Source organism: Geodermatophilus sp. SYSU D00867, assembly GCF_054050315.1.
Window position 1 is genome coordinate 1 of record NZ_JBJGZC010000008.1, and the last position, 54,348, is coordinate 54,348.

The 54,348-nt window shown below is 76.8% G+C and carries 63 protein-coding genes and 1 pseudogene (1 of these 64 only partly in view); 44 read left to right on the forward strand and 20 right to left on the reverse strand.

Annotated elements, in window-relative coordinates; translation table 11 throughout:
• Positions 1-127 (forward strand): annotated as a pseudogene (locus ACI8AK_RS08955) (IS481 family transposase); the annotation flags it as partial.
• 39 nt (positions 128-166) lie between these two features.
• Here ACI8AK_RS08955 and ACI8AK_RS08960 read toward each other — a convergent pair.
• Positions 167-559 carry a DUF3037 domain-containing protein gene (locus tag ACI8AK_RS08960; protein WP_456955916.1) on the reverse strand — a complete coding sequence of 131 codons (393 nt, stop codon included), beginning with the start codon at positions 557-559 and terminating at the stop codon, positions 167-169.
• Positions 556-1,413 (reverse strand): HipA family kinase, encoded by an 858-nt coding sequence (locus ACI8AK_RS08965; protein ID WP_387986331.1) that lies wholly within the window; start codon positions 1,411-1,413, stop codon positions 556-558. The genes ACI8AK_RS08960 and ACI8AK_RS08965 overlap by 4 nt, the downstream gene beginning before the upstream one ends.
• 463 nt (positions 1,414-1,876) lie before the next feature.
• On the opposite strand from ACI8AK_RS08965, the gene ACI8AK_RS08970 reads away from it, so the two are divergent.
• The 3 genes from ACI8AK_RS08970 to ACI8AK_RS08980 are packed head-to-tail and all read left to right on the forward strand — an operon-like array spanning position 1,877 to position 5,856.
• Complete coding sequence (locus tag ACI8AK_RS08970) at positions 1,877-4,069, forward strand: MMPL family transporter (protein WP_456955918.1); 2,193 nt, start codon at positions 1,877-1,879, stop codon at positions 4,067-4,069.
• A 54-nt stretch (positions 4,070-4,123) separates the two neighbouring features.
• Positions 4,124-4,672 (forward strand): DUF1990 family protein, encoded by a 549-nt coding sequence (locus tag ACI8AK_RS08975; protein ID WP_456902296.1) that lies wholly within the window; start codon positions 4,124-4,126, stop codon positions 4,670-4,672.
• A 29-nt stretch (positions 4,673-4,701) separates the two neighbouring features.
• On the forward strand, positions 4,702-5,856 hold the full coding sequence (locus ACI8AK_RS08980) for a serine hydrolase domain-containing protein (protein WP_456955920.1): 1,155 nt from the start codon (positions 4,702-4,704) through the stop codon (positions 5,854-5,856).
• On the opposite strand, the gene ACI8AK_RS08985 is transcribed toward ACI8AK_RS08980, so the two are convergent.
• The 4 genes from ACI8AK_RS08985 to ACI8AK_RS09000 form a co-directional block, all read right to left on the reverse strand.
• The gene (locus ACI8AK_RS08985; protein WP_456902294.1) at positions 5,853-6,200 is read right to left on the reverse strand and encodes an iron chaperone; all 348 of its coding nucleotides are present in this window, start codon (positions 6,198-6,200) and stop codon (positions 5,853-5,855) included. The genes ACI8AK_RS08980 and ACI8AK_RS08985 overlap by 4 nt on opposite strands.
• A 73-nt stretch (positions 6,201-6,273) precedes the next feature.
• The gene (locus tag ACI8AK_RS08990; RefSeq protein ID WP_456902293.1) at positions 6,274-7,017 is read right to left on the reverse strand and encodes an ABC transporter permease; all 744 of its coding nucleotides are present in this window, start codon (positions 7,015-7,017) and stop codon (positions 6,274-6,276) included.
• Positions 7,014-7,916 (reverse strand): ATP-binding cassette domain-containing protein, encoded by a 903-nt coding sequence (locus ACI8AK_RS08995; RefSeq protein ID WP_456902292.1) that lies wholly within the window; start codon positions 7,914-7,916, stop codon positions 7,014-7,016. Before ACI8AK_RS08995 ends, ACI8AK_RS08990 begins: the two co-directional genes overlap by 4 nt.
• A 40-nt stretch (positions 7,917-7,956) precedes the next feature.
• Positions 7,957-8,775 carry a formate/nitrite transporter family protein gene (locus ACI8AK_RS09000; protein WP_387986351.1) on the reverse strand — a complete coding sequence of 273 codons (819 nt, stop codon included), beginning with the start codon at positions 8,773-8,775 and terminating at the stop codon, positions 7,957-7,959.
• A 23-nt stretch (positions 8,776-8,798) separates the two neighbouring features.
• Here ACI8AK_RS09000 and ACI8AK_RS09005 point away from each other — a divergent pair, with 23 nt between their 5' ends.
• On the forward strand, positions 8,799-9,518 hold the full coding sequence (locus tag ACI8AK_RS09005; protein ID WP_387986353.1) for a monooxygenase: 720 nt from the start codon (positions 8,799-8,801) through the stop codon (positions 9,516-9,518).
• Here ACI8AK_RS09005 and ACI8AK_RS09010 read toward each other — a convergent pair.
• On the reverse strand, positions 9,503-10,033 hold the full coding sequence (locus ACI8AK_RS09010; protein WP_387986356.1) for a GNAT family N-acetyltransferase: 531 nt from the start codon (positions 10,031-10,033) through the stop codon (positions 9,503-9,505). The two genes, ACI8AK_RS09005 and ACI8AK_RS09010, sit on opposite strands and share 16 nt — an antisense overlap.
• 81 nt (positions 10,034-10,114) lie before the next feature.
• Between ACI8AK_RS09010 and ACI8AK_RS09015 the strand changes: the two genes are divergently transcribed.
• Positions 10,115-10,267, forward strand: a complete 153-nt coding sequence (locus ACI8AK_RS09015; RefSeq protein ID WP_456902291.1) for a hypothetical protein — start codon at positions 10,115-10,117, stop codon at positions 10,265-10,267.
• A 12-nt stretch (positions 10,268-10,279) separates the two neighbouring features.
• Here the strand turns inward: ACI8AK_RS09015 and ACI8AK_RS09020 are convergent, their stop codons facing one another.
• Together ACI8AK_RS09020 and ACI8AK_RS09025 are read right to left on the reverse strand one after the other, a co-directional pair.
• Complete coding sequence (locus ACI8AK_RS09020; RefSeq protein ID WP_456955922.1) at positions 10,280-11,062, reverse strand: FAD-binding oxidoreductase; 783 nt, start codon at positions 11,060-11,062, stop codon at positions 10,280-10,282.
• Positions 11,055-11,663 (reverse strand): sulfite oxidase-like oxidoreductase, encoded by a 609-nt coding sequence (locus ACI8AK_RS09025; RefSeq protein ID WP_387986365.1) that lies wholly within the window; start codon positions 11,661-11,663, stop codon positions 11,055-11,057. The genes ACI8AK_RS09020 and ACI8AK_RS09025 overlap by 8 nt, the downstream gene beginning before the upstream one ends.
• A gap of 156 nt (positions 11,664-11,819) precedes the next feature.
• Here ACI8AK_RS09025 and ACI8AK_RS09030 point away from each other — a divergent pair, with 156 nt between their 5' ends.
• The 5 genes from ACI8AK_RS09030 (at position 11,820) to ACI8AK_RS09050 (ending at position 16,417) form a co-directional block, all read left to right on the forward strand.
• Positions 11,820-12,524 carry a succinate dehydrogenase cytochrome b subunit gene (locus ACI8AK_RS09030; protein ID WP_387986368.1) on the forward strand — a complete coding sequence of 235 codons (705 nt, stop codon included), beginning with the start codon at positions 11,820-11,822 and terminating at the stop codon, positions 12,522-12,524.
• Positions 12,525-12,535: 11 nt separating this feature from the next.
• Positions 12,536-14,482, forward strand: coding sequence for a fumarate reductase/succinate dehydrogenase flavoprotein subunit (locus ACI8AK_RS09035; RefSeq protein WP_387986370.1), 1,947 nt, complete (start codon positions 12,536-12,538; stop codon positions 14,480-14,482).
• 53 nt (positions 14,483-14,535) lie between these two features.
• Positions 14,536-15,255 (forward strand): succinate dehydrogenase/fumarate reductase iron-sulfur subunit, encoded by a 720-nt coding sequence (locus tag ACI8AK_RS09040; RefSeq protein WP_456955923.1) that lies wholly within the window; start codon positions 14,536-14,538, stop codon positions 15,253-15,255.
• A gap of 114 nt (positions 15,256-15,369) precedes the next feature.
• Positions 15,370-15,876 carry a winged helix-turn-helix transcriptional regulator gene (locus ACI8AK_RS09045; RefSeq protein ID WP_387986375.1) on the forward strand — a complete coding sequence of 169 codons (507 nt, stop codon included), beginning with the start codon at positions 15,370-15,372 and terminating at the stop codon, positions 15,874-15,876.
• Positions 15,866-16,417, forward strand: a complete 552-nt coding sequence (locus tag ACI8AK_RS09050) for a PaaI family thioesterase (RefSeq protein ID WP_456955925.1) — start codon at positions 15,866-15,868, stop codon at positions 16,415-16,417. Before ACI8AK_RS09045 ends, ACI8AK_RS09050 begins: the two co-directional genes overlap by 11 nt.
• A 1-nt stretch (position 16,418) precedes the next feature.
• Here the strand turns inward: ACI8AK_RS09050 and ACI8AK_RS09055 are convergent, their stop codons facing one another.
• The 3 genes from ACI8AK_RS09055 to ACI8AK_RS09065 are packed head-to-tail and all read right to left on the reverse strand — an operon-like array spanning position 16,419 to position 18,184.
• Complete coding sequence (locus ACI8AK_RS09055; protein ID WP_387986381.1) at positions 16,419-16,748, reverse strand: DUF6204 family protein; 330 nt, start codon at positions 16,746-16,748, stop codon at positions 16,419-16,421.
• 33 nt (positions 16,749-16,781) lie between these two features.
• The gene (locus ACI8AK_RS09060) at positions 16,782-17,567 is read right to left on the reverse strand and encodes a glycoside hydrolase family 16 protein (RefSeq protein ID WP_456955927.1); all 786 of its coding nucleotides are present in this window, start codon (positions 17,565-17,567) and stop codon (positions 16,782-16,784) included.
• Positions 17,564-18,184 (reverse strand): LURP-one-related/scramblase family protein, encoded by a 621-nt coding sequence (locus ACI8AK_RS09065; RefSeq protein ID WP_387986385.1) that lies wholly within the window; start codon positions 18,182-18,184, stop codon positions 17,564-17,566. The genes ACI8AK_RS09060 and ACI8AK_RS09065 overlap by 4 nt, the downstream gene beginning before the upstream one ends.
• Before the next feature lie 208 nt (positions 18,185-18,392).
• On the opposite strand from ACI8AK_RS09065, the gene ACI8AK_RS09070 reads away from it, so the two are divergent.
• The 9 genes from ACI8AK_RS09070 to ACI8AK_RS09110 are packed head-to-tail and all read left to right on the forward strand — an operon-like array spanning position 18,393 to position 27,728.
• Positions 18,393-19,583: an inositol-3-phosphate synthase gene (locus tag ACI8AK_RS09070; RefSeq protein ID WP_387986387.1), complete on the forward strand. Its 1,191-nt coding sequence runs from the start codon at positions 18,393-18,395 to the stop codon at positions 19,581-19,583.
• Positions 19,580-20,494, forward strand: coding sequence for a hypothetical protein (locus ACI8AK_RS09075; RefSeq protein ID WP_456955928.1), 915 nt, complete (start codon positions 19,580-19,582; stop codon positions 20,492-20,494). Before ACI8AK_RS09070 ends, ACI8AK_RS09075 begins: the two co-directional genes overlap by 4 nt.
• Positions 20,491-21,513 carry a methyltransferase domain-containing protein gene (locus ACI8AK_RS09080; protein ID WP_456955930.1) on the forward strand — a complete coding sequence of 341 codons (1,023 nt, stop codon included), beginning with the start codon at positions 20,491-20,493 and terminating at the stop codon, positions 21,511-21,513. Before ACI8AK_RS09075 ends, ACI8AK_RS09080 begins: the two co-directional genes overlap by 4 nt.
• Positions 21,510-22,514, forward strand: a complete 1,005-nt coding sequence (locus ACI8AK_RS09085) for a Gfo/Idh/MocA family protein (protein WP_456902283.1) — start codon at positions 21,510-21,512, stop codon at positions 22,512-22,514. The genes ACI8AK_RS09080 and ACI8AK_RS09085 overlap by 4 nt, the downstream gene beginning before the upstream one ends.
• A complete protein-coding gene (locus ACI8AK_RS09090; protein WP_387986395.1) occupies positions 22,511-23,485 on the forward strand; it encodes an MBL fold metallo-hydrolase in 975 nt (324 codons plus the stop codon). Before ACI8AK_RS09085 ends, ACI8AK_RS09090 begins: the two co-directional genes overlap by 4 nt.
• Positions 23,482-24,960 (forward strand): YcaO-like family protein, encoded by a 1,479-nt coding sequence (locus ACI8AK_RS09095; RefSeq protein WP_456955932.1) that lies wholly within the window; start codon positions 23,482-23,484, stop codon positions 24,958-24,960. The genes ACI8AK_RS09090 and ACI8AK_RS09095 overlap by 4 nt, the downstream gene beginning before the upstream one ends.
• Positions 24,957-25,790 carry a sugar phosphate isomerase/epimerase family protein gene (locus tag ACI8AK_RS09100; RefSeq protein ID WP_456955934.1) on the forward strand — a complete coding sequence of 278 codons (834 nt, stop codon included), beginning with the start codon at positions 24,957-24,959 and terminating at the stop codon, positions 25,788-25,790. The genes ACI8AK_RS09095 and ACI8AK_RS09100 overlap by 4 nt, the downstream gene beginning before the upstream one ends.
• Positions 25,787-26,995 (forward strand): glycosyltransferase family 4 protein, encoded by a 1,209-nt coding sequence (locus ACI8AK_RS09105; protein WP_456955936.1) that lies wholly within the window; start codon positions 25,787-25,789, stop codon positions 26,993-26,995. The genes ACI8AK_RS09100 and ACI8AK_RS09105 overlap by 4 nt, the downstream gene beginning before the upstream one ends.
• Positions 26,996-27,005: 10 nt before the next feature.
• Positions 27,006-27,728, forward strand: a complete 723-nt coding sequence (locus ACI8AK_RS09110) for a PIG-L deacetylase family protein (RefSeq protein ID WP_456955938.1) — start codon at positions 27,006-27,008, stop codon at positions 27,726-27,728.
• 80 nt (positions 27,729-27,808) lie between these two features.
• Here ACI8AK_RS09110 and ACI8AK_RS09115 read toward each other — a convergent pair whose 3' ends face one another.
• Positions 27,809-28,087: a DUF1905 domain-containing protein gene (locus tag ACI8AK_RS09115; protein ID WP_387986409.1), complete on the reverse strand. Its 279-nt coding sequence runs from the start codon at positions 28,085-28,087 to the stop codon at positions 27,809-27,811.
• 266 nt (positions 28,088-28,353) lie between these two features.
• Here ACI8AK_RS09115 and ACI8AK_RS09120 point away from each other — a divergent pair, with 266 nt between their 5' ends.
• The 8 genes from ACI8AK_RS09120 to ACI8AK_RS09155 all read left to right on the forward strand — a co-directional run bounded on the left by ACI8AK_RS09120 (position 28,354) and on the right by ACI8AK_RS09155 (position 34,059).
• Complete coding sequence (locus ACI8AK_RS09120) at positions 28,354-28,608, forward strand: glutaredoxin family protein (RefSeq protein ID WP_456955939.1); 255 nt, start codon at positions 28,354-28,356, stop codon at positions 28,606-28,608.
• Positions 28,609-28,686: 78 nt separating this feature from the next.
• Entirely contained in the window at positions 28,687-29,091 is a 405-nt protein-coding gene (locus ACI8AK_RS09125) for an SRPBCC family protein (protein WP_456955941.1), read from the forward strand.
• Positions 29,088-29,912, forward strand: coding sequence for a VOC family protein (locus ACI8AK_RS09130; protein WP_456955943.1), 825 nt, complete (start codon positions 29,088-29,090; stop codon positions 29,910-29,912). The genes ACI8AK_RS09125 and ACI8AK_RS09130 overlap by 4 nt, the downstream gene beginning before the upstream one ends.
• 104 nt (positions 29,913-30,016) lie before the next feature.
• On the forward strand, positions 30,017-30,838 hold the full coding sequence (locus ACI8AK_RS09135; protein ID WP_387986420.1) for an SDR family oxidoreductase: 822 nt from the start codon (positions 30,017-30,019) through the stop codon (positions 30,836-30,838).
• Complete coding sequence (nhaA, locus tag ACI8AK_RS09140; protein WP_456955945.1) at positions 30,835-32,778, forward strand: Na+/H+ antiporter NhaA; 1,944 nt, start codon at positions 30,835-30,837, stop codon at positions 32,776-32,778. Before ACI8AK_RS09135 ends, nhaA begins: the two co-directional genes overlap by 4 nt.
• Positions 32,775-33,416, forward strand: a complete 642-nt coding sequence (locus ACI8AK_RS09145; RefSeq protein ID WP_456955947.1) for an SDR family NAD(P)-dependent oxidoreductase — start codon at positions 32,775-32,777, stop codon at positions 33,414-33,416. The genes nhaA and ACI8AK_RS09145 overlap by 4 nt, the downstream gene beginning before the upstream one ends.
• Before the next feature lie 59 nt (positions 33,417-33,475).
• Positions 33,476-33,670: a DUF1905 domain-containing protein gene (locus ACI8AK_RS09150; RefSeq protein WP_387986429.1), complete on the forward strand. Its 195-nt coding sequence runs from the start codon at positions 33,476-33,478 to the stop codon at positions 33,668-33,670.
• The gene (locus ACI8AK_RS09155; protein WP_456902275.1) at positions 33,667-34,059 is read left to right on the forward strand and encodes a DUF1761 domain-containing protein; all 393 of its coding nucleotides are present in this window, start codon (positions 33,667-33,669) and stop codon (positions 34,057-34,059) included. The genes ACI8AK_RS09150 and ACI8AK_RS09155 overlap by 4 nt, the downstream gene beginning before the upstream one ends.
• Before the next feature lie 61 nt (positions 34,060-34,120).
• Here ACI8AK_RS09155 and ACI8AK_RS09160 read toward each other — a convergent pair whose 3' ends face one another.
• The gene (locus tag ACI8AK_RS09160; protein WP_456955948.1) at positions 34,121-35,086 is read right to left on the reverse strand and encodes a helix-turn-helix domain-containing protein; all 966 of its coding nucleotides are present in this window, start codon (positions 35,084-35,086) and stop codon (positions 34,121-34,123) included.
• Positions 35,087-35,311: 225 nt separating this feature from the next.
• Here ACI8AK_RS09160 and ACI8AK_RS09165 point away from each other — a divergent pair, with 225 nt between their 5' ends.
• The 7 genes from ACI8AK_RS09165 to ACI8AK_RS09195 all read left to right on the forward strand — a co-directional run bounded on the left by ACI8AK_RS09165 (position 35,312) and on the right by ACI8AK_RS09195 (position 41,303).
• Positions 35,312-36,157 carry an alpha/beta hydrolase gene (locus tag ACI8AK_RS09165; RefSeq protein WP_456955949.1) on the forward strand — a complete coding sequence of 282 codons (846 nt, stop codon included), beginning with the start codon at positions 35,312-35,314 and terminating at the stop codon, positions 36,155-36,157.
• A gap of 125 nt (positions 36,158-36,282) precedes the next feature.
• Positions 36,283-37,596 carry a PRC-barrel domain-containing protein gene (locus tag ACI8AK_RS09170; RefSeq protein WP_456902272.1) on the forward strand — a complete coding sequence of 438 codons (1,314 nt, stop codon included), beginning with the start codon at positions 36,283-36,285 and terminating at the stop codon, positions 37,594-37,596.
• A 131-nt stretch (positions 37,597-37,727) separates the two neighbouring features.
• Complete coding sequence (dhaK, locus tag ACI8AK_RS09175) at positions 37,728-38,726, forward strand: dihydroxyacetone kinase subunit DhaK (protein WP_456955951.1); 999 nt, start codon at positions 37,728-37,730, stop codon at positions 38,724-38,726.
• A 2-nt stretch (positions 38,727-38,728) separates the two neighbouring features.
• Entirely contained in the window at positions 38,729-39,361 is a 633-nt protein-coding gene (gene dhaL / locus ACI8AK_RS09180; protein WP_387986443.1) for a dihydroxyacetone kinase subunit DhaL, read from the forward strand.
• Entirely contained in the window at positions 39,358-39,765 is a 408-nt protein-coding gene (dhaM, locus tag ACI8AK_RS09185; protein ID WP_387986445.1) for a dihydroxyacetone kinase phosphoryl donor subunit DhaM, read from the forward strand. Before dhaL ends, dhaM begins: the two co-directional genes overlap by 4 nt.
• A gap of 61 nt (positions 39,766-39,826) precedes the next feature.
• Positions 39,827-40,162, forward strand: a complete 336-nt coding sequence (locus ACI8AK_RS09190) for a hypothetical protein (protein WP_387986448.1) — start codon at positions 39,827-39,829, stop codon at positions 40,160-40,162.
• Positions 40,163-40,193: 31 nt separating this feature from the next.
• Positions 40,194-41,303 (forward strand): winged helix DNA-binding domain-containing protein, encoded by a 1,110-nt coding sequence (locus tag ACI8AK_RS09195; protein ID WP_456955953.1) that lies wholly within the window; start codon positions 40,194-40,196, stop codon positions 41,301-41,303.
• On the opposite strand, the gene ACI8AK_RS09200 is transcribed toward ACI8AK_RS09195, so the two are convergent.
• On the reverse strand, positions 41,304-42,164 hold the full coding sequence (locus ACI8AK_RS09200; RefSeq protein WP_387986452.1) for an SRPBCC family protein: 861 nt from the start codon (positions 42,162-42,164) through the stop codon (positions 41,304-41,306).
• A gap of 54 nt (positions 42,165-42,218) precedes the next feature.
• On the opposite strand from ACI8AK_RS09200, the gene ACI8AK_RS09205 reads away from it, so the two are divergent.
• From ACI8AK_RS09205 to ACI8AK_RS09225, 5 genes are all read left to right on the forward strand, one after another.
• Positions 42,219-42,431, forward strand: a complete 213-nt coding sequence (locus ACI8AK_RS09205) for a LuxR C-terminal-related transcriptional regulator (protein ID WP_456955954.1) — start codon at positions 42,219-42,221, stop codon at positions 42,429-42,431.
• A 68-nt stretch (positions 42,432-42,499) separates the two neighbouring features.
• Entirely contained in the window at positions 42,500-43,003 is a 504-nt protein-coding gene (locus ACI8AK_RS09210) for an inorganic diphosphatase (RefSeq protein WP_387986457.1), read from the forward strand.
• 42 nt (positions 43,004-43,045) lie between these two features.
• The gene (locus ACI8AK_RS09215; RefSeq protein ID WP_456902268.1) at positions 43,046-43,492 is read left to right on the forward strand and encodes a YdeI/OmpD-associated family protein; all 447 of its coding nucleotides are present in this window, start codon (positions 43,046-43,048) and stop codon (positions 43,490-43,492) included.
• A gap of 203 nt (positions 43,493-43,695) precedes the next feature.
• On the forward strand, positions 43,696-44,004 hold the full coding sequence (locus ACI8AK_RS09220; protein ID WP_387986462.1) for a hypothetical protein: 309 nt from the start codon (positions 43,696-43,698) through the stop codon (positions 44,002-44,004).
• Positions 44,001-44,327 (forward strand): hypothetical protein, encoded by a 327-nt coding sequence (locus ACI8AK_RS09225; RefSeq protein WP_456955956.1) that lies wholly within the window; start codon positions 44,001-44,003, stop codon positions 44,325-44,327. Before ACI8AK_RS09220 ends, ACI8AK_RS09225 begins: the two co-directional genes overlap by 4 nt.
• Before the next feature lie 22 nt (positions 44,328-44,349).
• On the opposite strand, the gene ACI8AK_RS09230 is transcribed toward ACI8AK_RS09225, so the two are convergent.
• From ACI8AK_RS09230 to ACI8AK_RS09240, 3 genes are all read right to left on the reverse strand, one after another.
• Complete coding sequence (locus ACI8AK_RS09230) at positions 44,350-45,405, reverse strand: DUF2855 family protein (protein ID WP_387986466.1); 1,056 nt, start codon at positions 45,403-45,405, stop codon at positions 44,350-44,352.
• A 61-nt stretch (positions 45,406-45,466) separates the two neighbouring features.
• The gene (locus ACI8AK_RS09235) at positions 45,467-46,300 is read right to left on the reverse strand and encodes a class I SAM-dependent methyltransferase (RefSeq protein ID WP_456955957.1); all 834 of its coding nucleotides are present in this window, start codon (positions 46,298-46,300) and stop codon (positions 45,467-45,469) included.
• A 100-nt stretch (positions 46,301-46,400) separates the two neighbouring features.
• Positions 46,401-49,253, reverse strand: coding sequence for an AfsR/SARP family transcriptional regulator (locus tag ACI8AK_RS09240; RefSeq protein ID WP_456955959.1), 2,853 nt, complete (start codon positions 49,251-49,253; stop codon positions 46,401-46,403).
• A gap of 111 nt (positions 49,254-49,364) precedes the next feature.
• Between ACI8AK_RS09240 and ACI8AK_RS09245 the strand changes: the two genes are divergently transcribed.
• The 4 genes from ACI8AK_RS09245 to ACI8AK_RS09260 all read left to right on the forward strand — a co-directional run bounded on the left by ACI8AK_RS09245 (position 49,365) and on the right by ACI8AK_RS09260 (position 52,485).
• Positions 49,365-50,363, forward strand: a complete 999-nt coding sequence (locus ACI8AK_RS09245; RefSeq protein WP_456955961.1) for an LLM class flavin-dependent oxidoreductase — start codon at positions 49,365-49,367, stop codon at positions 50,361-50,363.
• Between the two features lie 76 nt (positions 50,364-50,439).
• Positions 50,440-50,931, forward strand: coding sequence for a hypothetical protein (locus ACI8AK_RS09250; protein WP_456955962.1), 492 nt, complete (start codon positions 50,440-50,442; stop codon positions 50,929-50,931).
• A gap of 94 nt (positions 50,932-51,025) precedes the next feature.
• Positions 51,026-51,619 (forward strand): carboxymuconolactone decarboxylase family protein, encoded by a 594-nt coding sequence (locus ACI8AK_RS09255; protein WP_456955964.1) that lies wholly within the window; start codon positions 51,026-51,028, stop codon positions 51,617-51,619.
• Positions 51,616-52,485, forward strand: a complete 870-nt coding sequence (locus ACI8AK_RS09260; RefSeq protein ID WP_387986481.1) for an RNA polymerase sigma-70 factor — start codon at positions 51,616-51,618, stop codon at positions 52,483-52,485. The genes ACI8AK_RS09255 and ACI8AK_RS09260 overlap by 4 nt, the downstream gene beginning before the upstream one ends.
• A gap of 133 nt (positions 52,486-52,618) precedes the next feature.
• Here ACI8AK_RS09260 and ACI8AK_RS09265 read toward each other — a convergent pair whose 3' ends face one another.
• Both ACI8AK_RS09265 and ACI8AK_RS09270 read right to left on the reverse strand, forming a co-directional pair.
• Positions 52,619-53,050, reverse strand: coding sequence for a hypothetical protein (locus ACI8AK_RS09265; protein ID WP_456955966.1), 432 nt, complete (start codon positions 53,048-53,050; stop codon positions 52,619-52,621).
• Between the two features lie 206 nt (positions 53,051-53,256).
• Positions 53,257-54,348: the 3' portion of an FAD-dependent oxidoreductase gene (locus ACI8AK_RS09270; protein WP_456955968.1), read on the reverse strand. It continues 18 nt past the right edge of the window; only the last 1,092 of its 1,110 coding nucleotides appear in the window; its start codon lies off the right edge, out of view — the gene reads right to left on this strand; the stop codon is at positions 53,257-53,259.

A 54,348-nucleotide genomic window follows, 5' to 3' on the forward strand; every position in this document is an offset into this window, starting at 1 on the left:
AGAACGCGCCGCTGCCTTGCCCGCCTGGCTACACACCTACAACCATCACCGCAGCCACACCGCGCTCGACGGACAGCCACCGATCAGCCGCACCACCGTCAGCAACGCAGCTGGGCACTACAGCTAGGCGGAGGACCCCGTCCGGGCCCGGCCCGCCGGACGGTGCTCAGTCCTCGACCGGCAGCACCAGCAACCGCAGCAGCCGGTCGGCCTCGGCGTCGGGGTCCTCGGTGAGCCCGGTGTGCACCGGGCCGGGCTGGACGACGGTGCTGCGCGGCGCGGTGAGCCAGCGGAACCGCGAGCCGAGCGCCTCCCGGCCCGCGGCGCCGGCGGCGGGGTCGGCGGCGCACACGTCGGCGGCGGCCTGCAGCGCACGGCCGATGGCGGCGGGGTCGGCGGTCGGGTCCAGCGCGCGCAGCCGGTCGACGTCGAGGTTCACCCGGCTGCCCAGGTAGTCGCGCTGCCGGCAGTAGACGAGGACGCCGGCGTTGAGCGCCTCGCCCCGCTCCACCCGCGGCACCACCCGCAGGACGGCGTACTCGAAGGTCTCCCGGCTCACCGCTGGGTCACCCCCGGCGGCGGGGGCGGGCCCAGCCACGCCGGCCGGTTCTCCCCGCGCGGCGAGCGGCGGCGTGCCCCCGCGCCCGCGGCGGCCGCGGCCACCACGCCGGGCAGCCACGCGTCGCGGGCGGCCAGGCGGGCCAGCAGCTGGGACGCGTAGCGCTCCCGGACCGCGGCCGGCGGCTCGCCGGGCTCCGGTCCCTCGAGCCAGTCGTCGGGCACCTGTGCCAGCACCCGCTCCAGCAGCGGCCGGGTGACCCGCGGCGCGAGGTCGGCGTCGGCGGCGCGCAGGTCCGGCGAGCACTCCACCAGCGCGTGCTGGGCGGCGTCGTAGGGGCGGGCGACGGCGGCCGGCGCCCCCGCCCACGAGTGGTGGAAGGTGAGCGCGGCGCCGTGGTCGATCAGCTGCAGCCGGCCGTGCCAGAACAGCATGTTGGGGTTGCGCCAGGACCGGTCGACGTTGCCCACCAGCGCGTCGAACCACAGCACCCGGCCGGCCAGCTCGGGCTCGACCTCGCCCACCCCGGCCTCGAAGTCCAGGGCGCCGGGCAGGTAGTCCAGCCCCAGGTTGCGCCCGGCCGAGCGCTGCAGCAGCTCCTGCACCTCGGGGTCGGGCTCGCCCACGGCCAGCTCCGGGACGACGTCGACGGTGACCAGCGCCGGCACCGGCAGCGCCAGCGCCCGGGCCAGCTCGCCGCACACCACCTCCGCCACCAGCACCCGCACGCCCTGGCCGGCGGCCCGCCACTTGACCACGTAGGTGCCGAGGTCGTCGGCCTCCATGAGCCCGGGCAGCGAGCCCCCCTCGCGCAGCGGGGTGACGTAGCGGGTGGCGGTGACGGCGGGCAGCACAGTGCCGGTCAACCTACGCCGGTCCGGATCCCGACCACGGGCCCGTTCCGGGCCGTGTCGCCCGAGGGCCTGCGCGACACACCGCTCACCCGTCCAGGCGGGCCACGCGCCCCCGCCACCCCGCCGCCGACCCGGCCGGGGCGTCGAGGCGACGATCCCGCGTCGCTCCGCCTTCCCCGACGCGGACCCGACCGTCATGCTGCGGCCGCACGGGGACGTGCACGGCTGTCACACGCTCCCGGGGCACCACGGGGGCGACGGGCGGAGCGCGCTGTGGACGGACGGGGTCGGGTGCGGGTGCTCCCCCGGTGCCGGCTGTCCGGTGTCACGCCGGACCCCGAGCCGCGCCCGTGTCGCCGGGACGACGGCCCCCGCTCCCGCGTCCCCCGACCATCGGCGGACGCAGGGCTGCCGCCGCCGGCCGAGGGGTGACCGGCCCGGCCACCGGGACGAGGGAGGGACCGTGTTCGAGGCACTGGGTCGCGCCGTGTACCGGAGGCGCCGGTGGGTCCTGGCGCTGTCGGTGGCGTTCGTCGCCTTCGCCGGCGTCTGGGGTACCGGCGTCTTCGGCCAGATGACCGGCGGCGGGTTCTTCGACCCCGACAGCGAGAGTTCCCGGGCCGCCGAGGTGGCCGAGCACGAGCTGGGCCGCAGCGCGGCCGACGTCGTCGTCCTGTACTCCAGCGACGCGTCGACGGTCGACGACCCGGCCTACGCCGAGGCGGTCACCTCCACGCTCGGCGCCCTGCCCGAGGACGACGTGCTGCGCACGGTGTCCTGGTTCGACACGGGCGCGTCCTCCCTGGTGAGCGAGGACCGGCGCAGCACCTACGCCGTCCTCAGCCTGCGCGGCGACGAGGACGGGCGCGAGGACGTCCTCGACGCCATCGAGGGCGACCTGGCCGCCCCTGGGCTGACCACCCTGATCGGCGGCGAGGTGACCCTCAACCGGGACATGAACGTCCTGGTGAGCGAGGACATCGCGACGGCCGAGACCATCTCGCTGCCGGTCCTGGCGGTCCTGCTCGTGGTCGTCTTCGGTGGCCTCGCCGCGGCCGCCCTGCCCCTGGCGATCGGGGTGACCGCGATCCTCGGCTCGTTCGCGGCCCTGCGCGCCTTCGGACTGGTCACCGACGTGTCGATCTTCGCGGTCAACGTGGTCACCGTGCTCGGCCTCGGGCTGGCCATCGACTACGGGCTGTTCGTGGTCAGCCGGTTCCGCGAGGAGGTGCGCCGGCAGGCGACGGTGGAGGACGCCCTCGCCCGGACCATGGCGACCGCCGGGCGCACGGTCGCCGTCTCCGGCATCACCGTGGCGGTCTCACTCGCGGGCCTGCTGATCTTCCCGCAGGTGTTCCTGCGGTCGATGGGCTTCGGCGGGATGAGCGCCGTGTTCATCGCGATGCTCGCCGCGCTCACCCTGCTGCCGGCGCTGCTGGCCGTGCTCGGTCCCCGCGTCGACGCCCTGTCGGTGCGGCGCCCTGTGCGTCGACGGCGGCGCCCGGCGCACGCGGACGTCGAGCGGAACGGGGCCTGGTACCGCATCGCGCACAGCGTCATGCGCCGTCCGGTCCTGTACACGCTGGTCGTGGGGGCGCTGCTCGTCGCGCTGGCCCTGCCGTTCACGCGCGCGGAGTTCGGCGGCATCGACGTGCGCGCCATGCCCGAGGGCGCGGAGAGCCGGGTGGTCGCCGAGACGATCGAGCGGGACTTCCCGCCGAGCCCGTCCGGTCCGGTCGAGGCGGTCCTCACCCTCCCCGCTCCTGCCGACACGGCGGAGGGCAGCGCTGCGCTGCAGTCCTACGTCGCCGCCGTCGAGGCCGTCCCACGGGTGGACGGCGCCACGGTCGCCGAGGTCGCCGGCAGCACGGCACGGGTGGTGGTCGCCGCGGACGTGAACGCGATGGGGGCCGAGGGCCGGGACCTGGTGGCCGCGGTCCGGCAGGTGCCCGCGCCGGACGGCGCCGAGGTCCTCGTCGGCGGCACCGGCGCGGTGTACGCCGACCTGCTGGACAGCCTGGGTGCGCTGCTGCCCTGGATGGCGCTGCTGGTGGCGGTGACGTCGTCCGTCCTGCTGTTCCTGGCCTTCGGGTCGGTCGTGCTGCCGCTCAAGGCCGTGCTCGTGAACGTCCTGTCGCTGGGCGCCTCCTTCGGCGCGCTGGTGTGGATCTTCCAGGACGGCAACCTCTCCGGCGTCCTGGGCTTCACCCCGACCGGGTTCATCGAGGCCACCTCACCGATCCTGGTGCTGGCCATCGTCTTCGGGCTGTCGATGGACTACGAGGTCTTCCTCATGTCCCGGATCCGCGAGCAGTACGACCTGACCGGCGACAACACCGCCGCCGTCGCCACCGGGCTGCAGCGCACCGGCGGGATCATCACCAGCGCGGCACTGCTGCTGCTCGTGGTGATCGGCGCGTTCTCCGTCTCCGGCGTCGTGCTGATCAAGATGATCGGCGTGGCCATGCTCATCGCCATCGTGGTCGACGCGACGGTGGTGCGGACCCTGCTGGTACCGGCGACGATGCGGCTGCTGGGCCGGGCCAACTGGTGGGCGCCGGGGCCGCTGGGCCGGCTCTACGCCCGCTACGGCATCCGCGAGTCCGACGTCGCGCCCGTGCACGCGGCCGGCCGGCACCTGGCCGGGGTGCGCTGAGCCGGCGGCGCCGGCCACCGCCCGTCGCCGTGGCACGGCGCACAGACTCGGCCCATGGGTCTCCTCCGTGCCGTCTCCCCCGCCGACCTGCGCGACGCGCCGCTCACCTACGCCGAGGTCGGCGCCACGCGCGCCGCCGAGCTCCCCGCCGGCTACCGCACCGGCACGTGGACCGAGGTCGTCGGCTCCGGCCGCGCGGCGTTCGAGCGGGTCGCCGCGGCGGTGTTCGCCTGGGCGCCGCAGCGCAGCACCGGCCTGCGGGTGCGCGCGACCGGCTCGCCCGGCGAGGTCGGCACCGTCGTCGTCCTCACCGCGGGGCTGCCGCGGCTGGGCTACGACATCCCCTGCCGGGTCGTCTGGGCGTCGACGACCGGCGACGAGCGCGGCTTCGCCTACGGCTCGCTGCCCGGCCACCCCGAGAGCGGCGAGGAGTGCTTCACCGTCCGGCTCGACCCCGGCGGCGACGTCGTCGCCTCGATCCGGGTGTTCTCCCGGCTGGCCTCCCCCGCCGCCCGCCTCGTGCCGCCGGCGAGCTGGGCCCTGCAGCGGCTGGCCACCGCCCGCTACCGGGCGACGCTGCGCCGGGCCGCCCGCGACCGATGAGCCCGGGCTCCCCGGGCGGTCACCCCTGCATGGGTCCGGCCGAGGAGATCGAGCAGGTGGTGTCCGGCGCCGTGGCGGCCGGGGCGGTGCCGGGCGCCGCGTGGCTGGTGCGGCGCGGGGACGAGGTGGCCCGCGGCGCGGCAGGCACCCACACCCCGGGCGGGGACGACCCGGTCGCCCCGGACACCGTCTTCCGCATCTCCTCGGTGACCAAGCCGGTGGTGGCCACGGCCGCGCTCACCCTCGTCGACGACGGCACGCTGGCCCTCGACGAGCCGGTGGACCGGCTGCTGCCCGAGCTGGCCGGCCGGCGGGTGCTCGCCGACCCCGCCGACGCGGGCGCGGGCACGGTCGAGGCGCGGCGGGCGGTCACGGTGCGCGACGTCCTCACCTCCCGGCTCGGCCTGGGCATCGACTTCACCGCGCCGTGGCCCACCCCGACCGTCGCCGCGCTCGGTGAGGCGGGCCTGCCCGCCGGGCCGCCGGCACCGCAGGCCGCTCCCCCGCCGGACGAGTGGCTGCGCCGGGTGGCCGGCGTCCCGCTGGCGCACCAGCCCGGCGAGCGCTGGCTCTACCACACCGGCGCGAGCGTGCTCGGCGTCCTCGTGGCCCGCGCGGCCGGCCGGCCGCTGCCCGAGGTGCTCGCCGAGCGGGTGCTGGTCCCGCTCGGGATGACCGACACCGGCTTCGGCGTGCCGGCGCCGGCCCGCGGCCGGTTCGGCCCGCACTGGACGCCGCCGGACGAGCGGGGCCGGCGGCAGCTGTACGACCCCGCCGACGGCCAGTGGGCGTCCCCGCCGCCCTTCCCCGACGGCGGGGACGGCCTGGTCTCCACCGTCGACGACCTCGCCGTCCTCGCCCGGGTGCTGCTCGCCGGCGGGGAGCCGGTGCTGCGCGAGCAGACGGTGCGGGCGATGCTCACCGAGCAGGCCGGCCCGGTCGACGACGAGGGCGGCGGCTGGGGCCTGGGCCTCGGCGTCCGCCGCACCGACGAGCCCGGCGGCCGGCACGCCGGCTCCTTCGGCTGGGACGGCGGGCTGGGCAGCACCTGGTGGACCGACCCGGTCACCGGCACCACCGCGGTCCTGCTGACCAACCAGATGTGGTCCTCGCCGGCGCCGCCGGCGCTCTTCGAGGCCTTCCGTTCGGTGGCCTTCCGCGCGGTCGCGTCCGGTCCCCGCTAGGCGCGCCGGGCCGCCACCGCCGCGGCCACCCGCTCGACCAGGTCCTCGGGCACCGGGCGGCGGTAGGGCAGGTGCACCGCGTCCTTGCCCGAGCGGTGCGGCGCGACCTCGGCCTCCAGGTCGCCGTCGAACAGGGGCACCGGGTAGAGCGCCGCGTGCCGCTTCCAGGCGGCGTAGTGCAGGCCGTAGCGGCCGCCGAGCACGGCGGCCGGCATGCCGTAGCGGATCGTCTCGGTGGCCCCGGGCATGCCGCGGAGCACGGCGGCACGCACCTGCTCCAGCGCCGTCCGGGCCTCCTCGGGCAGGGCCGCCAGGTACTCCTCGACGGTGGCGGGGACGGGCATCGCGGGCTCCTCGGGGTCGCGCGGCTGCCGGGATGCTGCCGGGTGGCCGGCTCGGGCGCCAGACCGCGCGGCGCTAGGCGTCGCGGCGCTCGACCAGGCCCGCGCCCAGCACCCAGGCGGCGACCGCCCACGCCGCCGACACCGCCAGGCCCACCTGCCAGCTCGTCGGGACGGCGAGGAAGGGCTCCCCGCCCACCCGCAGCGCCGGCAGCGCCTGCGACAGCAGCTCGGCGGTCCGCCCGCCGGCCAGCGCCAGCGCGGGCGGGGCGACGAACACCAGCGCGACGCCCAGCCCGAGCGCGCCGGCGGTCGAGCGCAGCACGGCCCCGAGCCCGGCGGCGAGCACCGTCACCAGCACCGCGCCGGCCACCTGCAGGCCGGCCGACCGCAGCACGTCCGGGTCGTCGAGGGGCACGCCGCCGGGCACCGCGACCAGCGTCCGCGCGGCCAGGGCGCACGCGGCCACCAGCAGCGCGGTGAGCAGCGCCGCCCACGCCGCGACGACGGCCGTCTTGGCCCCCAGCAGCCGGGTGCGGCGCGGCACGGCGACCAGCGAGGACAGCGCCATCCCGCTGCCCAGGTCGGCGGTGACCGCGAGCACCCCGAGGACGACGAGCACCACCTGGCCGAAGGCGAACCCGATCAGCGCGACGCCGACCGCGGCGTCCGGGTCCGGCGCCGTCGGCGTGGTGGCCGCGGCCAGCCACCCGAACGCGCCGACGACGAGCAGGTAGACGGCGCTGCACCACCAGGTGGAGCGCAGCGTCCGCAGCTTGGTCCACTCGGCGCGCAGCACCGCCGTCAGGCCGACCCTCACGCCGCACCCGCCCGGTACTCGACGTCCTCGCCGGTCAGCTCCAGGTAGGCCGCCTCCAGCGAGGCGACCACCGGGGTCAGCTCGTGCACCGGCACCCGCGCGGCGAAGGCGACGTCGCCCACCGCGGCCGGGGCGAGGCCCTCCACCCGCAGCGCGCCGTCGGTCTCCAGCGCCACCCCGGCCCCGGCCCGGCGCAGCGCGGCGGCCAGCAGCGGCGCCTGCGGGCTGCGCACGCGCACCGCGGCGTGCCGGCCGAGGAGGTCGGCCATCGGGACGTCGGCGAGCAGCCGGCCGCGGCCGAGCACGACCAGGTGGTCGGCGGTGTCCTCCATCTCGCTCATCAGGTGGCTGGACACCAGCACCGTGCGGCCCTCGTCGGCGAGGTCGCGCAGCAGGCCGCGCACCCAGCGGATGCCCTCCGGGTCCAGGCCGTTGACCGGCTCGTCGAGCAGCAGCACCTCGGGGTCGCCGAGCAGCGCCGCGGCGATGCCGAGCCGCTGGCCCATCCCCAGCGAGAAGCCGCGCACCCGCTCGTGCGCCACCGCGCCGAGGCCGACCAGCTCGACGACGTCGTCCACCCGGGAGGCGGGCAGGCCGTTGCCCTGCGCCAGCGCGAGCAGGTGCGCGTACGCGGTGCGGCCGGGATGGCGCGCCCGCGGGTCCACCAGCGCGCCGACCCGCCGCATGGGCACGTCGAGGTCGCGGTAGGGCACGCCGAGCACCGTCGCCGTCCCGGCGGTGGGCCGGGTCAGGCCGAGCACGCAGCGCATCGTCGTCGTCTTGCCCGAGCCGTTCGGGCCGAGGAAGCCGGTCACCCGGCCCGGGTGCACGGTGAAGCCGACGTCGTCGACCGCGACCCGCGTCCGGTAGTGCTTGGTCAGCCCGTCGACCTCGATCACGCGGACAGTGTGGCGACCGGAGGCCGGGGAGCCCGGCAGGCTAGTCCCGGGCGGCCGCGGCGCGTTCCCGCTGGATCAGCTCCTTGCTGCGCACCAGCCGCAGCAGGGTGACCACGATCAGCCCGCCGGCCATGTTGAGCAACGTGACGTACCAGAACCAGGCCAGCCACTCGCCGTAGCCGAACGGCGCGGTGCCGGTGTGGATCGCGCCGAAGGCCAGCAGCGAGTCCAGGATCGAGTGGAACAGCTGCAGCCCGGCCAGGACGAACGCGCCGGCGACCGCGGCGACGATCTTGGCGCCGTCGGCGGAGGTGCCGTTCTGCATGCGGGTCATGAGCGTGATGCCGACGCCGCCGAGGAAGGCCAGGCACACCGCGCGCAGGTCCAGCGGGGACTCGACGAAGTGCCGCGCCGACTCGACGACGGTGGGCCCGAGCTGCGGGAAGCCGTGCACCACCACCCACATCGCCAGCCACCCGCCGACGAGGTTGCCCACCAGCGTCCCGGCCCACAGCTTCCCCAGCTGCGACCAGCTCGCCCGGCCGGCGACGACGGCGGTCACCGGCAGCAGGAAGCCCTCGGTGAACAGCTCGCTGCGGGCCAGCAGGAGGGCGATGAACCCGATCGAGAACGCCAGCCCGGCCAGCAGGTGGCTGCCGGTCTCCGCGTAGACCGCGAGCAGCGCGAGGACGCCGATCGCGACCTCCAGGCCGCCGGCGAGCCCGGTGGTGAGCACCTCCCGCCAGGTGCGGTGCAGCCGCTGCGCGCCCTGGCTGACCACCCGGTCGAAGGCCTGGACGACCTCGTCCTCCGCGGGCGCGTCGGTGTCGCCGAGCTGGATCCGCCGCTGGTCGGTCACCGTGCGCACCTACCCTCGGCCGCGTGCGTCCATCCGAGCCCGGACCGGTGACCCTGCACCTGTGGGGTGTCCCCGGCCGCGCCGTGCCGCGGGCGGTGCTGCGGATGGCCTCGGTCCGCCCGGCGCTCGCGCGCCTGCCGGGGCTGCGGTTCGCCAAGCTGCTGGGCACCGGCGACGGGCGGACGTTCACCGCCCGCGACGCCGACCCCCGCCGCTGGGGCCTGCTGGCGGTCTGGGACGACGACGCCGCCGCGGACGCCCTCGACGACTCCCCCGTCGCCGCGAGCTGGCGGCGGATCGCCGAGGAGGAGTGGTCGGCGCGGCTGCGCCCGCTGGCGGCGCGCGGGCTGTGGTCGGGCCGCGAGCCGTTCGGCCGGCCGCGGCCGCAGCGCTGGGACGGGCCGGTGGCCGCGGTGACCCGGGCGCGGCTGGTGCTGCGCCGGGCGGCCCGGTTCTGGTCCGCGGTGCCGCCGGTGTCGGCGGACCTGCACCGGGCGCCGGGGCTGCGCATGGCCGTCGGCATCGGCGAGGCGCCGCTGGGCCTGCAGGGCACCTTCAGCGTCTGGGACTCCGCGGCGGCGCTGAACGCCTTCGCCTACGACCGCCCCGAGCACGCCGCGGTGGTCCGGCGGACGGCGCAGGAGCGCTGGTACGCCGAGGAGCTGTTCGCCCGCCTGGCGGTGCTGTCGACCCGCGGCACCGTCGACGGCGCCGACCCCGCGGCGGGTCACAGCTCCACGTAGAGGTGGATCTCCTCGCGGTCGTCGCCGGGGGCGAGCCGGATCGCGCCGGGCATCCGGCCGAACTCGCGGTAGCCCAGCCCCTGGTAGAAGCCCTCGATGCCGTAGCCGCCGCGCACGGTGAGGTGCAGCATCTCCAGCCCGAGGTCGCGGGCGGCGTCGTGCACCCCGCTCATGAGCGCCCGGCCCAGCCCCTGCCCCTGCCGGGCCGGGTGGACCTGCACCCGCAGCACGGTGGCCCAGTGCCGGCGCAGCGGGCTGACCGACAGCGACAGCACCGCCCAGCCGGCGAGCTCGCCGTCCGCGCGCAGCACCACCACCCGCTCGCGGCCCTGCGCCACCCGCTCGAGCAGGGAGTCGAGCACGGGGGCGACGTCGTCCCGGCTGACCGGGGGGACGAAGCCGACCGCGCCGCCGGCGTTGGAGACGTCGGTCCAGCAGGCCAGCAGGGCCTCGCGCAGCTGCGGGTCGACGTCCTCGACGGCGGTGGCCACGGCAGACGGCACGGCGCTCGGCATGCCCCGATTCTCGTCCGCGACGCACGTCACGGACCGCCCGGCCCCTGGACCCGGTGCACCCGCGGGGCCAGGCTCGGCGTCATGACCGACGCTCCCGGCCCCGTCCCGACCCGGCGCTCCGACGAGGACGAGATGCGCGTCCCGTTCTGGATCGTGCTCGCCGGCGTGGGCGCCGGCGCGTTCTGGGCGCTGGCCGGCGTGGCCCTGGGCTCCTGGCTGCGCTCCCGCCGCTGAGCCCGCGGGGCCTCAGCCCGACGAGCCGCTGGGGCCGAAGCGCTCCACCCGCACGTCCGGCTCCGGCACGCCGAGGCCGACCAGCAGCTGGCCGGCCGCCTCGGCGAACGGCGTGGACCCGCAGACGTAGGCGGTCTGGCCCGGCTCCCACAGCGGCACGAGGTCCGCGGCGGTCAGCCGGCCGGCGGGGCGGATCCCCGACGGCTCCCGGGTGGTGACCACCAGCGCCCCGGCCGCCCGCAGCTCGTCGGCGTACGGCAGCTCGGCCAGCGTGCGGGTGGAGACGGCGACCCGCAGCAGGTCCTCGCGGCCCAGCTCGCGCGCGGTGCGCAGCATCGACACGAACGGGACGACGCCGGTGCCCCCGCCCACGAGCAGCGCCGGCCCGTCGCCCTCCCAGACGAACCAGCCGCCGATCGGCCCGCGGACCTCCAGCTCGTCACCCACCTCGACGACGTCGGCGAGGTAGGTGGACACCTCGCCGTCGTCGAGCCGCTCGACCAGCAGCTCGAGCAGCGGGTCCCCCGGCGCCGATGCCAGCGAGTAGGACCGCTGGGCCCGGTAGCCGTCCTCGGCGGTGAGCCGGACGACGTAGTGCTGCCCGGCCAGGTGGTCGACGCGGTCGGGCACCTCCAGCCGCAGCCGGACGGTGCGCGGGGTGGGGCGGTCGACCTCGCGGACGGTCGCCGTGCGCCAGCCCCCGGCCGGTGCCCGCCGCCGCAGACGGGGTGGCGGATCGGTCGGCCCCGCTGCCGGCTCCCCGTCGGCCTCGGGACGAGGTCCTCCCTCAGTCACCCTGGTACCGCTGCTCGCGCCACGGGTCGCCGCGGTCGTGGTAGCCGTTCTGCTCCCAGAACCCCTGCTGGTCGCGCTGCAGGAGGGTCAGCCGGGTGACCCACTTCGCGCTCTTCCAGAAGTACAGGTGCGGCACGAGCAGCCGCACCGGGCCGCCGTGCTCGATCGGCAGCGGCTTCCCGTCGAACTCCCAGACGATCCACGCCCTGCCGCCGGTGACGTCCTCGAGCGGCAGGTTGGTGGTGTAGCCGGTCTTGGACGTCGCGATGACGAAGTGCGCGTCGGCGGTGGGACGGGCGGCCTCCAGCAGGGTGTCCACGCTGACGCCGGCGAAGTGCGTGTCGAACTTGGACCACGTGGTGACGCAGTGGATGTCGCCGCGGTAGTCCGAGGCCGGGAGCCGGTGGACGTCGTCCCAGGTCCAGGTGGTCGGGTTCTCCACCCGGCCGTCGACGGTGATGCTCCAGGTCTCCGGCGCGATGCGCGGGGTGGGCTCGGCGGTCAGCACGGGCCAGTCGCGGCCGACGTCGTACTGGCCGGGGGGCAGCCGCGGGTCGCGCTCGCGACGTCGGCCGAGGAAGCCCCTGGTCGGTCCTGCCACGCGTCCTCCTCCGATGGGGTGGGTGTGCCGACACGCTGCCACGCCCCGGCAGGCGGACACCAACGTCCTGACCAGCGCTGAGGGTTCCCTTACGAGAGGTGAGTCACGTCGTGTTCACATGGCCGACACCGGGGCATGGAGCCTAACTTTGGTGCCGTGGTGACGGTGACGAACTCGGGCCAGCGCAGGACCCCGAAGGTCGCGAAGACCAGCTCGGTCGCGAAGAAGGCCGTGATGGCGGTCAGCGGGATCATCCTGGTCCTGTACCTGGTCGCGCACATGGTGGGGAACCTCAAGCTCTTCGCCGGCGCGGAGACCTTCAACGGCTACTCGGAGTGGATCCGCCGCATCGGCGAGCCGGCCGTCCCGGGCCAGACGGTGCTGTGGATCATCCGCGTCGTCCTGCTGGCGGCCGTGGTCGCGCACATCTGGGCCGCGATCTCCCTGTGGCGGCAGGCCAAGCGCGCCCGGCCCACCCAGTACGTGGCCCGCAAGGCGGTGGCCCAGAGCTACGCCTCGCGCACCATGCGCTGGGGCGGCGTGATCCTGGCGCTGTTCATCGTCTACCACATCCTCGACCTCACGCTCGGGGTCGCGAACCCCGAGGGCCACGACTCCACGCCCTACGACCGCGCGATCGCCGGGTTCTCCAACCCGTTCGTCACCCTGGTCTACGTCGTCGCGCTGCTGGCCCTGGGCTTCCACCTGCGGCACGGCATCTGGAGTGCCACCCAGACGCTGGGTCAGAGCAACAAGACGCGTGAGCGGACGGTCAACGCGTTCGCCACCGTCTTCGCCGTCGTCCTGACCGCCGGGTTCCTGATCCCGCCGCTCAGCGTCCTCGTCGGCATCATCGAGTAGGAGCACTCCCCATGGCCCTCGACCTGTTCACCGTCGGCGACCCGATCGCCGACACCAAGGCCCCTCGGGACGTCCCGATCGGCGAGCGCTGGAGCGAGCGCCGCTTCCGGGCGAAGCTGGTCAACCCGGCCAACCGCCGCAAGCTGACCGTCATCGTCGTCGGCACCGGCCTGGCCGGCGGCTCGGCCGCCGCCACGCTCGGCGAGGCCGGCTACAAGGTCAAGTCGTTCTGGTACCAGGACAGCCCGCGCCGCGCGCACAGCGTCGCCGCGCAGGGCGGCATCAACGCCGCCAAGAACTACCGCAACGACGGCGACTCGGTGCACCGGCTGTTCTACGACACGGTCAAGGGCGGCGACTTCCGCGCCCGCGAGGACAACGTGCACCGGCTGGCCGAGGTCAGCGTCAACATCATCGACCAGTGCGTGGCCCAGGGCGTGCCCTTCGCCCGCGAGTACGGCGGCCTGCTCGACAACCGCTCCTTCGGCGGCACCCAGGTGTCGCGGACGTTCTACGCCCGCGGCCAGACGGGCCAGCAGCTGCTGTACGGCGCCTACCAGGCCCTCGAGCGGCAGATGGCGGCCGGCACCGTCGAGCAGTTCCCGCGCACGGAGATGCTCGACCTGATCGTCGTCGACGGCCGGGCCCGCGGCATCGTGGCGCGCGACCTGATCACCGGCGAGATCAGCACGCACTTCGCCGACGCCGTGGTGCTCGCCACCGGTGGCTACAGCAACGTCTTCTACCTGTCCACGAACGCCAAGGGCTCCAACGCCACGGCGATCTGGCGGGCGCACAAGCGGGGCGCGCTGTTCGCCAACCCCTGCTACACGCAGATCCACCCGACCTGCATCCCGGTGCACGGCGAGTACCAGTCGAAGCTCACGCTGATGAGCGAGTCGCTGCGCAACGACGGCCGCGTGTGGGTGCCCAAGGAGCGCGGCGACACCCGCGACCCGCGGCAGATCCCCGAGGACGAGCGCGACTACTACCTCGAGCGGATCTACCCCTCGTTCGGCAACCTGGTCCCCCGCGACATCGCGTCGCGGCAGGCCAAGAACGTCTGCGACGAGGGCCGCGGCGTCGGCCCCAACGGCCTGGGCGTGTACCTCGACTTCGCCGAGGCCATGCAGCGGCTCGGCCGGCCGGCCATCGAGGCCAAGTACGGCAACCTCTTCGACATGTACGCCCAGATCACGGGTGAGGACCCCTACGAGGTCCCCATGCGGATCTACCCGGCCGTGCACTACACGATGGGCGGTCTGTGGGTCGACTACGACCTGCAGTCGAACGTCCCCGGCCTGTTCGTGATCGGCGAGGCCAACTTCTCCGACCACGGCGCGAACCGGCTCGGCGCCAGCGCCCTCATGCAGGGCCTGGCCGACGGCTACTTCGTGCTGCCGAACACGATCAACGACTACCTGGCCTCCGGCCCGTTCGACAAGGTCGACCCGCAGCACCCGGCCGCGGTCGAGGCGCTCGAGGGCGTCCGCGCGCAGACCGAGAAGCTGCTGTCGATCAACGGCAACCGGACCACCGCCTCCTTCCACCGCGAGCTCGGCCGGCTGATGTTCGACCTCTGCGGCATGGAGCGGTCGGAGGAGAGCCTGCGCAAGGCGCTCGACCGGATCCCCGAGATCCGGCAGGAGTTCTGGACCAACGTGAAGGTCCCCGGCGAGGCCGGGCGCTTCAACCAGAGCCTGGAGCACGCCGGCCGCGTCGCCGACTTCATCGAGCTCGCCGAGCTGATGTGCGTCGACGCACTGCACCGCAACGAGAGCTGCGGTGGTCACTTCCGGGCCGAGAGCCAGACCCCCGACGGGGAGGCCCTGCGCGACGACGAGAACTTCGCCTACGTCGCGGCCTGGGAGTGGACGCCCGAGGGCGTCCCGCCGGTCCTCCACAAGGAGGACCTCGAGTTCGAGTACGTCCACCTCGCCCAGCGGAGCTACAAGTAATGAACCTCAAGCTGCGTGTCTGGCGTCAGCGGAGTGCGGCGGAGAAGGGGCAGATGGTGACCTACGAGGTCACCGACGTCTCCCCGGACATGTCGTTCCTCGAGATGCTCGACGTCCTCAACGAGCAGCTCATCCTGAACGGCGAGGACCCGGTCTCCTTCGACCACGACTGCCGCGAGGGCATCTGCGGGTCGTGCGGCGTCATGATCAACGGCCGCGCCCACGGCAACGGCCTGTTCGACAACCACCCGCAGACCACCACCTGCCAGCTGCACATGCGGTCGTTCAAGGACGGCGACACGATCGACGTCGAGCCGTGGCGGGCGACGGCGTTCCCGGTCATCAAGGACCTCGCCGTCGACCGGTCGGCGTTCGACCGGATCATCCAGTCGGGCGGCTACATCAGCGCCCCGACCGGCACCGCCCCCGAGGCGCACTCGATCCTGGTCGCCAAGAAGGACTCCGACGCCGCCTTCGACGCCGCCACCTGCATCGGCTGCGGCGCCTGCGTGGCGGCCTGCCCGAACGCCTCGTCGATGCTGTTCACGGCCTCGAAGGTCACGCACCTGGGGCTGCTGCCGCAGGGTCAGCCCGAGCGGAACGACCGGGTGATCAACATGGTCCACCAGCAGGACCTCGAGGGCTTCGGCGGCTGCACCAACATCGGCGAGTGCTCGGCGAGCTGCCCCAAGGGCATCTCGATGGAGAACATCTCCCGGCTCAACCACGACCTGCTCGGCGCCCTGCGCGCCGGCGCGCGTCCCAAGAGCTGAACCCGGCACCCCGACGACCGCCGACGGGCGGGGACCCCTCACGGGGTCCCCGCCCGTCGGGGTTCCCGGGGCCGGACGGTGGCGCCGGGTCGGTTCGAGGTGCAAACTGACGGCGTGACCGCGCTCTACGACCTCGCGGACCTGCCCGGCCGCCCGTGCACCATCGCCGCCGCCCTGGAACTGGTCGGCGAGCGGTGGTCGCTGCTGGTGGTCCGGGAGGTCTCGCTGGGCAACCACCGCTTCAGCGACATCGCCCGCGGCACCGGGGCGCCCCGGGACCGGTTGACCGCGCGGCTCAACGCGCTGGTCGCCGCCGGCGTGCTCGAGCGCCGGCAGTACAGCGACTCGCCGCCCCGCTCGGGCTACCACCTCACCGCCTCCGGCCGCGACCTGCTGCCGGTGCTGCAGGCGCTGCTGCAGTGGGGCGACCGCTGGGCCGCCGAGGAGCCGCCGGTGCGGCTGACCCACGCACCGGCCGGGCACGAGGAGCACACCGTCGACGCCGAGTGGGTGTGCCGCACCTGCGGCGAGCCGGTCAGCTCCTCGCGGGTCGAGCGGGTGCTGACGCCGGCCGGCCGCGCGCTGTCCGGGCTGCCGGCGGACGAGACGCATGAGCACTGAGGCCCGCACCGGGACCGACCCGGCCACCGGCGCGCCCGCCGGGTGGGGCGAGCCGCGCTCCCGGACGGTCACCTGGTTCGACCCGCTGGTCACCGCGGCCGGCGGCCGGAAGCGCTCGGGGCTGGAGACGCTGGAGGCGGTGCGCGACGGCGTGCTGCCGCCGCCCCCGATCGCCCAGCTGCTGCAGATGGACCTGGTCGCCGTCGAGGAGGGCCGGGTCGAGTTCGCCTGCGCCGTCGACGAGTCGGTCTACAACCCGATCGGCGTCGTGCACGGCGGGCTGGTCTGCACGCTGCTGGACTCCGTCGCCGGCTGCGCGGTGCACACCACGCTGCCGCACGGCGTCGGCTACACCTCGATCGAGCTGAAGGTGACCTACCTGCGGGCGGTCACGCACGCCAGCGGGCCGCTGACCGCCGTCGGCACGGTGGTCAAGCCCGGCCGGCGGGTCGCCTTCGCCGAGGGGCAGGTCACCGACGCCGCCGGCAAGGTGGTCGCGACGGCGTCGAGCTCGCTGCTGGTCTTCCCGCTGCCGGCCTGAGTCAGCGGCGGCGGATCCGCACGTCGTCGGTGCAGGTGGCCGTCGAGCGCAGCCGCCGCCAGCCCAGGCCCGCGTCCTCGAGCCACCGCAGCGCCGAGAGCTCCCCGGCCGTGCACGCCTCAGCCTCCTCGCCGGGGCCGGGCTCGACCCGCACGACGACGCGGTGGCTGAAGGCGGCGAGGCGGTCGTCGTAGGTCGTCGTCCCCTCCTCGGTGAAGGCGGAGACGAACAGGTCGTGCCCGGCGGCGCGCTCGCGCAGCCAGGCACGGCGGCCGTCGTCGAGACCGTCGAAGACGCCGCGCACGACGACGCGGTAGGTGCGGCTGGACACGGCGGGCGACGGTAGCGGCGCGACCGGCCGCGGTCACCCGGTTTCCCGGCTCCCCCGGAACCGGTCGACGACGAGCTCGGGGACGACGTAGGGCTCCCCCGGCACCGCCTTCTCCGGGAAGTCGAAGACGGCGACCATCGACTGCAGCGGGTAGTCCGGGGTCACCGCGACCTCGCGCACCACCCGCCCGTCCACGGAGAACGCCGCCCCGTCGGGCCGCCAGTCGACGGCGTAGGTGTGCCAGTCGGCGACGTCGATGCCGGGCCGGGGCGCGGCGAAGTCCTCGGCCAGCCGCGGGTCGCGGAACGGGTGGGTGCCCATCCCGACGGCGGCGCCCTCGACCGGGTCGACGGCGTCGCCGAACACCTCCATCACGCACAGCTCGCCCGAGCGCTCGGGCACGTCCTCCAACCCGACCAGCCACCAGGCGACCATCGACCGCGGCGTCACAGTGGCGCGGGCGCGCATCTCCAGCCGCCCGTACCGCGGCGTCCAGCCCCAGTGCGCCGGCTGCTCCTCGCGGACGACCGCCCCGGGCCGCACCGGCTGCTGCCCGACCGTGCTGCCGACCGGCCCGGAGAAGACGCCGGACTGGATGCCCGAGATCCGCAGCGGCGGGTGGTCGTCGGGGCACCACAGCGGGGTGTCGTCGGGCAGGTGCAGCCGCAGGCAGGAGTCGCGGACCTCGTAGCAGGCCGCCGTCGCCGCGCGGGAGCTCCACTGCGGCAGGTAGTGCGGGACCCAGACGTCGCGGTCGAGGTCCTCGCCGTCGAAGTCGTCGCAGAAGTCGTCGCAGAAGTCGTCGCGGGGATCCGTCATCGCGACTGCAGCGCGTCGAGGGCCACGGCCATGGCGGCGGCGACGCGGAAGTCCAGCCGGGGGTCGGGGACGGTGACGTCGTAGCGGTCGCGGATCGACTTCCGCCGCTCGACGACCAGCACCGGCCGGCCGGTGGCGGTGTCGACGAAGTCGAAGTGGAAGACGAACGGCACCCAGACGTCGCCGAGGTAGGGGATGAGCTCCCACACCCGCCGCAGCACGGCGATCACCGGCCGCCGCTCCCGGCCGACGGCGGTCAGTCCCGGCACCGACAGGTCCCAGGTCGAGCGCAGCAGGCTGGCGCCGAACCGCTTGCTGAACGTGCCGAGCGGGCGGCCCTGCTCGTCGAGGACGTCGTGCTCGGCGTGCACGTCGAGGCGCTGGCGGGCGCGGAAGGAGAAGACCGGCCGGGTGCGCTCCTCGTCGGCGGTGAAGACCACCTCCTCCTTGAGCTTGAGCCGCTTCTGCTGCGCCATGGCCAGCAGCTCGCCCTCGGTGCCGTCCGGCCCGACGGCGCGGACCTCGTAGCGGTTGACCATCACGGTGATCCGCTGACGGACGGCGAAGCGCGGGACGACCATCGCGGCGCGGGGTTCGTCGGCGTACGGCACGGTCACAGCGGCACCTCCGGGCTCGGGTCCAGACCCCCATCGTGGTCCCCGCGTCCAGGACACGCCGTGCGCAACCAGGTCGAACACGAGAATCTCGTTCTCACCCAGCGAGGGCACAACCGCTGTGCCAGGGTCGGCCTCAGGTGGAGCGGGTCCACCGACAGGAGTCGCGGAGGTCGTGGTGTCGCAAGGGTCCCGTCGCGTCGGCGTCGCTGTGGTCGGACTCGGAGGGGCGGTCGCCACGACCGCCGTCGCCGGGCTGGAGCTGCTCCGGATCGGGGCCGCGGGCACCGACGGGCTGCCGCTCGCCGGGCTGGAGGTGGCCGGCGGCCCGGTCGAGGAGACGACGGGCCTGGTCGGCTACGACGCCCTCGTCGTCCGCGGCTGGGACCTCGACGGCTCGGACCTGCGCAAGGCCGCCGAGCAGCACGCGGTCCTCGACTCCCGGCAGCTGGAGCAGGTCGGGCCGGCCCTGTCGGCGCGGACCCCGTGGCCCGCGGCCGGCGACGCCGACTTCTGCCGCAACGTCACCGGCGGCAACGTGGTGCTCGCCCAGACCCGCCGCGACCAGGTCGACGCGGTCCGCGCCGACCTGCGGCGGTTCCGCGAGGAGGAGTCCCTCGACGGCCTGGTGCTGGTCAACCTCGCCTCGACCGAGCGCTGGCCCGACCCGACGGCGCCCGCGCTGCAGACGGTCGAGGCGTTCGAGGCCGGGCTGGACGCCGACGACCGGGCGATCACCCCGGCGATGGTCTACGCCTACGCCGCGATCGCCGAGGGCGTCGGCTACGTCAACTTCACGCCGTCGCTGGCCGCCGACGTCCCGGCGCTGGTCGCCCTGGCCGAGGCCCGCGGCGTCCCGGTCGCCGGCAAGGACGGCAAGACCGGCCAGACGATGGTGAAGACCGTCCTCGCGCCGGCGTTCCGCGCCCGCTCGCTCACCGTCGAGGGCTGGTACTCCACCAACATCCTCGGCAACCGCGACGGCCTGGCCCTCGACGACCCCGACTCGCTCAGCAGCAAGCTGCAGACCAAGGGCAGCGTGCTGGACTCGATCCTCGGCTACCCGGTCGAGGACCACGTCGTCCGGATCGACTACTACCGGCCGCGCGGGGACCAGAAGGAGGCCTGGGACGCCATCGACCTGGTCGGCTTCCTCGGGCAGCGCATGCAGGTCAAGGTCGACTTCCAGTGCCGCGACTCGATCCTCGCCGCCCCGCTGGCCATCGAGCTCGCCCGGCTCACCGACCTCGCGCAGCAGCGCGGCGAGGGCGGCATCCAGCGGCAGCTGGGCTGGTTCTTCAAGGCCCCGATGACCGCCGACGGCAGCGTCCCCGAGCACGCGTTCCACACGCAGGAGGCGACGCTGCTCGACTGGCTGGCCGCCGGCGCCACCTCCCGGTGACCGCGCTCGACACCCCCGGGACGCTCACCGCGCTGGCCGGCCTGCGGCCCCTGCTGGCCGAGATCGGTGACGCCAAGCGGGTGCGCGTCGCCGGCACGCCCGGCTCGCTCGCCGAGCAGGCCTTCGCCCGGGCGTGGGGGCGGCTGGTGGCGGGTGAGGACGTCGCCGACGTCGCGGAGTCGGAGACGGCGGCCGCGGTCGCCCGTGCCCGGCTGGCCGGCATCGACGCGGGCGTGCTGACCGCCGCCGGGCTCTCCGACGGCGAGGCGCTCGCGGTGCTGCGCCGCGGCTTCGACGAGGTGGCCGGCCCGCTCGACGCCGGGCTGCGGGACCGGCTGCGCGCCGCGCTCGGCCCGCTGCCGGCGCCGACGGCGACGCCCGCGCTGGCCGGGACGCTCAACGCCCAGCCGCGCGCGGGCGCGACCGCGCCCGGCAGGCCGCGGATCGTGGTGGAGCCGCCGGAGAGCCACGGCGACCACTGCCTGACCGTCGCCGTCTACGGGGTGCTGGTGGCGCCGGTGGTCGGCGCCGACCCGGTCGCGCCGTTCCTGCTTGGCCTGGCCCACCACCTGCACAACGTCGTCCTGCCCGACGCCGGGTTCGCCGGCGAGGTGCTGCTCGGCGACGCGCTGGAGCGGGTCGTGGCCACGCTCGAGGAGCGCGAGCTGGCCGCGCTGCCGGACGCGCTGGCGGACCGGGTGCGCGGGGTGCTGGCGCTGCGGCCGGGCGCCGACGTGCCCGAGGCGCGGGCCTTCCACGCCGCCGACGTCCTCGACCGGGTGCTGCAGGTGCACCACCACGCCCGGGCGGCGGCGTTCACGGCCGCGCAGGCGCTGGACGACCTCGAGCTCGTGCACGCCGGGCCGGTGCAGGCCTACCACCTCGACGTCCTGGCGGCGGCCGGGCTGTGACTCTCGCGGTCGATGCCCCCGTCGTCGACGGGATCCCGTTCGCCCGCGCCGGCCGGGACGACCTGCGCGCCGAGGTCGCCGGACTGGTGGCCGCCGGGGAGACCGACCGGGCGCGGGTGCTGCTGCTCGCGGACGCCGACGACTGGTGGACCGCGCCGCCGCCCCCGCCGGAGCAGCTGGCGCTGGTGCCCTTCGCGCGCACGCTGCGCGAGGCGATGGCCCTGCTCGGCATGGGCCGGGTCGCCGACTACTTCGCGCACCGCTGGTCGGACCCGACCCACCTGGCCGGGCTGGCGCTGCTGCAGGCGCACTGGCCCGGGGACCGGCCGGTGGTCGACGTCGCCTGCGGGATCGGCGCGCACCTGCGCGAGCTGGCCCGCCGCGGGGTGCGCGACCTGCTCGGCGTCGACGTCGTCTGGGCCAAGCTGTGGCTGGCGCGGCGGTTCGTCTGCCCGTCGGCGCGCTACGTGTGCGCCGACCTCACCGCCGCGCCGTCGCTGGCTGTCGGCACCCCCGCGTACGTCATGTGCCACGACGCCTTCTACTTCCTCCGCGACAAGCCGGCCGCGGCCGCGGCCATGCGCGCGCTGGCCGGGGACGGCGGCACCGTCGTCGTCGGGCACGCGCACGTCGCCGACCCGCACGGGGAGCCGCTGCCGCCGGAGGGCTACGCGCGGGTGCTCGGCACCGACCTGCTCTACGACGACGAGGAGCTGACCCGCTCGCTGCTCGAGGGCCGCCCGCCGCGGCCGGCGCCGCCCGCGGACCTGCGCGCCAGCGAGGCGGTGGCGCTGGTGGCCGGCGACCCGCTGTCCTCCGCACCGGCCGACCTCGGCGAGCCGCTGCCGCCGCTGGCGCCCAACCCGCTCTACCGCGACGGCCTGCTGACCTGGCCGAACGAGCGCTACGCCGTCGAGTACGGGCCCCGCTCGGGCTACCTGCCGCCGCGCTGGCCCGACCCGCTGCCCGCCGACGCCGCCCGCCGCCGGCTGCTGGTCGACCTGCCGGAGGCCTGGTGACCCCGACCGTCGGCTGGGGCGTCGCCGGGTGCGGCTGGGTGGCCCGCGACCACGCGCTGCCCGGGCTGCTCGCCGTCGACGGCGCCCGGGTGGTGGCGCTGCACGACCTCGACCCCGCCGCGATGGCCCGGATGCCGGTGGAGGGCGCCGTCGCGACCGCCGACCTCGCGGAGTTCCTCGCCACCCCGGGCCTGGACGCGGTCTACGTCGCCGTCCCCAACGCCGGGCACCGGGCGCTGGTCGAGGCGGCGGCCGCGGCCGGCAAGGCCGTGCTGTGCGAGAAGCCGCTGGCCGCCGACGTCCGCGACGCGCAGGCGCTGGTCGACGCGTGCGCGCGGGCCGGCGTGCTGCTCGGGACCGCCTACGACCAGCGCTGGCACCCCGCGCACGTGCGGCTGCGCGAGCTGGTGCCCGAGCTCGGCACGGTCACCGCGGTGCGGATCGTCTACTGCTGCTGGCTGCCCGGGGACTGGACGCCCGACGGCCGCCCGCACGACAACTGGCGGGTCGACCCGGCCCGCGCCGGCGGCGGCGCCGCCATCGACCTCGCCCCCCACGGCCTCGACCTCACCGGCACGCTGCTCGGCGAGGACGTCACGTCGCTGTCGGCGCTGCTGCAGACCCGGGTGCACGACTACGGCGTCGACGACGGCGCGCTGCTCACCGGGACCACCGACGGCGGCGTGCTGGTCGGCCTGCACGTCGCGTTCAACACCCCCGACGCGCTCCCCCGCCGCCGGCTCGAGGTGGTCGGCACCCGCGGCGCGGCGGTCGCCGTCGACACGATGGGCCAGACGGCGGGAGGCTCGCTCACGCTGTACCGCCCCGAACCGGTGGACGTGCCGTTCGCCGACACCCCGCCGTCCGGCGACCCGTTCACCGCGCAGTTCGCCGCCTTCACCGACGCGGTCGCGGGCCGCGCGCGGTGGCCGTACGACCCCGCCCGCGACCTCGCCCTGCACCGCCTGCTCCTCACCGCTCTCTCCGGAGGGAAACCGTGAGCTCGCCCGACGTCCCCGGCGCCATCGACCGGGCCACCGACCCCGCCGCCGACCTCACTGCCGACGGCACCGGCGCGCGGCACGGCACCAGCCAGGTCGACACCAACCCCTACCGCGGCCTGCTGCCCGACCTGCCCGCCTACGCCTGCACCAACTGCGGGCACTGGCAGCGCTGGCCGGCGCCCGGGCCGGCCGTGTGCCCGGTCTGCGCCGACGTGCGCAACGCGCTGCCCGAGCACGGCTTCGAGTTCGTCCCCGCCAAGGAGGCCGACGAGCTGGTCACCGGCTTCTGGCGGCCGGCGCCGGTCGACGGCGTCACCGAGTTCGGCACCGAGCCACGCTTCGGGCTGGACAGCCGCGGCTGGGTGATCGAGACCGACATCGGCCTGGTCGGCTTCGAGTGCGCGCCCTGGTACACCGCCGACATGCTCGCAGAGCTGCGCCGCATGGCCGGGGAGAAGGGCGGGTTCCCCGTCCTGGCGTCGTCCCACGTGCACGGCTACGGCGCGCTGTGGCAGCTGCAGCAGGAGCTCGAGCCGCGGGTCGTCTGCGTCAACGTGCACGACCTGGTCTGGACCAAGGCCTTCCGGGTCACCTGGCCGGCCGACGACGTCCTGGCCCTCGCTCCCGACCTCACGCTGCACCGCACCGGCGGCCACTTCCCCGGGCACTCGGTGCTGCACGACTCCCGCCGCGGGATCCTCTTCTGCGGCGACTCCCTCAAGGTCGACCTCTCCCCCGACGGCGACCCGGTCGCGTTGAGCGCGCACAAGGCGTTCCACGCCCAGATCCCGCTCTCGCACGGGGAGCTCCGGGAGATGCTCGCCGTCGTCGCGGAGCTGGACTTCGAGGTGGTCGCGACGCCGTTCGAGATGGTCCCCGGGGTCACCACCGACCACGTCGTCCACCTGGTGCAGCGGCTGCTGTCCGGGCCGCCGGACGCCGCGCCCGTCCCGCTGGACGAGCTGTGACGGCGGTCGGGACGACGCCGTCGCAGCGGTACCGGGACAGCTTCCCGGTCCCGGTCGAGGACTTCGCGATCGAGGGCATCGACGTCCTCGACGTGCCGCTGCACTCCGCGGTGCTGCCGCCCTCGGAGCTGCACCCGGGCGGCAGCGGGCTCGGCTACGGCGCCACCCGCGAGGAGGCCCGCACCGGCGCGATGGGCGAGATGGCGGAGATGGCGCTGTCGCTGCGGGCGCACCGGGGCGCCGCCCGCGAGGAGGGCTCCTACGCCGAGATGACGCGGCGGCACGGCCGCGACCGGGTGGCCGACCCGCGCGAGCTGTGCCTGGAGGCCGGCAGTCCGTACGACGACGACCGGCCGCTGCAGTGGCTGCCGACGACCCGGCTGCGCGACGGCGAGCGGGTGCTGGTGCCGGCCGAGCTGGTGGCGTCCGCGCCCGACGACCTGCCCGGCGACCCGCCGCCCGGCGGCTGGCTGACCACGGTCATCACCAACGGGCAGGGGGCGGCGTTCGACGCGGACCGCGCGGTCACCCACGCGCTGCTGGAGGTGCTGCAGCGCGACGGCAACGCGACGGCGTTCCGCGCGATGGACCGCGGCGTCGTCGTCGACCTCGCCGGGCTGACCGACCCCGACGCGCTGGCGCTGCTCGACCGGCTCGACGCCGCGGGCGTCGACGTGACGGTGAAGCTCGCCTCGACCGAGTTCGGCGTCGTCGACGTGTACGCCGTCGGCTGCTCGCGGGACGGCTCGGAGCCGGTGCCGGTGATGGCCACCGCGTGCGGCGAGGCGGCGCACCCGGACCGGGACACCGCCGTCCGCAAGGCGCTGCACGAGTTCGCCTCGGCGCGCAGCCGGAAGGCGTTCATGCACGGGCCGTTCGACGTCGTCCTGCCGGCGACGCCGCCGGGCTACCTGGAGCACTGGCGCACCGGGCACCCGCCGGAGCGGCTGGTCGAGGAGGACCGCGCGCTGCAGGCGATGCTGGCCTGGACCCGGATGGGCACCTCGGCGCTCGTCGACCTGCTGCAGGACACCGTGCTGTCCCGCCGGTCCACCGTGGCGCTGGCCGACCTCTCCACCTGGCGTCCGGGAGCAGGGCGCGGGGACGACCTGCACTCGTTCGTCACCGGCGCGGTGCAGACGGCCGGGCACGACGTGCTGGTCGAGCTGCAGCCCTCGCTCGGCGACGCGGTCGCGGCCAAGGTGCTGGTGACCGGCCTCGAGGTGGAGACGATGAGCTACGGCCGGATCGGCGAGCGCGGCGTGCGCCGGCTGCTGGAGCGCGACGACCCGCTCGTGGCCGTCGGGACCGACCCGGGCGGCTGGGCGCGGGTGCACCTGACCGCCGGCGCCGAGGAGCGCCTGGGCGGGCCGGCCTGGTTCGACCGCGCCGGCGCCGACCGGCGGGTGGGCGCGCTCTACGCGCTGTACCGGGAGCCGGGCCGGCACGTGGTCGCGGAGGTCCTCGACCCGTGAGCTTGCGCTACGCGTACAACACCAACGGGCTGACCTCGCACCGGCTGTCGGACGCGCTGCCCTTCCTCGCCGACTGCGGCTACGGCGGGGTGGCGCTCACCCTCGACGTCGTCCACCTCGACCCGTTCGCGCCCGACGCGTTCGCCCGGGCGGAGGAGGCGCGGGCGCGCTGCGACGAGCTCGGGCTGGGCGTGGTGGTGGAGACGGGCGCCCGGTTCCTGCTCGACCCGCGGGCCAAGCACGAGCCGACGCTCGTCACCGCCTCGGCCGAGGGGCGCGCCCGCCGGCTGGCCTACCTGCGGCTGGCCTGCGACCTCGCCGAGGTGCTCGGCGCAGAGGCGGTGAGCTTCTGGGCCGGCGTGCCGAAGCCGGGCGTCGACCGCGACGCCGCGTGGGGCTGGGTGGTCGACGGCGTCCGCGCGCTGGTCGACAGCCACGGCGGCCGCTCCTACGCGCTCGCCGTCGAGCCGGAGCCCGGGATGCTGGTCGAGGACTGCGACGGCTGGGCGCGGCTGGCCGCCGTGGCGCCGGGGATCACGCTGGCTCTGGACACCGGGCACTGCGTCGTCGCCGGGGCGTACGCGCCGGAGGAGGCGGTGGCCCGGTTCGCGCCGCACCTGGGCACGGTCGCCGTCGAGGGGATGCGCCGCGGCGTGCACGACCACCTGCCGCTGGACGAGGGCGACGTCGACCTGCCGGCGGTGCTGCGTGCGCTGCGGGAGGCGTCGTTCGACCGGCTGGTGACGCTGGAGCTGTCCCGCGACGGGCACCGCGCCCACGAGATGGTGCCGCGCTCGATCGCCACGCTCCGGGAGGCCGAGGGAGCATGAGGATCTGCTTCGTCAGCCGCCGCTACTGGCCCGCGGTCAGCGGGATGAGCGTCTACGCGGAGAACCTGCTGCGGGAGCTGGTCGCGCTGGGCCACGAGGTGGTGCTGGTCAGCCAGTACCGCGACGACGAGGCCGGCACCCGCGTCTACGGCGGCGGCCCGCCCCCGCCCGACCGCGTCCCCGCCGGGGTGGAGGTGCACCCGCTGCCCAGCCGCGGCGAGACCGTCGTCCCGGCCGACTGGGAGGGCGACGTCGAGGAGATCGTGCGCACCGTCGTCGGCCTGCACCGCGAGCGCCCGTTCGACGTGCTGCACGCCCAGTACGGCTACCCGCCGGGGCTGGCGGTGCTGGCCGCCGCGCGCGAGACCGGGCTGCCGGCGGTGGTGAGCATCCAGGGCGGCGACGGGCACTGGGTGGGCACCTGCTGCGCCACGCACGCGCACGCGATGCGCACGGTCGTCGACGCCTCGTCCGCGGTGCTCATCGGCAGCGCCAGCTTCCGCGACGAGGTGGTCGGCAACCTGGGCAGCGACCCGGCGCGGTTCACGATCGTCCCGGGCGCCACCGACACCCGCCGCTTCACCCCCGCCGAGCGGCCGCTGGGCGCACTGCAGGACCCGCCGGTGCTGCTGTTCCACGGCCGCGTCGACCGCCGCAAGGGCGTGCTCGACCTGCTGGAGGCGCTGCCCGACGGCGTCCGGCTGGTGGTCTCCGGCATCGGCCCCGACCTCGACGAGGCCCGTGCCCGCGCCGACGGGCGGACGACGTTCCTCGGCTACGTGCCGCCCGACGAGGCGCCCGCGGTGTACCGCTCGGCCGACGTCTTCGTCAGCCCCACCTACAGCGAGGGGTTCTCCAACACGCTGCTCGAGGCGATGGCCAGCGGGCTGCCCACGGTGAGCACCGACTCGGTCGGCGTCGTCGACTGCCTGCGCGACGGCGAGAACGGGCTGCTGCACGCGCCGGGCGACGTCGCCGGGCTGCGCGCGGCGCTGGACCGGGTGCTGTCCGACGGCGCCCTGCGGCGGCGGCTGGCGACGACGGCGCTGGAGGAGGTGCGCCGGCTGTACTCGTGGCCGGTGCTCGCCGCCTCGATCGACGACGTGTACCGCTCGGTGGCCGGGTCGACGCCGTGCGCGGACTGGACGATGCCGCCGACGGTCGACCTCTCCTGCCGGTTCCGCGGCGCGGCGCACCTGCTGTGAGGGTCCGCTGATGCAGGTCCTGGCGGTCAGCCCGCACCTCGACGACGCCGCGTTCTCGGTGGGCGGCACCCTCGCCGCGCTGGCCGACGCCGGGCACGAGGTCACCGTGGTCACCTGCTTCACCCGCAGCGTGCCCGACCCCGAGGGCTTCGCGCTGGCCTGCCAGCTGGACAAGGGCCTGCCGGCCGACGTCGACTACATGGCCCTGCGCCGCGACGAGGACGCCGCCGCGATGGCCGTGCTCGGTGCGGCGCCGCTGCACCTGGACCTGGCCGAGGCGCCGCACCGCGGCTACGGCAGCGCGGCGGACCTGTTCGCCGGCGTGCACGAGGACGACGACGTGTGGCTGGACGTGCGGGCCGCGCTGACCGGCCTGCCCGGCGACCTGTGGCTGGCCCCGCAGGCGCTGGGCGGGCACGTCGACCACCTGCAGGTGCTGCGCGCCGTCGCGGGGACCGGCCGGCCGGTGCTGTGGTGGCGCGACTCGCCGTACGTGCTGCGCGCCCCGGACGCCGTCCCCGGACCCGACCTGCCCGGCGGGCTGACCCCGCTGGAGCTGCCGCAGGACCTCGGCCGGCGGGCCGACGCCTGCGCCCGCTACGCCACCCAGCTCGGCTTCCAGTTCGGCGGCGCGGACGCGATGCGCGCCGCACTGGCCGGCCTGCCGGAGGTGCTGCTCGCCGACGACAGAGCCCGGGAGCTCGCCCTCGGGATGGTGTCCCCCGCGCGCTAGTGCTCTGCCCACAGGTGTGGGCAGAGCACCAGCGCGGGGGGCGTGCCCGGGTCCGCTCGGGCTCTGTCGTCCGCCCGTGCTCAGGTGAACCGCTGCTCCAGGTGGACCGAGACCTCCTGACCCGCCGCGTCCTTGCCGATCGCCTCGCACAGCGCCCTGCGCAGCGGCAGCCAGTGCGGCCCCTCCCCCGACGGCATGCAGGTGGCGGTGAAGGGGTGGCCGTCGATCGTGCCGCCCACCTTGACCGCCCTCCGGGTGCCGAACAGCTCAGCCGAGCCGGGGACGGTGAGGTAGGTGGGGAAGGCGCCGTCCTTCTCGATCGGCGCGGTGAACGTGGTCGCGAGGTCCTGGGGAGCCATGCCGGTCCTGACCGCGGCGGCGCCCTGGACTCATCGCGAGGCGGACTCCGGCCGAGCCGGCCTCGGCCTCCTCGGTGCCGCGGGCGACCCGCGCCGGGCCGGCGGTGGTCCGCTCGGGAGCCGTCCACCGTGGGACCCGGCACCCGCCCGCGGGGACGTGCCGTGCCGCCCGCGACACGGGGTCCACGATCCCCGTTGCCCGACGGCCGCCGCCCTGCGACCGTGACCGGCACGGGGACCCGCTCCGTCCCAGACCGGAGGCCGCCGTGACCTGGACCGACGAGGCCGTGACCGTCTACTACAAGCCGGGGTGCCCCTACAGCACCACGCTGCGGGCGAAGATGGCCGCCACCCGCCTCCCCCACCGCGCGGTGCGGTTCGCCGACGACCCGGAGGGGGCCGCCGCGGTCCGCGCGCACCACCCCGAGGGCTGGGAGGTCTCCCCCACCGTCGTCGTTGGGGGCCGGTACCTGACCAACTCGAGCCTGCGCGAGGTCCGCGAGGCGATGGCGGGGCGCTGACGGCGGCCGCGGGGCGCCGGGACCGTCCGCGGGCGCCGCTACGCTCCGCGCCACCTCGATCCCGGTGGGAGGAGCGGCATGGCCTCGGTGCGCAAGCAGGTCCACCTCGACGCCCCGCCCGAGCGGGTGTGGGACGCCGTCCGCGACGTCGGGGCGCTGCACGAGCGCCTGGTCCCCGGCTTCGTCGTCGACACCCGGCTCCAGGACGACGCGCGGGTGGTCACCTTCGCCGACGGCACGGTGCAGCGCGAGCCGCTGGTCGACGTCGACGACGACCGGCGCCGGCTCGTCCACACCGCCGTCGACTCGCCGCTGGGGGCCACCCACCACAACGCCTCGGTGGAGGTCCTCCCCGACAGCGCCGGCACCCGGCTCGAGTGGGTGGTCGACGTCCTGCCGCACGGCGTGCGGGACCGCCTGGACCGGGCGATGGAGGCCGGCGCCGCCGCGATGCGCGCGGCCCTCGACCGGAGGCCGTCGTGATCCGCACGTACCCGCACGGCGTGACCTGCTGGATCGACACCGAGCAGCCCGACCCGGCCGCCGCGGCCGCCTTCTACGGCGCCCTCCTCGGCTGGGAGTTCACCGACGCGGTGCCGCCCGGCGCGCCCGGCTCCTACCTCGTCGCGACGCTGGGCGGGCGGGACGTCGCCGCCGTCGCGCCGGGCGACGGCCCGCCGGCCTGGAACACCTACGTCGCGGTCGACGACGCCGACGCGACCGCCGCCGCGGTGCCCGGGCTGGGCGGCACGGTGCTCTCCGGCCCCGAGGACGCCGGGCCCGGCGGGCGGACGGCGACCTGCCTGGACCCGCAGGGGGCGGCGTTCCGGCTGTGGCAGGCCCGCCGGCGCCCGGGCGCCCAGCTCACCAACGTGCCGGGCACCTGGAACTTCTCGGACCTGCACACCCCCGACCGCGCGGCCGCGATGGCCTTCTACCGGCCGCTGTTCGGCTGGCGGGACGTCGACATGGCCCAGGACGCCGGCACGATGCTGCAGGTCCCCGGCTACGGCGACCACCTGGCCGCGACCGTCGACCCGGGCATCCGCGAGCGGCAGGCGTCCGCGCCGCCCGGCTTCGCCGACGTCATCGGCGGCCTGCTGGTCACCGCCGACGAGCCGCCGCACTGGCACGTCGTGGTCACCGTCGCCGACCGGGACGCGTGCGCGGCCACCGCCGAGCGGCTCGGCGCCACCGTGCTGCGCACCGCCGAGGGCACCTGGACCCGCACCGCCCTGCTGCGCGACCCGCAGGGCGCCGAGCTCACCGTCAGCCAGTTCACCCCGCCGGACGGCGACTGGTGACGTCCGTGCCCGGCCGGCTGCGCTGCCTCGCCGCGCGCATCGACCGGGACGCCCCCGGGACGGCATGATCGGCGGGTCCCCCGCTGACCTCCGAGAGGGGAACCGTGTCCTCACCCTCCCCGGCCCTCCGGCCGGCCCCGGGCGCGCTCGACGGCAGGGTCGCCGTCGTCACCGGCGCCAGCAGCGGCATCGGCGCCGCGACCGCCCGCTCGCTGGTGGCCGCCGGCTGCCGCGTCGCGCTCCTGGGCCGCCGCGGTGACCGCCTGCAGGCCGTCGCCGACAGCACCGCCGACCCCGCCCGCACCCTCACCGTCGCCGCCGACGTCTCCGACGGGCTCGACCTCGCCGACGCCCTCGACGCCCTGCACGACCGGTTCGGCCCGGCCGACCTGGTCGTGGCCGGTGCCGGTGTGCTCACCGGCGCGCCGTTCGAGGACGGCGTGCCCGCCGAGTGGATCGAGATGATCGACGTCAACCTCGGCGGCATCCTCCGGACCGCGCAGACCTTCGCCCGCGACCTGCTGGCCACCGCCGGGACCGGCCGCCCGGCCGACCTGTTCCTCATCGGCGCGCTCGCCGGCCAGGTGCGCTTCCCCGGCTACGCCGTCTACTCGGCGGTGGAGGCCGCGGTCGCCCAGCTGGCCCGGGCGCTGCGCGCCGAGTACGGCCGCCGCGGCGTGCGCGTGCACGTCGTCGCCCCCGGCCTCACCGACACCGACCTCGGCTCCGAGATCAGCCACGACGGCACCGCGCGCGGCTGGGCCGAGCACCGCGAGGTCGTCGTCCCGATGGACCCCGACGACGTCGCCCGCACCGTGCTGTTCGGCGCCGGCCTGCCGCCGCGGGTCAACGTCGCCGAGCTGCTCGTGCTGCCCACCCGCCAGGACCCCTACCTGCCCACGCGGCGCGGGACGGGGGTCCGGTGAGGGGCACCCCGCGGGGCGAGCTGGAGCGGCCCTCGGCGCTCGGGCGCGTGCTCCGGCTCGCCGACTCCGACGCCGCGGCCGCCGCCGTGCTGCTGGTCGCGACGCTGGTGGCGCTGGTGTGGGCCAACGTGCCGGGCTCGACCTACGAGGAGACCTGGCACACGCCGTTCGCCGTCAGCCTGGGCGACACGGTCCTCGAGATGGACCTGCGGCACTGGGTCAACGACGCGCTGATGGCGCTGTTCTTCTGCCTGATCAGCCTCGAGGTCAAGCGGGACCTGGTGCTCGGCGAGTTCCGCGACACCCGCCGCATCCGCATCCCGGTCGTCGCCGCGCTGGCCGGCCTGGTCGTGCCCGCCCTGGTCTTCCTCGCGGTGACCGGGCTCAGCGACCAGCCCGGCGAGGCGCGCGCCGCCTGGGGCGTGGTGATCTCCACCGACACCGCGTTCGTGCTCGGCCTGCTGGCGGTCGTGGGCCGGGCGGTGCCGGTCAACCTGCGCGCGTTCGTGCTCGCGCTGTCGGTGGTCGACGACGTCGGCGCGCTGGCCGTCATCGCCGTCGCCTACACCGAGGACCTCACGATCCTGCCGCTGGCGGTGGCCGCCGTCGGGCTGGTCGCGGTGGTCTGGCTGCGGCGGATGCGGGTCTGGCGCGGCGCGGCCTACCTGCTCGTCGCGGTGCCGGTCTGGCTGGGCGTGCTCGCGTCCGGCGTGCACCCGACGGTGGCCGGCGTCGCGATCGGCCTGCTGCTGCCGGTGTACCCGCCCAGCGCGGAGGAGGTCGACGCCGCCGAGACCGCGGCCCGGGACTACGGGCGGACGCCGACCTCCAGCGGGGCGCACCGCGCGGTGCTCAGCCTGACCCGGTCGGTGTCGGTCAACGAGCGCGGGCAGCGGCTGTTCCGGCCGTGGGTCAACCTCGCCGTCGTCCCGGTGTTCGCGCTGGCCAACGCCGGCGTCGTGCTCAGCGCCGAGACGCTGTCCGCCGCCGCGACCTCCGGCCTGACCTGGGCGGTCGTCATCGGGCTCGTCGTCGGCAAGGTGCTGGGCGTGACCACCGCGTCGCTGGCCGCCGTCCGGCTCGGGATCGGCCGGCTGCCCTCGGGGCTGTTCCCGCGGCACGTGTTCGCCGCCGGCGTGCTCAGCGGGATCGGCTTCACGATCTCGCTGTTCATCATCGACCTGGCCCTCGACGACGAGGCGCTGGCCGCGCAGGCCCGGATCGGCGTGTTGGCCGCGTCGGTCCTCGCCGCGCTGCTGGCGCTGGGCGCGGTCGCCGTCGTCCGGGCGGTGGACCGGTCCCGGCTGCCCGGCCGGCAGCGGCTGGCGCGGCCGGTGAGCGCCACGCGCGACCACGTCCGCGGCCGCGTCGGCGCGCCGATGGAGCTCGTCGTCCACGCCTCGTTCGTGTTCACCAACGCCGGGCGCACCGCCGAGGTGGTCGACGAGCTGCGGCAGGTCCTCGGCGACGACCTGGTCTTCGTCTACCGCCACCTGCTCACCGACGACCCGGTGTCGGCCCGTGCCGCCGAGGCGGCCGAGGCCGCCGACGCCCAGTCGCGGTTCTGGCCGATGCACGACGCGCTGGCCGCCCGGGCCGGGCGGCTGGACGACCGGGCGATCCGGCGCTGCGCCGTCGACGCCGGGCTGAACCTCGCCCGGGTCGACGACGCCGTCGCCTCCGGCGCGCACGCCGCGCGCGTCCGCGAGGACGACGACGACGCCCGCGCGATGGGCCTGGACGAGCCGCCGCGCTTCTTCGTCAACGGCCAGCTCTACGACGGGCCGCTCGACGTCGGGCCGATGCGGACGGCGCTGGAGCAGACCGCCGGGCGGTCGCGGGTGCGGGCGGCCGCCCCGGCGGACGCGCCGGCCGAGGACGCGCTGCCGGTGCGCTCGCCGGCGGTGCGCGAGACCGCCGACGCGGAGCCGGTGGCGTGACCGCGCCGGGGAGGGTGCGGCCGGTCGCCGGCCGCCGCGCCGTCGTCATCGGGCTGCCGCTGATCGCCGACGCGGTGGTCGCCGAGCTGGCCGCGGCGGGAGCGGTGGTCGAGCAGGTGGCCTCCGCGCGGGAGGTGCTCGCGGCCGCCGACGGCGTGCGCGAGCGGCTGGGCGGCGTCGACCTGGTGGTGGCCGTGCTGGGCGGCGTCGGCGGGGGCCCGTTCGGGCTGTCACCGGCCGAGCGGTGGGCGGAGGTCATCGAGCAGGGCGCCGGCGACGCGGTGCTGGCGGCGCGCGCGTTCCTCGACGACCTGCTGACCGCGGCGGCCAACGACTCCGCCGCCGACCTGGTGCTGGTCGGGTCGGCGGCGGCGTCGGAGCTGGTGCCGGCGTTCGCCGTGCACGCCGCCACGGCCGCCGGCGCCGCCCAGCTCGCCCGCACGCTGCGGCTGGAGCTCGGCGGCACCCTGGTGCGGGTGCGGCACGTCGCCGTCGGCTGGGTGTCCCCCGCCGCCGCGGCCGACGGCGGGACCGCGCTGCTCCCCGAGGACGTCGCGCGGACCGTGCTGTTCACCCTCACCCTGCCGCCGACGACGAACGTCGCCGAGGTGTCGCTGCTGACGACCCGCAGCGGCTGAGCGATGAGTGCGGGGGCCGGCGGCGGTCTCCCCTGCACCCCACGGCGAGGAGGCGGACGGTGGACGAGCGGTTCAGGGCGACCCTGCGGAGGGGCCCGGCACCCGGCGGGTGGACCTGCCTGGTGTGGCCGGAGTCGGTGCGGGTGTTCGGCACGCGCGAGCTGCCGGTGGCCGCGGCGATCCGGCGGGCCATCGGGAAGCAGGCCGGCGACGAGGTCGAGGTGCACCTGCTCGAGCGGATCGGGACCCGGTGAGCGCGGTGTCGCCGGGGCGGGTCGCGGTCGCGTCCGCGGCCGCGTTCGTGGCGAGCTCGGCCTGGTACACGGCCTTCGGCGAGCGGCTGGCCCGCCTCGACGAGGCCTACGCGCAGCCCGGCCCGTCCCCGGCGGCGGTCGCGCCGGTGGAGCTGGCGCGCAGCGGGGTGGTGGCGGCCGCGGTGTCGGTGCTCGCCGACCGGCTGCCGGCCCGCGGCCCGCGCGCGGCGCTCACGCTCGGCGCCGGGCTGTGGGCGGCGTTCCCGCTGGTCCTGCTCACCGGCTCGGTCGTCCACGAGAAGGTGCCCTGGCAGCAGGCCGCGATCCACGCCGGCGACTGGCTGGTCAAGCTGCTGCTGGTCTCCGCCGTCGTCGGCCGCGACGGCTGAGCGGGTGCGCCCGGGCCGCGTTCCGGCGCCCGGGGTGCGGCGCCGGCGCACCCGCCCGCGGTCAGCCGGCGGCGGCCCCCGCCCGTGAGCGGTCCCGCCACTCCCGCGGGCTGACGCCGTACCCCGCCCGGAACCGGCGGGCGAAGTAGGAGGCGTCGGTGAAGCCCCAGCGCCGGGCGACCGCGGCGATCGAGCGGTCGCCCGGCCGGGCCAGCTCGGCCCGGGCGCCCTCCAGCCGCTGCGCGATGACCTCCTGCTCGAGGCTGAACCCGGCCGCGGCGCAGATCCGGTACAGCTGCCGCACCGACACCGCGTGCGCCCGCGCGATGCGCTCGGCGTCCAGGTCCGGCTCGGTCAGGTGCCGGCGCACGTAGCCGCGCACCCGGGCCGGCAACGTCTCGCCGAGCACGTCGTCGGCACCGCGGGCGCCGTCGGCGGCCGAGGCCAGCAGCGCGCGGGCCAGGTCGACCGTCGCCGACGCCAGCGAGTGCACCAGCGGCTCCGCGGCCAGCAGCGCGACGTCGCGGGTCAGCCGGGTGACGTGCGCGCGCACCAGGCCGTGGAGAGGGCTGCGCGCGGCGACCGGCAGGGCCCGCCGGACGGTGTCGATCGGCAGGCCGAGGGAGGCGGCCGGGATGCGCAGCGCCCGGCACACGCCCCGCCCGGACCAGGCGTACTCGTAGGGCGACGACACCTCGCTGAACGACAGCTCGCCGGCGGCCACCAGCCGGCGGGAGCCGAACTGCTCCTGCCGGGCGGTGCCGGTCTCCTGCACGGCGAGGGAGAGCACCGGCTCCGGGTCGGCGCGCGCGTGGCGGGCGGTGCGCAGCAGGGTCACCTCGCCGGTCAGGTCCAGCCGCAGCACCGAGACACCCGCCAGGTCCCAGCCGTCGAGGCGGGCACGGGCGGGCGCCGAGGGGTCGGGGAAGCGGATCCGCGAGGACATCGTCGCCTCGAGCAGGTCGGCCACCCGGGCGGGACGGCGGTCGGCGGCGGCGAGGGCGTCGGTGTCGACGAGGGTGGCCACGGGGCCTCCAGGGTCGGCAGCGGGTCGGCGGGCAGGTCGGCGTCGTCGCCTGGGCCGATCCTGGCCGGGAGCGGGAGGCGGCGGAAGGCCGTCGCCCCGGCGGGCTCGGCAGCCTGGGTCCGGCACCGGTCACGCAGGGCACAGCCGCCGTCGCGGGTGCGCCCCTAGCGTCCGCGGCGTCCGCGGCCCGGTCGGGTGGCCGCACCCCGCTCCCGGAGGACCACCGTGACCGCTGCCGCCCCCGTCCCCGTCCCCGTCGTCTTCGTGCACGGCCTCTGGCTGCACGCGAGCAGCTGGGCGCCGTGGCTGGAGCTGTTCGCCGCCCGCGGCTACGACCCGGTCGCGCCGGGCTGGCCGGGCGAGCCGGCCACCGCCGAGGAGGCGCGGGCGCACCCTGGGGCGGTCGCCGGCGTGGGCATCGGCGACGTCACGCAGCACCACGCCGACGTCATCGCGGGGCTGCCCGCGGCACCGGTGGTGGTGGGCCACTCGTTCGGCGGGCTGGTCGCGCAGAAGCTGCACGGGATGGGCCTGACCCGCGCCTGCGTGGCGCTCTCGCCCGCGCAGTTCCGCGGCAACCTGGTGCTGCCGCCGGCGCAGCTGCGCACGGCCTGGCCGGTGCTCTCGCGCCCCGGTCTGCGGACGGGCACCTGGGCGCACACGCGGGACAGCTGGGCGCGCGCCTTCGCCAGCGCGGTGCCGCGCGAGGAGGCCGACCGTCTCTGGGACGCGTACGCGATCCCCTCCCCCGCGCGGCCGCTGTTCCAGGCGGGGTCCGCCGCGTTCACGCCGCGCAGCGAGGCCGCCGTCGAGACCCGGCGGGAGCGCGGGCCGGTGCTGCTCGTGGCCGCCGGGCTGGACCGCACCGTGCCGGCCGCCGGCGTCCGCGCCGCGTACCGCATCCAGCGGCGGCACGGCACCGGCGTCACCGAGCTGCTCACCTTCCCCGACCGCGGCCACTCCCTCGCCGCCGACTCCGGCTGGGCGGAGGTGGCCGGCGCCGCCCTGGACTTCCTCGCCCGCCACGGCGTCGGCGCGCCGTCCCCCGAGCCGGTGGAGGGCGTCCGCTGAGGTCCGGACCGGCCTCCGCGACCTCCCGTGATCGGCACGGGTGGGGCCGCGACCAGCGGGGTAGGGCCGCCCGGACGGCAGCGCCGGGCCACCCCGGCCCGGCCCCGAGAAGTGGGGAGGCGACCATGGCACTGCCCGAACGGGACTCAGTTGTCGACTGGGTCGGCAGGACGGTGGTCGACCGGCACGGCGCGGAGATCGGCACGGTGACGCACCTGCTCGCCGACGAGGGAACCGGCCGGCCGGAGTGGCTGTACGCGGACATGGCCGGCACGACCGTCGTCGTCCCGCTGTTCGACGCCACCGGCGAGGGCGACCGGGTGCAGGTGGTGGTCGACCGCGGGCTGGTCGACGGCGCCCCGCGCTTCGGCGACAGCCGCGAGCTGACCACCGAGCAGGAGTCCGCGCTGTACCGGCACTACGGCATCGAGGCGAGCACCGAGACCTCCGAGACCCTGCTGCCGGCGCCCGACGCGGAGCCGCCGGCGACCACTGCCGTGGCGGTGTCCGGCGAGGAGGTGGCGCCCCTGCCCACCCCGGACGCCGACGAGGAGCTCCCGCCCCCGCCACCGGTGGCCCAGCCCGGCGACGAGGACTTCGGCCGCGCCGACGAGCCCCAGGGCCGGTCGCTGGCCGCCCGCGCCGGCGGGGCCGCGGGCGGGCTCGCCGCGCTGCTGGCGCTCGGCGGCCTGCTGTTCGCGGTGCTGCGGCGGCGCCGGCAGCCGGCCGCCACGGTGTCCCGCCGCGCCCGCCGCGGGGGCAAGGCCGCCCGGCGGACCGGGCGGAAGGCCGCCCGGCAGGCCCGGGCGGTGCCGGCGGCCGGACGGGCGCGGGTGGAGCACCTCGTGGCCGCGGCAGTCCCGGTGGTCACCGACGCCGCCTCGTCGGTGCGGGAGGCCGCCCGCGGCGGCGCGTCCGCGGCCGGACCCGCCGTGGCCAACGCCGCGCACCTCGTCAGCGAGGCCGCCCGCGGTGTCGGCGAGGCCGCCCGCGGCGGCGCGTCCGCGGCCGGGCCCGTCCTGGCGACCGCCGCCCAGCGCGTCGGCGAGGTGACCCGGACCGGCGCCGCGGCGGCCGCTCCCCTGCTGGCCACCACGGGCCAGGCGCTGCAGACCGGCGCCAGCGTCGGTGCGGAGGCCGCGAAGCAGGCCCTCGACGCCCTCCCGGAGCTCACGTCCACGGTGGTCTCCCGGGCCACCGAGGCCGGCGCCGAGATCGGGCAGGCCGCCCTCCGCGCGGCGGCCAGGGTCGGTGGCGCGGTCGAGGCGGTGCCCGAGGAGGTCGCCGAGGTCGGCCACCGCATCCGGAAGCGGGGTCGGCGCGTCGCCCGCCTCACCTCGCTCGGGGCCGGCCTGGGCACCGGCTACGTCGTCGGCGCCCGCTACGGCGACTACGGGCAGATCCAGCAGGCCGCCGCGCGCGTCACCGGCCGGGGCTGACCCGTCGTCCCGGTGCCCCCGGGTGCAGGCTCCGTCCTGCACCCGGGGGCACCGCCTCGTTGTGCCGCGGATCACATGAGCCCTAGCCTCCGGGACGGTCCCTGCTCGACTCCCCCGAGGTCAGGTGCACGATGAAGAAGCTCATCAACGACCCGTCCGACGTCGTATCCGACGCCCTCCGCGGCATGGAGCTGGCGCACCCGGACCTGCTCCGGGTCGACCACGAGAACCGGGTGGTGTTCCGCCGCGACGCGCCCGTGCAGGGCAAGGTCGGCATCGTCTCGGGCGGCGGCTCCGGCCACGAGCCCATGCACGGCGGCTTCGTCGGCCGCGGCATGCTCGACGCCGCCTGCGCCGGGGAGGTCTTCACCTCGCCGGTGCCCGACCAGATGCAGGCGGCCACCGCGGGCGTCTACAGCGGCGCCGGCGTGCTGCACATCGTGAAGAACTACACCGGCGACGTCATGAACTTCGAGATGGCCGCCGAGCTGGTCGCCGCCGAGAGCGGCATCGAGGTGGCCACCGTCGTCGTCGACGACGACGTCGCCGTCACCGACAGCCTCTACACCGCCGGCCGCCGCGGCGTGGGCACCACGGTGCTGCTGGAGAAGATCGTCGGCGCCGCCGCCGAGGAGGGCCGGCCGCTGATCGAGGTGGCCGACCTGGCCAAGCGGGTCGACAACGCCGGCCGCAGCATGGGCATGGCGCTCACCTCCTGCACCGTGCCCGCCGCCGGGACGCCGACCTTCTCCCTCGGCGAGGACGAGATGGAGATCGGCATCGGCATCCACGGCGAGCCCGGCCGGCGCCGGGTGCCGCTGGCTCCCGCCCGCGAGGTCGCCGCGATGCTGGTCGAGCCGATCCTCGCCGACCGGAGGTACACCGACGGCGTCATCTGCTTCGTCAACGGCATGGGCGGCACCCCGCTCATCGAGCTGTACGTGGTCTACGCCGAGGTGGCCGCGATCCTGGAGAAGGCGGGGATCGGGATCGCCCGGTCGCTGGTCGGGCCGTACATGACCAGCCTGGAGATGGCCGGCTGCTCGGTCACCCTCCTGCAGGCCGACGACGAGATGCTGCGGCTGTGGGACGCGCCGGTGGTCACCCCGGGCCTGCGGTGGGGGGCCTGAGCATGGCGGTGGGCACGGAGGACCTCACCGCCTGGCTGCGCCGGTTCGCGGAGTCCGTGCACGAGCAGCGGGACCGGCTGACCGCGCTCGACGCGGCCATCGGCGACGCCGACCACGGCGCCAACATGGACCGCGGCATGACCGCCGTCGTCGCCACGCTGGACGAGTCGCCGCCGGCCGACGCCGCGGCGCTGCTCAAGAAGACCGGCGCCACCCTGGTGAGCAAGGTCGGCGGGGCCAGCGGCCCGCTGTACGGCACGCTGTTCCTGCGGATGGCCGGCGCGGCCGGCGACGGCGACCTCGACGACGCCGCGTTCGCGCGGGCGCTGCGCGCGGGCCTGGACGGCGTGGTCGCCCGGGGCAGGGCCGAGCCCGGCGACAAGACGATGGTCGACGCGCTCGGCCCGGCCTGCGACGCCCTCGACGCCGCGGTGGAGGCGGGCAAGCCGCTGGCCGACGCGCTCGCCGCGGCGGCGGACGCGGCGGCGCAGGGCCGGGACGCGACCGTGCCGATGGTCGCCCGCAAGGGCCGGGCCAGCTACCTCGGCGAGCGCAGCGCCGGGCACCAGGACCCGGGGGCGACGTCGACGGCGCTGCTGGTCGAGGCCGCCGCGGCGACCCTGGGACGCTCGTGAGCGTCGGCCTCGTCGTCGTCTCGCACAGCCGGGCGCTGGCCGACGCCGCCGTCGAGCTCGCGCGGCAGATGCTGCCCGGGCGGGAGCTGGCGATCGCGGTCGCCGCGGGCACCGAGGACGGCGGGCTCGGCACCGACGCCGCCGCGGTGGCCGACGCGGTCGGGCAGGCCGACTCCGGTGACGGCGTCGTCGTGCTCATGGACCTCGGCAGCGCGGTGCTCTCGGCCGAGACCGCGCTGGAGTTCCTCGACGACGACGTCCGGTCGCGGGTGACCCTCTCCCCCGCGCCGCTGGTGGAGGGGCTGGTCGGCGCGGTCGTGCTGGCGTCGACCGGTGCCTCCCGCGAGCAGGTCGCCGCCGAGGCCGAGCGGGGGCTGGCGCCCAAGCAGGCGCACCTGGCGTGACGGCTGGGACGCACGGGACGGCGGCCTTCCCACGGGGACGCCGCCGGCCGATGAGCCGGGCATGCGCGCCAGCCACGTCGCCACCGCACTCGCCGCCTTCACCGCCGGCCTGACCGCCGCGTCCGCGCTGCACCGCCGCGCCGGCCGCCCGGTCCCGGCTCCCCTCGTCCACACCGGGGTCGACACCGCCGTCGAGCCGGCCGCGCCGGCCCGGACGCGGGACGCCGTCGTCCTCCCCTTCCCCCGCCCGGCGCTGCCCGCCGAGCAGGTCGTCGAGCAGCCCGCCGCCCGGCCGGCCCGCTGCGGCGACACCGGCGGCGTCACGAGGGCCGGCGCACCCTGCGCCGCCCGCGCCACCAGCGGCGGCCGCTGCCACCACCACCCGCTGGCCGCCTGATCCCGTCGGTCCCCCGCGGTAGACAGCGGGGGTGGGCGCGCGCCGGGGAGCCGAGGTGCTCGACCGGCGCGCGCTCGGCCGCGCCACGCTCGCCCGGCAGCTGCTGCTCCGGCGGGACGGGCGCGGCGTCCTCGACGCGGTCGGCCACCTGGTCGGCCTGCAGGCGCAGGAGCCGCAGGAGCCCTTCGTCGGGCTGTGGTCGCGGCTGACGGCGTTCCGGCCGGCCGGGCTCGACGACCTGCTGGAGTCGCGCCGCGTCGTCCGCACGCTGCTCATGCGCCGGACGCTGCACCTGGTCACCGCCGGGGACTGCCTGCGCCTGCGGCCGGTGCACCGGTCGATGCTCGTCGCCCGGGCGCGCGGCACCCTCGGGCGCCGGCTGCCCGGCGTGGAGTTCGGCGAGCTCGCCGCGGCCGGGGAACCGCGGTTCGCCGAGGCGCCGCGGCTGCTGTCCGAGGTCGGCCGGCTGGTCGGCGACCGCTGGCCGGACGCCGCGGCCCGCGACCTCGGCGACGCGCTGTCCAGCCTGGTGCCGCTGGTGCAGGTCCCGCCGCGCGGACTGTGGCGGCAGCGCGCCCCCGCCCGGAACACCACGGTGCGCGCCTGGCTGGGGCGCGACGCCGAGGACGGGCCGCCCGACGACGTCCTCGACGACCTGGTGCTGCGCTACCTGCGCGCGTACGGGCCGGCGGCGACCGCGGACCTGCGGTCCTGGAGCGGACTGGGCGGCCTCCCGGCGGTGGTCGCCCGGCTGCGGCCGCGGCTGCGGACCTCCCGCGACGAGCGCGGCCGCGAGCTGCTCGACGTCCCCGACGGCCTCCTCCCCGACCGCGACGAGCCCGCGCCGGTGCGCTTCCTGCCCGCGTTCGACAACGCGGTCCTCGGCTACGACGACCGGTCCCGCCTGATCGCCGACGAGCACCGCGGCCTGAGCGTGACCGGAGCCCGCTTCGTCCTGGTCGACGGCACCGTGGCCGCCACCTGGACGACCCGCGACCGGGACGACGGCGGCGTGGCGGTGACCGTGCAGCCGCTGCGGCGGCTCACGCCGGCCGAGCGGGACGACGTCGAGGCCGAGGGCACCGCCCTCGCCGCCTTCCTCGGCGACGGCGTACCGGGACCGGCCGAGGTGACCCGGTGATCAGCGGCTGCCGCCCCCGATCATCGGGTCGTCGCCGTCGTCACGGACGCCCCGCTCGACGCCCTCCGTGGACGGCCCGGCGGTGTAGCCCTCGGGGTGGGACTCCGGGACGAGCACGTCGTCCCGGACGACGGCATCCGGCGGCGGCTGCTCGACCTGGGTGACCTCCGGTGACTGGACGACGCCCTCCGGGGTCTCCGTCCCGACCTCCTGCTGCCCGCCCTCCGACGAGCCCGACGGGCCCGACGAGCCCGACGAGCCCGCGGTGGCCGCGGCCACGCCGGCGGCCGCCGCTCCGGCCACCGCGGCGACCCCGGCCGCGACGGCCGTTCCGGACACGCCCGCCTTGCCGCTGTCCCCGCGCGACCCGTGAGCGGTCTCCGCGGTGGGCGTGCCGACGTCGAGCCCCTCGCCGATCGAGCCGCGCCAGGCCCCGGTGGCGTGGCCCTGGCTCTCGACGAGCGCCTTGAACCGCTCCAGGTCGGACCGGACCTGCCGCTCCACGATGCCGAGCTTGTCGCCGACCTGCTCGACGACGCCCTCGGGCTCGTACTCCAGCTCCAGGTACACGACCGTCGAGTCGGGCCCGGCGGGCTCGAAGCGGACCGCGCCGGCGTTGGTGGCCCCGCTGGTGGCGGCCCAGGCGACCTTCCGGTCCGGCTCCTGCTCGAGGACGGACGCCTCCCACTCCCGCCGGACGCCCGCGATCTCGGCCACCCAGTGCAGGCGCCGGTCGTCGAGCTGGCGGACCTCCTCGACCCCGCCCATGAAGCGCGGGAAGTCCTCGAACTGGGTCCACTGGTCGTACGCCGTGCGGACCGGCACGTCGACCTGGATCGACTTCTCCACCCTGGTGGTCATCGCCGACCTCCTCCGTCTCGGGACGCTGCCCGACGGGTGTGACCTGGACCACCCGTGGTCAAACGGGTCACGCGTCCCACCGGGCGGGCGGAGGTCCTGCTGCTGGTGGCGTGCGGGCTGTCCGACGGCGAGATCGCCGGCGAGCTGTACCTGGGCCTGCAGACGGTGAAGACCCACGTCAGCAGCCTGCTGCGCGAGCTCGGCGCCCGGGACCGGACGCAGGCCGTCATCGCCGCCCACGAGTCCGGCCTCGTCCCCCTGCGCTGACCGCCGGGTTGCCGGGGAGCGGGTCCTGGGCCAGGGTCTCCTCGCGGTCCGGCCGGAGGAGGGTGCCCGTGGAAGCCGACGTGATCGTCGAGATCCCCAAGGGCTCGCGGAACAGGTACGAGTACGACCACCGGCTCGGCCGCATCCGGCTGCTCCGGATGCTGTTCACCGCCACCGGCTACCCCGGTGACTACGGGTTCGTCCCGGACACCCTCGCCGAGGACGGCGAGCCGATCGACGCCCTGCTGCTGCTCGGCGAGCCGACCTTCCCCGGCTGCCTCGTGCGCGCCCGGGTCATCGCCGTGTTCTGGGTGCACGACGAGCGCGGCCCGGACGCGAAGCTGCTGTGCGTGCCGGCGAGCGACCCGCGGATGGAGCACCTGCAGGAGCTCGAGGACGTCCCCATCCACCAGGTCGCGGAGATCTGGCACTTCTTCGAGATCTACGAGGCGCTGACGCCGGAGAAGTCCGCCGAGACCCGCGGGTGGGAGCGCCGGGCCCAGGCCGTCGCGGCGCTGGAGGACGCGCAGCGGCGGTTCGCCGAGCGGGCCGCCGGTGGGCCGAGGGGATGACAGGGGCTTCCGCCGCGACCGCCGGGACGCCAGGGTGACCCGGTGACCGAGGAGCTGCGGCTGACCACCACCCTCGCACCGCGCGGCCCGGCGGCCGCCGTCGTGCTGACCGACGAGCAGGTCGCCGGCCTCGGCGGGGGCGCCAAGGCGTTCCCCGTCCGGGTCACCGTCGGCACGGTGACCGTGGAGGGCCGGGTCGCGCGGATGGGCGGCGAGAACCTCATCGGGCTGAGCAAGGAGCGCCGGGCCGCCCTCGGGGTGGCCATAGGCGACACCGTCGACGTCGTCGTCGCCCTCGACCGGGGCGAGCGCACCGTCGAGGTGCCGCCGGACCTGGCCGAGGCGCTGGCCGCGGCGGGCGTGCGGGAGGCCTTCGACCGGCTGTCGTACACCTCCCGCAAGGAGCACGCGCGGTCGGTGGCCGACGCGAAGAGGCCCGAGACCCGCGCCCGCCGGGTGAGCGCCGTGGTGGACGCCGTCTCCGGCTGAGGCCCCGCCGCACCCCTTTACGGACGATCTCGTCTCACCAAGGGCGGGTGGTCGAGCGCGCACGGTGACGGGCACACCCGGCCCGCTCCGGGCGGCGGACCGGGTGCCTTCCGGGCCGGCCCGGGCGCTCCCACACTGTGCGCGCGCCCTGCGTCGGGCACCTGCCGCACCGGCGGCAGTTCCTCAGAGCCGAGGTGCTCCCGATGACGCAACCCACCCCCTGCCCGATCCTCGACCTCAACCTCGGGCCGCTGGACCTGAACCTGCTGGGCCTGCACGTGCACCTCAACGAGGTGGTGCTCGACGTCGAGGCGATCCCCGGCCCGGGCAACCTGCTGGGCAACCTGCTGTGCGCGATCGCCGGGCTGCTCGACGGCGTCGACCTCGGCGGCGTCCTGGGCAACCTGCTGCAGGAGCTCATCGACGCGCTCATCCGCCTGCTCGAGGGCATCGGCGGGGGCGGCGGCGGAGGCGGCGGCACCGCGCCGGTCGCGCAGCAGGCGGCGGCGTGACCGGCCCCCGGGACCCCGACCCCGCGGCGGCCGCCGCAGCGGAGCTGGAGCGGCTCCAGGAGCTGCTCCGGCGGGCCGGCCGGGACCGGGCCGACCCCGGGGAGGTGGCGCGGGCGGTCGGTGCCTACTGGCGCGACCACGGCCCGGCGCTGCGGAGCGCGGCGGCCGCCCTCGGCGACACCGCGCGGGGGCAGGTGCTGGCCGAGCTGTACCGCGTGCGGGACGAGCTCGGCCGGCAGCTGCAGGGGCAGCGGGCGTCGGCGCCCCGCCCACCGGAGCCGGGGACGACGGAGGAGCCTGGCCGAGGCGCCGAGCCGGGCTGAGGCGCCGAGCCGGGCTGAGGCCTCAGAGCGAGAGGACCAGCCCGCGGCGCGGGTCGACGTCGCCGTCCAGCAGCGCCGCCCACGCCTCGGTGACCGCCTGCGCCCCGGTGCGGTGCTCGACGGTCAGCAGCCCGGGCGCCCGGGTCGCGGCGAAGTCCGGCCACGCGGCCGCGATCCGGCGGGCGGACGACGGGTCCAGGGCGGCCGCCGCGGCCGGCGCGGAGAACACCTCCGGCTCGGGCCCGGGCAGGCCGCTGCTCGCGAACGACGCCCGCGTCCAGTGCGTCGCGCCGACCACGACCGAGGCCCGCAGGACGCCCGCGGTGCGGCGGTGCACCGCCGCGCGCAGGTCCGGGTCGCCGGCGAGGTCGACCAGCACGGCGCCGCGGTCCGCGGGCAGGGCCCCGACCTCCTCGTAGGTCAGGACGCGGTCGTAGAGGCCGAGCGCCGCCGTGGCCGCGGCGTGCCGGGACGACGTCAGCCCGACCAGCTCCGGCGGGTCCCCGTGCGCGCGGACCGCCGCCGCGGTGCACACGGCGGTGCGGCTCGACGCCGACGTCAGGACCACCACCCCGGCTCCCTCGCGGGCCACGCGGTCGGCGAGCAGCCACCCGGTCTGGAACAGCGGCCGCAGCACCGCCGCGACGTCGTCGAGCCCGGGCGGGAAGCCCGTCTCGGGCAGGGCGCGGGCGTAGCGGCCGTAGACCCGGGCGAGGGAGGCGCGGGCGGCCGAGCGGTCGGCCAGGCCGCCCGGGCCCGCCGCCACCTCGAGGGTGACCCGGCTCGACATCGGCCAGAAGCCGAAGAAGCGGTCCCCCGCCGCGACGCCGTCGACGCCGGAGGCCGTGGCCCGGCCGAAGCCCCAGACCGGGACCCGGCCCCAGCCCTCCGGCGCGGGGAAGTGGTCCCAGTACCGCCAGGCGTCGCCCAGGACGGCGTAGGTGAGGTTGTTCGCGGTCAGCCCGAAGCGCTCGACGGCGAACTGCACCGAGCCCTGCGGCACCCCGGTCCGCGGCGGCTCCCCCGGGTCGCAGCGCACGGTCCGCGGGTCGTCGCGCCGGACGAGGACGTCGACCACGTCGTCCCTCCCCTCTCGTGCCGGGCCGGCGCCGGGATCCCCCGGCGCCGGCCGGGTGGTCTCACGCGCGGCGCGCGGTGAGCAGCAGGTACTCCCAGTCGAGGACGATCCCGTCGGTGCCGCGGTCGTACCGGGCGGCCAGCGCGGCGAGGTCGTGGTCGAGCGCGGCGACCCGCTCGGGGTCGTCGCCGACGTTGCGGTAGGTCGCGATCGTCGGCCCGTAGACCGTCTTCCACGAGTCCCGCCACGCCTCCGGCGACGGGTAGCCGCCGACCGTCACGGTCTGCCGGCGGGCGACGACGTCGGTGACGCGGTCGCCGAGCAGGTCGCGGACGTGCTGCTCGTCGCCCCACAGCGGCGGCGGCTGCGCGCCGGGCGGCGGCGGGGGCGCGTAGGGCTTCATCGTCCGGAACATCTCGCCGACGAAGCCCTCCGGCGTCCAGCTGACGAGCCCGATCCGCCCGCCGGGGCGGCACACCCGCACCAGCTCGTCGGCGGCCTGCCGGTGGTGCGGCGCGAACATCACGCCGACGCAGGAGAGGACGACGTCGAAGCTCGCGTCCGGGTAGGGCAGGGCCTCGGCGTCGCCCTCCTCCCACGTCACCTCGGCGCCCTCGCGCGCGGCGAACGCGCGGCCCGCCGGGAACAGCTCCGGCGTGAGGTCCGAGGCCACGACCTCCGCCCCGGTCAGCGCGGCGGGCACGGCGGCGTTGCCGCTGCCGGCCGCGACGTCCAGCACCCGGTCCCCGGGGCCCACGCCGGTGGCGGCGACCAGGACCCGGCCGAGCTCGGGGATGAGGTCCCGGGCCACGGAGGGGTAGTCGCCCAGCGCCCACATCGCCCGGTGCTTCGCCTTGAGCGCGCGGTCGGCGGTCGCGTCGATGGTGTCGGTCATCGGGAGTGCTCCTCGTCGTCGTGCGGGGGGACGTCCCCGCGGTGTGCCGACGACGCTGGTGCCGGCGGGTTGCAGACCGCGTGCACCGCGGATGCAGCGGTCATGCACCGGCCTGCCCGGCGGCGACCCGGCCGAGGGCGGCGCGGGCCTGCGCGACCGCCGCCGCCTCCGCGGCGCGGGGGTCGCCGGCGGGTGCGCCCTCGGCGGGCGGGCCGAGCGGGGACGGCTTGCCCGCCGCCACCAGGCAGGCGTGCAGGGCCGCGGCGTCCGCCTCCGCGCCCACCCGCTGCAGCAGCCGGGCCACGTAGCGCAGGTCCAGCCACTGCTGCGTCGAGTCGCCGACCCGGTCCCAGTGGTCGATGACGGCGAGCAGCGCGCGGGCGGCCGCCGCCGGGTCGCCGTGCACCGCCCGGGTCGCGGCCGCCTCCATCAGCGCGATGCCGTGCCACCAGAAGTTGTGCACGGCCGCGGCCAGCGCGCCGGCCTCGTCGAACAGCGCCAGCGCCCGGTCGGGGTCGGACTTCTTGAGCACCAGGCCGAGGGCGTAGCGGCCCATCGACTGCGCCGTCGGGTTGGCGGTGGCCTCGGCGACGTCGAGGCTCTCCCGGGCGGCGGCCAGCCCCTCCTCCGGCCGGCGGCGGACCGCCTGGCACACGGCGACGTAGTAGAGCGTCCACACCAGCCGGATCCGGTCGCCGTCGGCCCGGGCCCGCTCCGCCTCGGCCGCGTAGTGCGCCAGCGCGGTGCCGACGTCGCCCTCGTAGAGCGCGACGTCGGCGAGCACGTCGCCCGGGTAGGCGATGCGGGCGGTGCCGGGCAGCGGCAGCCGCCCTCCGGCCAGGCGGGCCGTGGCCCGGGCGCGCGCGAAGTCGCCGCGGTTCCACGCGCCCCGGGCGGCGGCGCCGACGGCGGCCGGGTAGAGCGGGTGGCCGGGGTCCACGACGGGCAGCAGCTGCTCGGCCCAGGCGTAGGCCTCGTAGCCGACCCGCAGGTGCACCAGCTCGGGCACGGCCGAGACCAGCCGCACGGCGAGGTCCCACTCCCGGTCGGCGGCGGCGCGGGTGAACGCGGCGCGCAGGTCGTCGTAGACGCCGAGGGCCTCCTCCGCCCACGCCCGCTCGTCCGGTCCCTGCAGCCCCGCGCCGGCCCGCTCGGCGTAGTCGACGTGGTGGGCGACGTGCCGCCGGGCCAGCTCCGCGGACTCGCCCGCGGCCCCGGCCTGCGCCCGGCCGTAGGCCCGCAGGGTCTCCAGCAGTCCGTAGCGGCTGTGCACCCCGCTGCGGGCCACCACCATGGACCGGTCCACCAGGCGGGTCAGCCGGTCGAGGACGTCGTCCTCGGTGGCGGCGGGGTCGGCGACGGCGTGGACGGCGCGCAGGTCGGCCCCGCCGGCGAACGCCGACATGCCGCGGAACAGCCGCTGCTCGTCCTCGGGCAGCAGCCGGTAGGACCACTCGATCGCGGCCACGAGGCTCTGGTGCCGGGGCACCGGCCCGCGCCCGCCACCGAGCAGCGGGGCGTCCTCCAGCCGGGCGGCCACCTCGCCCGGGCTCATCACCCGCATCCGGGCCGCGGCCAGCTCGATGCCCAGCGGCAGGCCGTCGACGCGGCTGCAGATGGCGGCGACGGCGTCGGCGGCCGCGGGGTCCAGCCGGAAGTCCGGTGTCGCGGCGCGGGCGCGCTGGACGAACAGCGCGGTGGCGTCCGCGAGCGGCAGCGGCGGCACCGGCCACACCTGCTCGCCGTCGACCCCGAGCGGCTCCCGGCTGGTCGCGAGCACCACCACGCGCGGGCAGCGCTGGACGACCTCGGCGACGAGCGCCGCGGCGTGCGGCAGCACGTGCTCGCAGTTGTCGACGACGAGCAGCAGCGACCGCCCGCGCAGGTAGTCGAGCACGGTCTCCTCGACCGACAGCCCCGACCGCTGCCGGATGCGCAGCGCCGCTGCGACGGCGTCCCCGACCGGGCTGCCGTCGGGCAGGGCGGCGAGCTCGCACAGCCACACGCCGTCGTCGAACCGCGCGCGGTCCCGGGCGGCGACCTCCACCGCGAGCCGGGACTTCCCCGTCCCGCCGACGCCGGTCAGCGTCACCAGCGGGCCGGCCCGCAGCGCCTCCAGCACCCGGGCGACCTCGGACTCCCGGCCGACGAACCCGCTGGCCCGGCGGGGCAGGTTGCCCGGCGGCGGCCGCGCGGCGAGCGCGGGGTCGTGCACGAGGATCCGCCGGTACAGCTCCCGGGCCGGCGCGGCGGGCTCCACCCCCAGCTCGTCGTCGAGGCGGGTGCGCAGCTCGTGGAAGGCGGCGAGCGCGTCGGCCTGGTGCCCGGTGGCGTACCGCGCCCGCATGAGCGCCACCGCCGGCCGCTCCCACGTCGGGTGCCGGCGCACCAGCGCCTCGAGCTCGGGCACCGCCTCGGCGGCGCGGCCGAGCTCCACCAGAGCGTCGGCGCGGTCGGCCGCGGCGCCGGTGCGCAGCTCGGTCAGCCGGGCGGCCTCCGCGCCGGCGAAGTCGCCGTCGGCGAACTCGGCGAGCGCGTCGCCCCGCCACAGCGCCAGCGCGGCGTCGAGGTCGGCCAGCGCCCGCGCGGGGTCGCCCGCGGCCGCGGCCGCCCGGGCGGTGCGGACGCGCTGCTCGAACTCGACGGCGTCCAGCGTCGCGCCGTCGAGCTCCAGGCAGTAGCCGGGCGGGCGGTGCCGGAGCGGGGCGGCGTCGCCGAGGACGCCGCGCAGCCGGGAGACGTAGGCGCGCAGCGCCGTGACCGCGCCGTCGGGCGGCGCGTCGCCCCACACCGCGGCGAGCAGCCGGTCGGCGGGCACCACCTCGCCGCGGGCGACCAGCAGCGCCGCGAGCAGGGTGCGCGGCTTGTGCCCGCCGACGGCGACCGGTCCCGAGCCGTCCTCGACCTGCAGCGGGCCCAGGACCCGGAAGTGCAGGTGCGTCGCACCGGTCATCGCTGCCTCGCCTGCAAGCGGACTGCAACGGGCGCGGCCGACCCTAGTGGCGGCCCCGGGAGCGCGACCAGACGCGGACCCGATCCCGGCCCGCACGAGGAGGGCAGCACCATGACCGCACCGGCCCGGCGGCTCGCCGTCGGCGTGACCCCGATGGAGACCCGTCCCGACGTCGTCCTGCACCTCGCCGACCGCGCCGAGGAGCTGGGGTACGAGGCGTTCCTGCTGGCCGAGGGCTGGGCGCACGACGCGCCGGTCCTGCTCGCCGCGATCGCCACGCGGACCCGGCGGATCCGGCTCGGCACCGGTGTCCTGAACGTGTGGGGGCGCAGCCCCGCGCACCTGGCGATGCTCGCGTCGTCGCTGGACACCCTCTCCGGCGGCCGGTTCGTCCTCGGCCTCGGCGCGGGCTCGCCGCAGCTCGCCGAGGGCCTGCACGACGAGCCGTTCACCGCGCCGGTCGCCCGCCTCGGCGCGGTCACCCGGCAGGTGCGGGCGCTGCTGGCCGGCGAGCGCGTGACGCCGTCGCGGCCGGGCGGGCAGCGGCCGCTGCGGCTGGCCGTGCCGCCGCGGCCGCGCCTCCCGGTGCACCTGGCCGCGCTCGGGCCGGAGGCCGTGCGGCTGGCCGGGGAGGTGGCCGACGCCTGGTACCCGTTCCTGCTCCCCCGGTCCGGCCTGGCGGCGGGCCGCGCCCTGCTGCGGGAGGGCGCGGCGGGCGTGGGGCGGCCGGTGCCGCTGGTCAGCCCCGGCATCCCGGTGGCGGTGGCCGACGACCCGGCGGTCGCGCGGGCGACGGCGTCGTGGTGGCTGACCACCTACCTGACGGCGATGGGCCCCCTCTACCCGCGGACGATGCGCCGCGCCGGTCTCGGCACCGCAGTCGACGCGGTGCCGGCCGCCCGGCCCGGGGAGGTGCCCGCAGGGGCGGAGGTGCTGGTCGACGAGCTGCTGCTGCACGGCGACGCCGGCAGCGCGGCGGCGACGCTCGACGCCTGGCGCGGGGCCGGTGCCGAGCTGCCCGTCGTCGTCCTGCCGCCGGGGCGGCCGGTGGCCGAGCTGGACGCCGCGCTCGAGGCACTCAGCCCGCGGCGGGTGCCCGTGCCGGCGTGAGCGGCCCGCCGGGACGGGTTGGCCCGTCTCCTCCTGGGTAGCGGCGGCAGAACCACCGAGCGACTGGAGGAGAGACATGGGCAAGCTGTCGTTGGGACTGGGCCTCGGGGTCGGCTTCGTGCTGGGCGCGCGTGCCGGGCGCGAGCGGTACGAGCAGATCGCGAAGACGGCACGGGACCTGCTGGGCCGGCCGGAGGTGCAGCAGACCCTCGAGAGGGCCCGCGAGGCCGCGCCCGCCCCGCTGCAGGGCGGCATCGACAAGCTCACCGCGCAGGCGTCGGGGGGCGGCGGCACGGGCGGCGGCACGGGCGGCGGCACGGGCGGCGGCACGGTGGGTGGCACCGTCGGTGGCACCGTCGGTGGCACCGTCGACGCCGGGACGGTGGCCGCGGGCAGCAACGCCGACGCGGTGGTCCCCCCGACCCCGCCGACGGTCGCGGAGGCGTTCGTCCTCGAGGACGCCGACGTCGAGACGCCGACCACCCCGGCCGCGGACACGCGGACCACCGGGGGGACGGCCGGCCCGGTGCCGGACCCGCTGATCCCGCCCGCCAAGTCGGGCCAGTAGCCGGGAGGCTGCTCGCCCCGTCTCCTCCGGGGTGTCACACGCGGGGCGCGACCGGTGTCTCCATGTCGACGCCACCGCACACCCTGGAGGAGACATGGCGAGCGGCACCCGGGTCCCCGCGACCGAGATCACCGGCCTGTACGGGGCCCTGCTGAAGACGATGAGCCGCCGGGTGCTCGGCCAGGTGCCCGAGGGCGCCGGCGTCATGTGGCACCACCCGGCGGTGCTCAAGGACTCGATGGCCTTCGGCCGCAGGGTCGACTCCTGGAACCGGCTGGACCCGCACCTCGCGACGTTCGCGGCCATGTCCGCGGCCGCCACCATCGGCTGCGGCTTCTGCCTGGACCTGCACCACTTCCTGGCGAGCGACCGCGGGCTCGACGAGGCCAGGGTGCGGGAGGTGCCGCGCTGGCGGGAGTCCGCCGTCTTCACCCCGCTGGAGCGGCGGGTCATGGAGTACGCCGAGGCGATGAGCCGGACCCCGCCGGCCGTGACCGACGAGCTGTCGGCCGCCCTGCTGGACGAGCTGGGACCGGCCGCGCTGGTGGAGCTGACCGCCAGGATCGCCTTCATGAACTCCAGCGCGCGCAGCAACGTCGCCCTCGGCATCCGGTCGCAGGAGTTCTCGGCGTCCTGCGGCCTGCCGCCACTGGCGGCCCCGTCGCGGGACGGCGTCGCCACGGCATGACCGAGGACCCCTTCGTCGCCCACCGCGGCCTGCTGTTCACCGTCGCCTACGAGATGCTCGGCTCCGCCGCCGACGCCGACGACGTGGTGCAGGAGACCTGGCTGCGGTGGGCGGAGGCGGACCGGGCCGCGGTGCGCGACCCGCGGGCCTACCTGGTGCGGATCGTCACCCGCCAGGCGCTCAACCGGCTGCGCACCGTGGCCCGCCGCCGCGAGGAGTACGTCGGCGAGTGGCTGCCCGAGCCGCTGCTGACCAGCCCGGACGTCGCCGAGGACGTCGAGCTGGCGGAGAGCGTGTCGATCGCGGTGCTCACCGTGCTGGAGACCCTGGCACCGACCGAGCGCGCGGTCCTCGTGCTGCACGAGGTGTTCGACGTGCCCTACGACGAGATCGCCGAGGCGGTGGGCCGGTCGGCCGCCGCGGTGCGGCAGATCGCGCACCGGGCGCGGGAGCACGTGGCCGCGCGCCGTCCGCGGACGACGGTCAGCCGCGCCGAGCAGCAGCGGGTCGTCGACCGGTTCCTCGCCGCGCTCACCGCCGGCGACCTGCAGGGCCTCATGGACGTGCTCGCACCCGACGTCGTCGCGGTCGCCGACGGCGGGGGCCTGGCGCCGGCCGTCCTGCGCCCGATCGCGGGCCGGGAACGGCTGGCCCGGGCGCTGTCCCGGTTCGCCGACCTCGTGCCCGGCGTGGAGATCACCACGCCGCTCGTCAACGGCGCGGTGGCCCTGCGGATCGACCCGGGCGGCGAGTTCGACACGGCGATCACCGTCGTCGTCGAGGACGGCCGGATCAGCCGGCTGTACGCGATGCGCAACCCGCACAAGCTCGGCCGGCTCGACGAGCCCGCCGACCTCCGGCGGTGACGGCGCCCGTCCTCGGCCGAGCCGCCCGGCCGGCGTGACGACGATCCGTCGGGCGGCCCGGCGCACCGTCCGCCCGGTGCGCGGCGCCCGACCCGGCGGCGGTCAGGCTGCTGCACCGGGCCCGCGAGCCGGGTCAGCCGCGGCCCGGCAGCGGGGTGGAGTCCAACCTGATCACCGAGGTGCCCGACACCGGTCCCGGGCCCGCGAGCTCGGCGGCCGTCGGCCGGAGACCGCGCGGCGTCCTGATCCCCATCCGCTGCGCTGACCCGCCGTGGTCCAGGGACTCGCGGACGGCCCGGCCCCTCTCGTCCGGCGTCGTCGGCACCAGCGTGCCCGTGGTCTCGTGGACGCGACCACGGTGCCGGACGGTGACGGGCGCGCCCCCGTCGAAGTCGAACCGCCAGGGCGCGTCCGTGGACGCCGTGAGGACGCCGTCGACCAGGTGGAGGTTCACCGGGACCCTGATCCGACGCCCGCTCCGCCGGCCGGTGAACTCGAGCAGCATGACACCCCCGATGCGACGTCCCAGCGGGGAGGCCAGCAGCGGCCGCACGACGACGTTCACCGCCCTCAGGACAGCAGGCGGCGGAGGTGGGGAGAGCCGGACAGCCCCCGTCGTCCTCGGCATCGGAACGCCTCATCTCGACCGGGTGGCGGCGAGGCCAGGGCGCCCTCCGGGCCGGGCCCTGGACCTCGGCCCTGCCCCGCGACCCATCGGACCCTCACGGGTCGCCGGCCCACGGGGGCGGAGCGTCACCGGGAGCCCCTCCGTCAGACGAGGGAGCCCATCCGGCTCAGCGCGAACCTCGGTTCCACCTCCGCCGCACCGAGCGCGAGGTCGGCGGCCATCCGCCCGATCAGGGCGGCGAACTTGGCGCCGTGTCCGGAGCAGGGCGAGGCCACGACGACGGGGCCGACCCGGTCGAGCAGGAAGTCCTCGTCCGGGGTGACGGTGTAGAGGCAGCTGCCCTGGGCGACCGGTTCCGGGTCCAGGCCGGGCAGCCACTCCCGCACGAAGGCGGTCACCCGCTCGCGCGAGGCCGGGTCGACCACGCCGTCGCGGGTGGACGCCGTCGTCGGCCGGCCACCGTCGTGCTGGGCGACCTTCACCGCCGGGCGCGGCCCTCCGTCGGCGCCGGAGGGCAGGCCGAACAACTGCAGGTCCCCCTTGTGCACGAAGGTCGGCCAGGCGGCGGCGGGGTCGCGCTGACGGAAGTGGAAGACCTGCTGCTGGGTCACGGTGAGCGGCGGGAGCGGGAGGCCGAGCGGCAGCTCGGGCAGCCACGGTCCGGCCGCGACGACGACGCTGCCCGCCGTCAGCTCCGGCCCGTCGGTGACCACCCGCGCGCCGCCTCCGCCGGGTTCGACGGCGAGGACACGGGTGCGCTCGAGCACGGTGCCGCCGAGCCCTCGCACGCGCCGCACCCAGGCGGCGACCGCGGCGTCGGCGTCGAGCACCGCGCCCTCGGGGTGGAAGAGCACCGGCCCGTCGAAGCGCATCCCCGGCCAGCGGGCCTCCGCCTCCCCCGCGGCCAGCAGCTCGTGCGGCACGCCCTCGGCGGCCATCAGCCGGGCCAGCCCCACGGGGTCGCGTCGGGCGCCGGTGTCGAGGCCGCCGGTGGTCCGCAGCAGCGCCGTCCCGGTGTCGTCCTCGGCCTCGGCCCAGGCGTCGTACGCGCGGCCGGTCAGCCGGACCCAGAACGGGTCGGCGTAGGCCCGGCGCACGATGCGGGAGGTGCCGTGCGAGCTGCCGTGGACGTGCCCGGCGCCGAAGGCCTCGACCAGCGCCACGGAGACCCCGCGCCGGGCCAGCTGCCACGCCGTCGCCGAGCCCATCAGGCCGGCACCGACGACGGCGACGTC

Bases quoted from the DNA above. Each gene is read 5' to 3' on its own strand.
- ACI8AK_RS09170 (WP_456902272.1), top strand. From the start codon at position 36,283: ATGGCACTGCCCGAACGGGACTCAGTTGTCGACTGGGTCGGCAGGACG.
- ACI8AK_RS09260 (WP_387986481.1), top strand. From the start codon at position 51,616: ATGACCGAGGACCCCTTCGTCGCCCACCGCGGCCTGCTGTTCACCGTC.
- ACI8AK_RS09115 (WP_387986409.1), bottom strand. From the start codon at position 28,087: ATGGCTCCCCAGGACCTCGCGACCACGTTCACCGCGCCGATCGAGAAG.
- dhaL (WP_387986443.1), top strand. From the start codon at position 38,729: ATGGCGGTGGGCACGGAGGACCTCACCGCCTGGCTGCGCCGGTTCGCG.
- ACI8AK_RS09105 (WP_456955936.1), top strand. From the start codon at position 25,787: ATGAGGATCTGCTTCGTCAGCCGCCGCTACTGGCCCGCGGTCAGCGGG.
- dhaK (WP_456955951.1), top strand. From the start codon at position 37,728: ATGAAGAAGCTCATCAACGACCCGTCCGACGTCGTATCCGACGCCCTC.
- ACI8AK_RS09200 (WP_387986452.1), bottom strand. From the start codon at position 42,164: ATGACCACCAGGGTGGAGAAGTCGATCCAGGTCGACGTGCCGGTCCGC.
- ACI8AK_RS09125 (WP_456955941.1), top strand. From the start codon at position 28,687: ATGGCCTCGGTGCGCAAGCAGGTCCACCTCGACGCCCCGCCCGAGCGG.
- ACI8AK_RS09040 (WP_456955923.1), top strand. From the start codon at position 14,536: ATGGTGACCTACGAGGTCACCGACGTCTCCCCGGACATGTCGTTCCTC.
- ACI8AK_RS09220 (WP_387986462.1), top strand. From the start codon at position 43,696: ATGACGCAACCCACCCCCTGCCCGATCCTCGACCTCAACCTCGGGCCG.
- ACI8AK_RS08985 (WP_456902294.1), bottom strand. From the start codon at position 6,200: ATGCCCGTCCCCGCCACCGTCGAGGAGTACCTGGCGGCCCTGCCCGAG.
- ACI8AK_RS08975 (WP_456902296.1), top strand. From the start codon at position 4,124: ATGGGTCTCCTCCGTGCCGTCTCCCCCGCCGACCTGCGCGACGCGCCG.
- ACI8AK_RS09050 (WP_456955925.1), top strand. From the start codon at position 15,866: ATGAGCACTGAGGCCCGCACCGGGACCGACCCGGCCACCGGCGCGCCC.
- ACI8AK_RS09250 (WP_456955962.1), top strand. From the start codon at position 50,440: ATGGGCAAGCTGTCGTTGGGACTGGGCCTCGGGGTCGGCTTCGTGCTG.
- ACI8AK_RS09035 (WP_387986370.1), top strand. From the start codon at position 12,536: ATGGCCCTCGACCTGTTCACCGTCGGCGACCCGATCGCCGACACCAAG.
- ACI8AK_RS09190 (WP_387986448.1), top strand. From the start codon at position 39,827: ATGCGCGCCAGCCACGTCGCCACCGCACTCGCCGCCTTCACCGCCGGC.
- ACI8AK_RS09010 (WP_387986356.1), bottom strand. From the start codon at position 10,033: ATGCCGAGCGCCGTGCCGTCTGCCGTGGCCACCGCCGTCGAGGACGTC.
- ACI8AK_RS09015 (WP_456902291.1), top strand. From the start codon at position 10,115: ATGACCGACGCTCCCGGCCCCGTCCCGACCCGGCGCTCCGACGAGGAC.
- ACI8AK_RS09060 (WP_456955927.1), bottom strand. From the start codon at position 17,567: ATGACGGATCCCCGCGACGACTTCTGCGACGACTTCTGCGACGACTTC.
- ACI8AK_RS08980 (WP_456955920.1), top strand. From the start codon at position 4,702: ATGGGTCCGGCCGAGGAGATCGAGCAGGTGGTGTCCGGCGCCGTGGCG.
- ACI8AK_RS09240 (WP_456955959.1), bottom strand. From the start codon at position 49,253: ATGACCGGTGCGACGCACCTGCACTTCCGGGTCCTGGGCCCGCTGCAG.
- ACI8AK_RS09245 (WP_456955961.1), top strand. From the start codon at position 49,365: ATGACCGCACCGGCCCGGCGGCTCGCCGTCGGCGTGACCCCGATGGAG.
- ACI8AK_RS09110 (WP_456955938.1), top strand. From the start codon at position 27,006: ATGCAGGTCCTGGCGGTCAGCCCGCACCTCGACGACGCCGCGTTCTCG.
- ACI8AK_RS09235 (WP_456955957.1), bottom strand. From the start codon at position 46,300: ATGACCGACACCATCGACGCGACCGCCGACCGCGCGCTCAAGGCGAAG.
- ACI8AK_RS09255 (WP_456955964.1), top strand. From the start codon at position 51,026: ATGGCGAGCGGCACCCGGGTCCCCGCGACCGAGATCACCGGCCTGTAC.